Below are 56,629 nucleotides of genomic sequence, written 5' to 3'. Positions count from 1 at the left end.
CCGGCACCGCCGCCCAGGTCACCCTCGGCGCGCTCGCGGGCGGCCTGGTGACCGGTTTCGGCATCTACGTGCTCGCCTGGAAGCGGGGCGTGCACGGGTACCGGCTGGTGCTGGTCGGTATCGGCATGTCCGCGATCGTCACGGCGGTCAACGGCTATCTGATGACCCGGGCCGACATCGTCGACGCCGCCCGCGCCGTCGTCTGGATGACCGGCTCCCTCGACGGCCGCGACTGGGCCCAGGTCTGGCCCCTGCTGGCGATGTGCGCGGTGCTCGTGCCGCTCGTCCTCGCCAACGGGCGCGCACTGCGCCTGATGGAGATGGGCGACGACATCTCGTACGCCCTCGGGGTGCGTGTCGAGCGGGTGCGGATGCTGCTCATGGTGGCCGCCGTGCTGCTCACCGCCGCCGCGACCGCCGCCGCCGGACCGGTCGGCTTCGTCGCCCTCACGGCGCCGCAGCTCGCCCGGCGCCTGACCCGCTCGCCCGGCCCCAACCTGCTGCCGTCGCTGTGCATGGGCGCCGCCCTGCTGGTCGGCGCGGACTGGGTCTCGCAGCGGGCCTTCGGCGCGGACCAGCTCCCCGTGGGCGTGGTCACCGGCGTCCTCGGCGGCGTCTACCTGCTCTGGCTGCTGGTCACCGAGCGCAGGGCTGGCCGGATATGAGCGCCCGCACCACCGCCTCCGGCGGGCCGAACAACCGAAGGAGCAACGTGAACCGTCTGTCCGCCGAGAACGTCACCCTCGCCTACGACCAGCGGGTCATCGCCGAGCAACTGTCGGTGGAGATACCCGACAATTCCTTCACCGTGATCGTCGGCCCCAACGCCTGCGGCAAGTCCACCCTGCTGCGCGCCCTGTCACGGATGCTCAAGCCCGCCCGGGGAAGGGTGCTGCTGGACGGGTCGGTCATCCAGTCGATGCCGGCCAAGCGGGTCGCGCGGACCCTCGGACTGCTGCCCCAGTCCTCCGTCGCACCCGACGGCATCACCGTCGGCGACCTGGTGGGCCGCGGCCGTTACCCGCACCAGGGCATCCTGCGCCAGTGGTCCGACGAGGACGAGCGCGTCGTCCAGGAGTCCATGGCCCAGACCGGCGTCTCGGAACTCGCCGACCGCTACGTCGACGAGCTCTCCGGCGGACAGCGCCAGCGCGTGTGGATCGCCATGGCGCTCGCCCAGCAGACCCCGCTGCTGCTGCTCGACGAGCCGACCACGTACCTGGACATCCAGCACCAGATCGACGTCCTCGACCTGTGCGCGGAACTCCACGAGACGCGGGGGCGCACCCTCGTGGCCGTCCTGCACGACCTCAACCACGCCGCCCGCTACGCCACGCACCTCATCGCCCTGCGCGGCGGCAAGGTGATCGCCGAGGGCGCGCCGAACGACATCGTCACGGCCGAACTGGTCGAGGAGGTCTTCGGGCTGCGCTGCCAGATCATCGAGGACCCGGAGACGGGTACGCCGCTGGTGGTGCCGGCCGCGCGCAAGGCACGTGTCGCCGCGGGCGCGGGACGCGAAAAGGTGGCGGCTACAGAAGCTTCCTGAGCCGGAACAGGTCGCGCAGGCCCGCCTCCAGCCTCACCCGGCCCGAACCCCAGGCCTTGGCGAAGTTCAGCTCGCCGTCGACCAGGGCCACCAGGTCGTCGCCGGTCATCGCCAGCCTGATCTCGGCCCTCTCGCGCGGCGGGCCCTCCAGGGTCTCGCGCACGTCGATCCGCCGGTCGGCCATGCGCCCGGCGAAGGTGACGTCCAGGTCGGTGATGTGACAGCTCACCGAGCGGTCCAGCTCGGTGGCCGACCGCACGTCCCCTTCGGCGCCGCGCATGTTCTCCGAAAGCTTCTCGAGTGCCGCACGGCACTCCTCAGTCGTCGCCATCGGGACCGACCGTACCGCAGGCGTTCGCGGTAGCGTCGGGGCATGAACGACGCAGTCCCCCGGGCCGGGGCCCAGGAGCCGGAGACCGGGACGGAGCCCCCGCGGGCCCGGGCCGAGGCGGAACCCCGGGAGGCCGAGGCCGCGCACGCCCCCGCCGGCCCCGCTCCCCTCGGCGTACCCCGCGCCCCCACCGGCGACGCCGGGGTGGACGACCGGCTGCGGCGGCTGGCGGACGCCGACCACCTCACCACGGACGGCCACATCGAGGTGTACGAGGATGTACACAGGGGGCTGCGCGACGCGCTCACCGCGCTCGACGCCCGCCCGGGACTCCCGGCGCCCCCCGCGCCATCACCGTACGACCGCAGGAGCTGAACCGAACGTGGCAGGAGTCGCACGCCGCCGTCTCGACGCGGAGCTGGTCCGCCGCAAGCTGGCGCGCTCGCGCGAACACGCCAGCGCGCTGATCGCCGCGGGCCGGGTGAGCGTCGGCAAGACCGTCGCCACCAAGCCCGCCACCCAGGTGGAGACCGCCGCCGCGATCGTGGTGAGCGCCGACGACAGCGACCCCGACTACGTCTCGCGGGGCGGCCACAAGCTGGCCGGCGCCCTGGCGGCCTTCGTCCCGTTGGGCCTGGTCGTCGAGGGCCGGCGCGCGCTCGACGCGGGCGCCTCCACCGGAGGCTTCACCGACGTCCTCCTGCGGGCCGGCGCCGCGCACGTCGTCGCCGTGGACGTCGGCTACGGACAACTCGCCTGGTCCCTCCAGCAGGACGACCGCGTCACCGTCAAGGACCGCACGAACGTACGCGAGTTGACGCCGGAGGCGATCGACGGCGAACCCGTGGACCTGGTCGTGGGCGATCTGTCCTTCATCCCGCTCGGGCTGGTGCTGCCCGCCCTGGTGCGGTGCACGCGGCCGGACGCCGACCTGGTGATGATGGTGAAACCGCAGTTCGAGGTGGGCAAGGAGCGCCTGGGCAGCGGGGGAGTGGTGCGCAGCGCGGAACTGCGGGCCGAGGCCGTACGGGGCGTCGCCCGCCGGGCGTGGGAACTAGGGCTCGGTGTGAAGGGGGTCACCGCCAGTCCGCTGCCCGGTCCCTCCGGCAATGTCGAGTACTTTCTGTGGCTGCGGGCCGGGGCCGACGAACTGGACCCGGCCGACGTTGACCGTGCAGTGGCGGAGGGGCCGCGTTGACACAGAACCGAGCTCGTACTGTTTTCCTGCTCGCCCACACCGGGCGCCCGGCGGCCGTGCGCAGCGCCGAGCTCGTGGTCAAGGGCCTGCTGCTGGCCGGACTCGGTGTCCGCGTCCTGGCGGCCGAGGCGCGCGACCTGCCGCTGCCGGACGAGGTCGAGCTGGTCGGGGAGGCCACCCCGCAGTGCCTCGACGGGTGCGAGCTGCTGATCGTGCTGGGCGGTGACGGGACGCTGCTGCGCGGCGCCGAGTTCGCCCGAGCCTCAGGGGTGCCGATGCTCGGCGTCAACCTGGGCCGGGTCGGGTTCCTCGCGGAGGCCGAGCGGGACGACCTCGACAAGGTCGTCGACCGGGTGGTGAACCGGGCCTACGACGTCGAGGAACGGATGACCGTCGACGTCGTCGTGCACCGCAACGGCGACGTCGTGCACACCGACTGGGCGCTCAACGAGGCCGCCGTGCAGAAGGCCGGCGCCGAGAAGCTCCTCGAGGTCGTGCTGGAGATCGACGGGCGGCCGGTGACCGGGTTCGGCTGCGACGGCATCGTCCTGTCGACGCCGACCGGATCGACGGCGTACGCCTTCTCGGCCGGCGGGCCGGTGGTGTGGCCCGAGGTCGAGGCGCTGCTGATGGTGCCGATCAGCGCGCACGCACTGTTCGCCAAGCCCCTGGTGACCTCGCCCGACTCGGTGCTCGTGGTGGAGGTGCTGCCGCACATCCCGCCGGGCGTGCTGTGGTGCGACGGGCGGCGGACCGTGGAGCTGCCGCCGGGGGCGCGGGTGGAGGTGCGGCGGGGAGCGGTGCCGGTGCGGCTCGCCCGGCTGCACCACGCCTCGTTCACCGACCGGCTGGTGGCGAAGTTCGCGCTGCCGGTGTCCGGGTGGCGAGGGGCGCCGCACTAGCGGACCCGATGGGGTGATTTCCCGGCGACGGCGGGCGCGGGTGCCCCCGGGCCGCGGCCGGCCGCGGCCACACGTCCACGCCGTGCTCCGGCACAGCCCGGCGCCCTGGGCGGTCCCCGCTCCCCGGGGTGACATGGACGGCCTGTGTGCGCTCCCCGGCCCCGACCTCGTAAGGTCGGGTGCGTGTTGGAGGAGATGCGGATACGGTCGCTCGGGGTCATCGACGACGCCGTTGTCGAGCTGTCGCCCGGATTCACCGCTGTCACCGGTGAGACGGGCGCGGGCAAGACCATGGTGGTCACCAGCCTCGGGCTGCTCCTGGGCGGGCGCGCGGACGCGGCGCTGGTGCGGATCGGGGCCAAGAACGCGGTCGTCGAGGGACGGATCGCCGTACCCGGCGACGCCGCCGCGGCCGTACGGGCCGAGGAGGCCGGGGCGGAGCTGGACGACGGAGCCCTGCTGATCAGCCGTACCGTGTCCGCCGAAGGACGCTCGCGGGCGCACCTGGGCGGACGGTCCGTGCCCGTCGGGATGCTGGCCGAGCTGGCGGACGAGCTGGTGGCCGTGCACGGCCAGACCGACCAGCAGGGGCTGCTCAAGCAGTCCCGGCAGCGGCAGGCGCTGGACCGGTACGCCGGGGACGCCGTCGCGGTGCCGCTCGCCAAGTACGGCGAGGCCTACCGCCGGCTGCGGGCCGTCACCGCGGAGCTGGAGGAGATCACCACGCGGGCGCGTGAGCGCGCCCAGGAGGCCGATCTGCTGCGCTACGGCCTCGACGAGATCGCCGCCGTCGAACCGCGCGCCGGCGAGGACGCGGAGCTGGCGGAGGAGGCCGAGCGGCTGGGCCACGCCGAGGCGCTGGCGTCGGCCGCCACGGTCGCGCACGCCGCTCTCGCGGGCAACCCGGAGGACCCCGAGGGTGTGGACGCGGCGACGCTCGTCGCGGGCGCCCAGCGGGCCCTGGACGCCGTACGCTCGCACGACCCGGCGCTGGCCGCGCTCGCCGAGCGGATCGGCGAGGTCGGGATCCTGCTGCGCGACGTGGCCGGTGAGCTGGCCGGATACGCCGACGACCTGGACGCCGATCCGCTGCGGCTGGCGGCGGTCGAGGAGCGGCGCGCCGCGCTCACCGCGCTGACCCGCAAGTACGGCGAGGACGTCGACGCCGTGCTGGCGTGGGCGGAGCGGAGCGCGGCGCGGCTGACCGAGCTGGACGGCGACGACGAGCGGATCGGCGAGCTGACCGTCGAGCGGGACGCGCTGAGGACGGAACTGGGCGGGCTGGCCCAGGCGTTGACCGACGCGCGCACGGAGGCCGCCGAACGGTTCGCCGCCGCGGTCACCGCCGAGCTGGCCTCGCTGGCCATGCCCCACGCGCGGGTGTCCTTCGAGATCCGGCAGACCGAGGACCCGGAGGGCGTCGAGGTCGGCGGGCGGACGGTCGCCTACGGGCCGTCCGGCGCCGACGAGGTGGAGCTGCTGCTCGCCCCGCACCCGGGGGCGCCGCCGCGGCCCATCGCCAAGGGCGCCTCCGGCGGTGAGCTGTCGCGCGTGATGCTGGCCGTGGAGGTCGTCTTCGCGGGGACCGACCCGGTGCCGACGTACCTCTTCGACGAGGTCGACGCCGGGGTCGGCGGCAAGGCCGCGGTGGAGATCGGCCGGCGTCTGGCGCGGCTGGCGAAGACCGCGCAGGTCGTCGTGGTCACGCATCTTCCGCAGGTGGCCGCGTTCGCCGACCGGCAGCTGCTGGTGGAGAAGACGAACGACGGCTCGGTGACCCGCTCGGGTGTGAAGGTCCTGGAGGGCGAGGAGCGGATCAGGGAGCTGTCCCGGATGCTCGCCGGACAGGAGGACTCGCAGACGGCCCGCGCCCATGCCGAGGAGCTGCTGGCGACGGCCAGGGCGGACGCGTAGGCGCGGGGCCGGCGGGAGCAGCGGTGCGCGGACCCCGTGGTGGCGTACGCCGGGTCGGCGGCCGTGGTCCGGGGTCGGCCGCGGCCGTGCGCCGCAGGAGACGCCGGCGCGGGTGCCGAGCCGGAGCGGGGTTCAGCCGGCCGCGGTCCCGTAGGCCACCACGGCCTCTATCGTCTTGCCCGCGGGTGCCGGGGTGATGGTGACCGACCGGCTGAGCCGCTGGACGAGCGGCCAGCCGAAGCCCCCCGGCCTGCCCCGGGGGCCGTCCCCCGGCGCACGGGCGACGGGAGGCGTGGGGGAGCGGTCGGTGACCGCGATGCGCAGCCCGTGGGCCTCCGGCGTGACACGGAACGCGGTGAGGCCGCCGCCGTGCCTGAACGCGTTGGTCACCAGCTCGGAGGTGACCAGCAGCATGTCGTTCGCCGCCGTCCTGGACAGCGGCACCGGGGGGTCGGCGAGCACCTGCCGGACCAGGGCGCGCGCCGCGGCGGCCGAGGCGGGCGGCGGCGGCGCGCCGGCCGTGCCGTGTGCCGCTGTGGTTCCCTCCGTCACGCGTCCGCCCTCTCGTGCGGCGTCCGTGCGTCCGCGACGCGCACTGCGGTGCCCGTCACCGCGGCGCGGGCCCGCGGCTCCCCGTGGTCCGGATGTCCGCCGCGGCGGCCGGCACGGAGGGGGCGAGCGTGAAGGCGCGGGCGGTGTCCGTGACGTCCAGCAGGCGCGACACGGCCGTGCTCGGCCGGGCGAGGACCAGGGGGACGCCGACCGAGGCGTGCTCCTGCCGGGCCCGCAGCAGGAGGTGCAGGAAGGCCGAGTCGGCGAAGAGGACGTCGGCCAGGTCCAGCACCGTACCGGCGCAGCCCTCGGGCACGGGCAGGAGCGTCCCGGAGAGGAGACCGATCGTGTCCGGGTCGAACTCGCCGCCGACGGTCACGGTGCGGATGCCGTCCGACTCGCTTGTCTGCACTTCCGGGACCTTGTCCATCAGGGCATTGTGGCAGGCCGGAGCGGCCGGGCGACGGCCCGGCCGGCACGCATGGCCCGCCGTGGCGGGGAGGACGGGTTGTTGTGCACGGCGGTGTTGGGACATGGTGGGGCGGAGCGTGTCTTTCAGGAAGGTGACGAGACCCCTCGCGTGCGGTCTCCGGATATGACGATTTTTCAGGGCACCTCGGCGCAGCCGCACGGTTCGCCCCCGAGCATCGGCGCCGCCTGGATGCGCGCACCGTACCCGGTCGTCGTCGCCGACGCCGGCGGCACCGTCGTGGAGGTGAACACCGCGGCGGCCGCGCTCTTCCCGGGCGCGGCCGGCGGGGCGGACCTGGACGAGGTGGCACCGGCCTGGCTCGCCGACGCCCACCGGCGCACCGCCGGCAGCGACCTCGGTTCCCCGGCGCCACCGGTCACCGGCCGTCACGATGACACGACGCTGACGGCCCACCCCACACCGGGAGCCGACGGCAACATCGTGTGGTGGCTGGTCGACGACACCGCCCGGCTGCTCGCGCAGAGCGAGCTGCGGGACGAGCAGGAGCGGACCGCCTTCCTCGCCGAGACCTCCACCCGGCTGCCGGCGTCGCTGAACGTCCAGCGGTGCATGGAGGTCACCGTACGACTGGCGGCCGAGCACCTGGCCGACGCGGCGCTCCTCGTGGCCCCCGCGAACGGGCGGCAGTACCCGCTCGCCGCCGGCGTGGGCGGTGACGCGCCCAGGCACCTCACCGCCCGCATCGACCCGTCGTCGGTGCCCGGCCTCGGCGAGGCGCTCCAGGGTTTCCCGCCGGTGCCGTCGAGGTGGATCGACCCCGCCGCCCTGCCGGCCTGGGCGGTGCCCGAGGGCTTCGGCGGCCCGGTGGGGTCGGTCGTCGTCTGCCCGCTGCCGGGGCACGGCGTACCGGCCGGCGCGCTGATCCTGCTGCGGCGCAGCGACCACGCGGCGTTCGACGCCTCGGAGGAGGTCTTCGCCCGGCTGTTCGCCGCCCGGGCCGGGTCCGCGCTCTCGGCGGCCCGGCTGTACTCGGAGCAGGCGGACATCACCGCCACCCTCATGGCCGACCTGCTGCCGCCCGCGCTGCGGCAGGTGCACGGCGTGGAGTTCGCCGGCGGCTACCGCGCGTCGAGGGACACCGAGCGGATCGGGGGCGACTTCTACGACGTCCACCCCGCGGACGAGCCCGGCCGGGAGACGCTCGCCATCCTCGGCGACGTGTGCGGCAAGGGACTGGACGCAGCCGTCCTCACCGGCAAGATCCGCAACACGCTGCAGGCCCTGCTGCCCATGGCGGACGACCACGAGAACATGCTGCGCCTCCTCAACGGCGCGCTCCTCAACAGCCGGCACACCCGGTTCGCGACCCTCGTCCTGGCCTCCGTCGCCCGTCGCGGCGGTCGGGTCCGCCTGCGGCTGACCAGCGCAGGCCACCCGCCGCCGCTGATCGTGCGGCACGACGGAAGCGTCGAGGAGGCCGAGACGTCCGGGACGCTCATCGGCGCCCTTCCCCGCGTCAGGGCGCGCACCGCGCACGTCGACCTGGCCCCGGGCGAGACGTGCCTGATGTTCACCGACGGCATCACCGAGGCCAGGGGCGGTCCGCTGGGCGACGTCATGTTCGGGGAGGAGCGGCTGCGGGCGGCCGTGGCCGACTGCGCCGGGATGCCCGCCGAGGCCGTCGTCGAACGCGTCCAACTGCTCGCCGCCGAGTGGATCGGCGCCGGCCGGCACGACGACATGGCCCTGCTGGCGATCACCGCGCCCCAGTCGGCACACCTCACCCCCGTGGACGGCCGCACACCGGGCAGGTACACGGCGTGATACCCACGGACACCGACATCGCGTCGGACAACCGGACCCCCCGGCCCCTCGCCGACCTCCGTACCGCACTGTGGCGGGCGGTGACCGACCGCGACGAGCGCGCGGCCGGCCGCGTCGTCCTCGGCGCGCTGGACGACGGCCTCTCCACCGAGGAGGCGCTGCTCGACCTCATCGTGCCCGTGCAGGTCAGGGTGGGCACGGAATGGGCCGCGGGGCGCATCGGTGTGGCGCAGGAGCACGCCGCCACCGCCATCCACGACCGGATCATCGCCGCCATGGCCCACCGGGAGGCCGGCCCGGCCGTTCCCGCGCCGGGTGCGGTCCGCACCGTGACCGTGGCCTGCGTGGACGGGGAGTGGCACGCCCTGCCCGCGCGGATACTCGCCGAGGTGCTGCGCGGCCGGGGGCACGAGGTCGACTTCCTCGGCGCCCAGGTGCCCACCCCGCACCTGGTGGCGCACATGCATCACACCGCCCCCGACGCCCTCGCCCTCTCCTCGTCGCTTCCCACGCGGCTGCCCACCGCGCACGCGGCCGTCACCGCGGTCCAGGCCGTCGGCGTGCCCGTCCTGGCCGGCGGCGCCGCCTTCGGCACGGACGGCCGCCACGCCCGCCTGCTGGGCGCGGACGCCTGGGCGCCGGACGCACGCTCCGCCGCGGCGATCCTCGCGGGCGGGCTCACCCGGCGTACGACCGGCGCCGTGCACCTGCCGGCCGACGACCTGCCCCACCTGAGCGACCAGGAGTACACGTTCGTCGCCGGCGACAAGGCGCGGCTGGTCAGGGCCACCCTGGCCGCGCTGGAGGAACGCCTGCCGGCGATGCGGTCCTACACACAGGCCCAGCGGGACCGCACCGCCGAGGACGTGGCCCACGTCGTCGACTTCCTGTCCGCCGCCCTCTACGTCGACGACGTGCCGTTGTTCACCGACTTCCTCGAGTGGACCGCCGACATCCTCCAGGTGCGGGGCGTTCCCGCCGCGGCCCTGCTCCCCGCGCTGGCCTGCCTCGCGGAGGAACTCAAGGACTTCCCCCGTGCCCTGCGCCTGCTGACACGGGGGCGCGCCGCACTCGAAGCCCGCGATCCCCGTCCCCCCGTTCCCGGCCCCGGAACCCCCGCATGACTACGCCTCACGAGAACGACTTCCACCTCACCGTCAGCCGTCCGGACACCGGCACGGTGCTGCTGCGGCTCAGCGGTGACCTCGACTACGACAGCGCCGACGAGTTGCTCCACGCCGCGCGGGACGTCCTGACGGCCGCTCCGGTGCCCCGTGCGCTGCTCCTGGACTGCGGACGGCTCACCACGTGCGACTCCATGGGGCTGTCCACGCTGCTGATGGCCGAACGGATCGCCGCCGACGCCGGTGCCGCGCTGCGCCTGGAGAACCGGCCCGACTTCCTCGGCCGCCTGCTGGAGATCACCGGCACCTGGGACCTCTTCTCCCCCGTGGCGCCCGCCGAGCCCTCGGCGCCACCGGACGCGGACGGATCGGGCCGGGGCCCCCTGCCCGACGGGCAGGTCCTGTCCGACAAGCGGCCGTGACCCCGGCGGTGGTCCGCGGGACCGCCGTCACGCCGTCCGCCGGGCCGTAGGGTGGCCGGATGATCAACTCCAGCCGCCGGTCCGGCGTCTCCTTCGCCCTCGCCGCCGCCGTCGCCGGGACCGCCCTCGCCGCGCTGCGGGCCACGGCGCCGGGCGGCCGGGAACGCTGGGAGCGCGACACCCACGCCGGGCGGAGAGCCGGCCTGTACGCCGGGCCCGCGACCGCCGTGGCGGCGGCCGTGGGGGCCGGGCGGGTGCGGCCCGCGGCGGGACTGGCGGTGCTCGCCGCCGGGGCCGCGGGCGCCTACGACGACGTGACGGCCGTCCACGACCCGCGGCGCGGCTTCCGGGCCCATCTGGCGGCGTTGCGGGACGGCGAGGTCACCAGCGGCGCCGTGAAGCTGTTCGGGATCGGCGCGGCCGGGCTCGCCGCCGGGGCGGCGATGAAGCAACGGCCGCTCGACAAGGTGCTCGCGGGTGTGGTCGTCGCCGGTGCGGCGCACTTCGTCAACCTCGTGGACGTACGCCCCGGCAGGGCCGCAGCCGCGGTCCTCGCGCTCGGGGCGCCGGGCCTGCTGCGGCCGGGCCCCGGGGCGGAGACGGCCGCCGCCGCGATGGGGGCCGCCGCGGCCGTGCTCCCCGACGACCTCGCCGGGCGCACCATGCTCGGCGACACCGGGGCGCACGCGCTGGGCGCGGCCCTGGGCGCCGCGGTCGTGGCCGGCAACGGCCGTGCGGGACTCGCCGCGCACGCCGTCGCGCTGGTGGCCGCCGCGGCCTGCGGAGACCGGGTGACCGCGTGGGCGCGCCACTCGTGCGAGTGAACGGCTCCGTCCCGTTGCCGCCCAAGTCGCAAGCCCGCGTGAGCCGTCGTTCCCGGAACACCCGTACGTGCTGGCATCCTTGACGGGGCAACGCGCAGGAAATCCGCGCGCCCTCCCCGCACCGTCCTTCTGTACGTTCTTCGTGACCGTCCGCCCGCCGAACCAGGAGTCCCCGGCCACGTGACCCCCGTGAGCAGCCACTCTCCGCTCGGCCGGTCGCCGCTGCGCACCGTGCAGGTGCTGGGCGGAGGCAACGCCGGCAGCAGCGCGCACGTGCGCTCACTGGCCGCGGGGCTCGTCGCACGGGGCGTGAAGGTCACGGTGTGCGCCCCCGCCGAGGCGGAACGCACCTACGACTTCACGGGCGCCGGGGCCGACCACGCGCACGTGCCGCGCAGCAGCGACCCCGTCTCCGTGGCGGCGCTGCGGGCGGTGTGCGCCGACGCCGACCTCGTGCACGCCCACGGACTGCACGCCTCCTTCCGCGCCGTGCTGGCCCTCGGCGGACGCCGGGCCCGCACCCCGCTCGTCGTCACCTGGCACGACCGGGCCCACGCCGAGGGAGCGCAGGCCCGTCTGGTGCGGGTCCTGGAGCGACGGGTGATGCGCGCGGCCGGCGTCGTACTCGGGGCCACCTCGGACCTGGTCGACCGGGCCCGGCTCACCGGCGCACGCGACGCCAGGCTGGGACCCGTGGCCCTGCCCGGCCGCCCCCGCCCGGCCGCCGCCCCCGACGACCCCGACCTGCTGCGCGCCAAGACCCGGGCCGAACTCGGCGCCGTGGGGCGCCCGTTGCTGATCGCGGTCGGCTCCCTGGACCCGCACCGGGGGTACGACGTCCTGCTCGACGCCGCGCGCACCTGGCGCCTGCTCGACCCCGTGCCGCTGGTCGTCGTCGCCGGAGAGGGCCCGCTGCGCGGGGAGTTGCAGCGGCGGATCGAGGACGAGGAACTGCCGGTGGTGCTCATCGGCCGCAGGGACGATGTGACCGACCTGCTCGCGGCGGCCGACCTCGCGCTGCTGCCGAGCCGCCGGGAGGCGGGGCGCTCCGTGCTCGCCCAGGAGGCCCTCCACGCGCGCGTGCCGCTCGTGGCGAGCGCGACCGGCGGCATCCCCGAACTCGTCGGCGACGGCGCCGAACTCGTCCCGCGCGGGGACGCCGAGGCCCTCGCCGAGGCCGTCTCCGGGCTGCTCGGCGACCCCGCCCGGCGCGAGGCGCTGCGGGACAGGGGAGCCCGGCAGGCGGCCACCTGGCCGACCGAGGACGAGACCGTCGCCCAGGTCCTCAGCGTCTACGACGAGCTGACGCGCCCCCTGCCGCTCCTCTAGGCCCCCGCGCTACGTCACGTGCCGGCGTGCCCGCAGGGCGAGGCTCAACGCCAGGACGGTGTGCGGGTCGTCGAGGTCCGTGCCCAGCAACTCCCCGATCCGCGCGAGCCGGTTGTAGAGCGTCTGCCGGTTCAGATGGAGTTCGCGCGCCGTCTCCGCCTTGCGGCCCGCGTGCGCCAGGTACGTCTGGAGGGTGGGCAGCAGCGGCGGCTTGGAGCGGCTGTCGTGGTCCCGCAGGGGGCCGATCGCCCGGTCGACGAACGCGGCCAGGTCCGGATGGTCGCGCAGCCGCCACAGCAGCAGATCGATGTCGAGGCGCCGGGCGTCGTACCACGGCCGGTCGCTGAGGCCCTGCGCCGCCGCGGCCGTCTCCGCCGCGTGCCGGAGCCCCGCGGAGGCCGCCGCCCAGCCGCCCGCCACCCCCACGACCACGACCGGCGGCCGGCTCCCCGGCCGCTGCATCCCGGCCCGCTCGACGCCCGCCCGCAGCGCCGCCGCGACCCGGTCGGCGACCGCCGCGCGTTCCGACTCCGAGCGCAGGCCCAGCAGGAGCGGCACCCGTCCCTCCACGGGCCGCACGCCCAGCAGGACGGGCACGCCGACCGACGACAGTTCCTCCGCGACCGCCCGCGCCAGCACCGCCCAGCCGCCGCCGGAGGGGGCGAGGGTGTCGCCGAGCCGCATCACGACCGGCAGCAGGGGGCTGGAGCCGGGCTTGAAACCGAGGACGCGGGCCTGCGCCGGGGCGTCCTCCGCGGTGATCCGGCCCTCGGCGAGGTCGGTGAGGAAGTCGCCGCGCCCGCGCGCCGCCAGCTCCTCCTCCTGCCGGGCCTGCATCAGCACCACGGCGAGGATGCCGGCCGCCCGCTCCGCCGCCATGCGGTGCACCGGGCCCAGCGGTGACCGTACGGGCAGCAGGACGAGCCGGGCGCGCACGGACCCGGCGCCGGGGCCGCCGCCGGGCACGTCCACCAGGGCGGAGCCCGCCGGGGGAGGGGCGTCCTTGTGCGGGCCGCGCAGGCCCTCCCAGACCTGGAGCGGGTCGGCGCCCTCGGGTCCGGAGCCGGCGGCGTAGAGCAGACGGCCGTCGGTGGTCTCCAGGAAGACCGGGTTGTCGCCGAAGTCGGCGAGGATGCCGAGCACCTGGGGAACCCCGCCGCCGCCGAGGAGGGCCTCCGTGCAGCGGCGGTGCACCTCCTCCGCCCGCTGGAGCAGCGCGTAGTGGCCGTTGACGATCTCGGTGTGGATCTCCTCGGTGACGGTCACGAACGGCACTTCGCGGTGGAGCTGGACCAGGGGGAGACCCGTGGCGCGGGCGGTGTCGACCAGGGCCGCGGGCAGCCGCGCGAAGCGGGGCCCGAGTTCCACGACGAGGGCGGCGATGCCGCGCTCGGCGAGGGTGCGCACGAAGGCCCGCTGCTCGGCGGGGCGGGTTCCGAGGCCGTAGCCCGTGGTGAGGAGGAGTTCGCCGCCCTTGAGGAGGGAGGCGATGTTGGGTACCTCGCCGGCGTGCACCCAGCGGACGGTGCGGTGCAGGTGGTCGGCTCCGGCGACGGTCTCCGGGAGGCCGCTGCGCAGGCCGGGGAGCTCCAGGGCGCGCTGCACGGTGATGCCCGTGGACGGGGGTGCGCTCTTCATGGAGCGGACGGTACCCGGGGGCGCGGCCGGGCGGTAACGCCGGGCACCCGGTGCTCTCCGGGTCCCGGCGCGGGCGGGTGCGCGGGTGGGCGCGCGGCCCGGCACTGCCGGGAGCCGCGCGCTCGCGGGCGCTCAGCCCCCGTAGGCGCCGCTCGCCGTGAGCCTGAGGGCCGTGTCGATGAGGGGGACGTGGCTGAAGGCCTGCGGGAAGTTGCCGACCTGGCGCTGGAGGCGCGGGTCCCACTCCTCGGCGAGCAGACCCAGGTCGTTGCGCAGGGACAGCAGCTTCTCGAACAGCCTCCGGGCCTCGTCGACCCGGCCGATCATCGCCAGGTCGTCGGCCATCCAGAACGAGCAGGCGAGGAAGGCGCCCTCGTCGCCCGGCAGGCCGTCGACGCCCGCCTCCTTGCCGTCCGTCGGGTAGCGCAGGATGAACCCGTCCGACGTGGACAGCTCCCGCTGGATCGCCTCGATGGTGCCGATGACCCGCTTGTCGTCCGGCGGCAGGAAGCCCATCTGCGGAATCAGCAGCAGCGAGGCGTCCAGCTCCTCGGAGCCGTAGGACTGCGTGAAGGTGTTGCGCTCCTTGTCGTAACCCTTCTCGCACACGTCCCGGTGGATGTCGTCGCGGAGCCGCTTCCAGCGCTCCAGCGGGCCGTCGGCGTCGCCGGACTCGATCAGCTTGATGGTGCGGTCGACGGCGACCCAGGCCATCACCTTGGAGTGCACGAAGTGCCGGCGCGGGCCGCGCACCTCCCAGATGCCCTCGTCCGGTTCCTGCCAGTGGTCCTCCAGGTAGCGGATCAGCTTGATCTGGAGCAGTGAGGCGTAGTCGTTGCGGGACAGGCCCGTCATGTGGGCCAGGTGCAGGGCCTCGGTGACCTCGCCGTAGACGTCGAGCTGGAGCTGGTGGGCCGCGCCGTTGCCGACCCGGACCGGGGTGGAGCCCTCGTAGCCCGGCAGCCAGTCCAGCTCCGCCTCGCCCAGCTCGCGCTCGCCCGCGATGCCGTACATGATCTGCAGGTTCTCCGGGTCGCCGGCGACCGCCCGCAGCAGCCACTCGCGCCAGGCGCGGGCCTCCTCGCGGTACCCGGTGCGCAGCAGCGAGGACAGCGTGATCGCCGCGTCGCGCAGCCACGTGTAGCGGTAGTCCCAGTTGCGGACGCCGCCGATCTCCTCGGGCAGGGAGGTGGTGGGCGCGGCGACGATGCCGCCGGTCGGGGCGTACGTCAGCGCCTTCAGCGTGATCAGGGAGCGGACCACCGCCTCGCGGTAGGGACCGTGGTACGTGCAGTGCTCGACCCACTCGCGCCAGAAGTCCTCGGTCGCCTCCAGCGACTGCTCGGGCTCCGGCAGCGGCGGGGGCTGCTTGTGCGAGGGCTCCCACGAGATGGTGAAGGCGATCCGGTCACCGGGAGCGACCGTGAAGTCCGCGTACGTCGTCAGCGCCTTGCCGTAGGTCTCGGCCTCTGTGTCGAACCACACGGAGTCGGGCCCGGCGACGGCCACGGTGCGGCCCTCGTGCTTGTGCACCCACGGCACGACCCGGCCGTAGCTGAACCGCATCCGCAGCTCGGAGCGCATCGGCACCCGGCCGGAGACGCCCTCCACGATCCGGATGAGCTGGGGGGCGCCGTCACGGGGCGGCATGAAATCGGTCACGCGGACCGTGCCGCGCGGGGTGTCCCACTCGGATTCCAGGATCAGGGAGTCGCCGCGGTAGCCGCGCCGGGCGGCGGGGGGCGGCACGGTACCGGGCGCGAAGGCGGGGCCGAGCCGCCAGAAGCCGTGTTCCTCGGTGCCCAGCAGACCGGCGAAGATGGCGTGCGAGTCGAAGCGGGGCAGGCACAGCCAGTCGACTGTCCCGTCCCGGCAGACCAGGGCAGCGGTCTGCATGTCTCCGATGAGTGCGTAGTCTTCGATGCGCCCGGCCACGTGCAACTCCAGTCGAACGGCCACGTCACCCCGCGTGGGGGCGGTCGCTAGTGCGGTCAAGGGGGGGTTGTGATGCGTCGTTGAGCGATGAAGCAAAGCAGCGGTCGGGCCCTGGGGCCAAACGCTGTTGCCGCAAACGACAATTGTTGCTCAACGAACTGACGAGCTCTTGTTGTTCCGGCGCCGACGGACGGGGGGTGGTGCCGTGACGCCTTGGGCTGGCTCGGCAGCGAACGTCCGAGCAGGATACGACGCATGCAGATGATCTGTGTGCCGGTCCGGAGAACAGGATTCCGCCGAACGGGTGGCCGCCGGGTGTGACCCCCGCGCACCGCTCGCCTCCGTGTCGGCGCGTGCGCGGAGCGTGGCCGGAAGCCGTCGCTCTCCGGCGCTGATACGCTGGTAGCCCGTGGACCGGTGGGAGAAAAACCCCGGAACCGCAGCGACGGCGCCGCCGACGACGACCCGGGACGACCGGGCCGGCCGACGAGCGCAGCGCACCCCAGACCGCGACCACGGGAGCCCCCTCTTGGCCATGCCGCCCAAATCCTCGACGACCAAGCACATCTTCGTCACCGGGGGTGTCGCCTCCTCGCTCGGCAAGGGGCTGACCGCCTCCAGCCTCGGCATGCTGCTCAAGGCCCGCGGTCTGCGCGTCGTGATGCAGAAGCTCGACCCGTACCTGAACGTCGACCCCGGCACGATGAACCCCTTCCAGCACGGTGAGGTCTTCGTCACCAACGACGGTGCCGAGACCGACCTGGACATCGGCCACTACGAGCGTTTCCTCGACCGCGACCTCGACGGCTCCGCCAATGTCACCACGGGTCAGGTCTACTCGACGGTGATCGCCAAGGAACGGCGCGGCGAGTACCTCGGCGACACGGTGCAGGTCATCCCGCACATCACCAACGAGATCAAGCACCGCATCCGCCGCATGGCGACGGACGAGGTCGACGTCGTGATCACCGAGGTCGGCGGGACGGTCGGCGACATCGAGTCGCTGCCGTTCCTGGAGACCGTCCGCCAGGTCCGCCACGAGGTCGGCCGGGACAACGTCTTCGTGGTGCACATCTCGCTGCTGCCCTACATCGGCCCCTCGGGCGAGCTGAAGACCAAGCCGACCCAGCACAGCGTCGCCGCCCTGCGCAACATCGGTATCCAGCCGGACGCCATCGTGCTGCGCTGCGACCGCGAGGTCCCGACCGCCATCAAGCGCAAGATCTCGCTGATGTGCGACGTCGACGAGGACGCCGTCGTGGCCTGCCCCGACGCCCGCTCGATCTACGACATCCCCAAGGTCATCCACGCCGAGGGCCTGGACGCCTACGTCGTCCGCAAGCTCGACCTGCCCTTCCGCGACGTGGACTGGACGACCTGGGACGACCTGCTCGACCGGGTCCACAACCCCGAGCACGAGATCGTCATGGCCCTGGTCGGCAAGTACATCGACCTGCCCGACGCCTACCTCTCGGTCACCGAGGCGCTGCGCGCCGGCGGCTTCGCCAACCGGGCCCGCGTGAAGATCAAGTGGGTCACGTCCGACGACTGCAAGACCCCGGCCGGCGCCAAGGCGCAGCTCGGCGACGTGGACGCCATCTGCATCCCGGGCGGCTTCGGCGACCGCGGTGTGCTCGGCAAGGTCGGCGCCATCCGCTACGCCCGCGAGAACAAGATCCCGCTGCTCGGCCTCTGCCTCGGCCTGCAGTGCATCGTGATCGAGGCCGCCCGCAACCTCGCGGACATCGCGGACGCCAACTCCACCGAGTTCGACCCGGCCACCGGCCACCCGGTCATCTCCACGATGGCCGAGCAGCTCGACATCGTGGCCGGCGAGGGCGACATGGGCGGCACCATGCGGCTCGGCATGTACCCGGCCAAGCTGGCCGAGGGCTCCATCGTGCGCGAGGTCTACGACGGCAAGGAGTACGTCGAGGAGCGGCACCGCCACCGCTACGAGGTGAACAACGCCTACCGCGCGGAGCTGGAGAAGAAGGCCGGCATCGTCTTCTCGGGCACCTCCCCGGACGGCAAGCTCGTCGAGTACGTCGAGTACCCGCGCGACGTCCACCCCTACCTGGTCGCCACCCAGGCGCACCCGGAGCTGCGTTCGCGCCCGACCCGCCCGCACCCGCTGTTCGCCGGGCTGGTCAAGGCGGCCGTCGAGCGGAAGACCGCCAAGTAGCAGAGCAGTTGTACGGTGGCCGGGACGCGTCCTTCCGACGGGGCGCGTCCCGGCCATCTTCGCGTTGCGTCTGGAAGGACAGGGCATGACGGGCACGACCATCAAGGACACCCCCGAGGAGTGGGAGGTCCGGGCGACGGAGATCCCCTTCCGGGGCAAGAAGACCTCCGTCCGCACGGACGAGGTGGTCATGCCCGACGGATCCGTGGCGAGCCGCGACTACCAGGTCCACCCCGGTTCCGTGGCCGTCCTCGCCCTGGACGACGAGGGCCGGGCGCTGGTCCTGCGCCAGTACCGGCACCCGGTGCGCGAGAAGCTGTGGGAGATCCCGGCGGGCCTGCTCGACGTGCCCGGCGAGAACCCGCTGCGCGCCGCCCAGCGCGAGCTGTACGAGGAGGCGCACGTCAAGGCCGAGGACTGGCGGGTGCTGACCGACGTCTACACCACCCCCGGCGGCTGCGACGAGGCCGTGCGGATCTTCCTCGCCCGGAACCTGTCCGAGGCCGACGGCGAGCGCTTCGAGGTCGAGGACGAAGAGGCCGACATGGAGCTGGCGCGGGTGCCCGTCGCGGACCTGGTCCGTGGAGTGCTCGCCGGCGACCTGCACAACAACTGCCTCGTCGTGGGCGTGCTCTCGCTGGTCGCGGCCGAGCGGGGCGACGGCCTGGACGCCCTGCGCCCGGCCGAGGCGCCGTGGCCGGCCCGCCCCTTCGAGGCCTGAGGCCCGAGGACCGCGGTGTCCGGGCCCGTGGTGTCCGGCTCCACGGTGTCCGGTTCCGGGGCGTCCGAGCCCGGAGGCGCCCGGTCCGAACACCCCGGCCGAGGCGCGAGGCCCGGCTCACGGGCCCGTAGGGCACCGAGCGACCGTGGGCCGTGGGCCCCGCTCCCGCCCCGGGACGCCGCCGCAGGCCCCTGTCCGGCCGGTGGGAGGCCCCGGAGGGACCCGTACGGCACACCCGGGCCCGTGTGGTGTGACCATCGGCTGATCCGATCGGGGGATGCCCCCGCCGCGCTCCGCACGGTCCGTAGCAGAGCGTGAACTAGGCTCGGAAACCGCCCGAACCGGAGTTCCGGCGGGCGCCGGCGTGCGGTGGGATCGGGAGTGTGGCCCGTGACGGATCAGGCGGTGGAGACGGACGGCGTGCGGCTGTCGGGCGACCCTGCTGAGGAGAGTCGTTTCCTGGGCCGTGACCGGGAGTTGAAGGAGCTGCGCGCCGACATCGAACGCGCCGGTCTGGACACGCTCTCCGGCCGCAAGGCCCCCCGCGCGCGGGTGCTGCTGATCGCGGGCAGGCCCGGCTCCGGACGCACCGCGCTCGCCGCGGAGCTCGTCGCCCGGGTCGCGGACCGTTACCCCGACGGGGTCCTGCGCGCCCGGCTGAGCGAGCCCGACGGCAGCCGCGTGCCCGTCGCGCGACTCGCCCGCGAACTCCTCGCCGAACTGGACCGCACCGTCGCGCCCGGCGCCGACGAGGACGACCTCACCGCGGCGCTGCGCGAGGCCCTCGCCGACCGCCGGGTCCTGCTCCTGCTCGACGACGCCGCCGACGCCGAGCAGGTCGACGCCCTGCTCCCGGACACCCCTGACTGCCTCGCCGTCGCCGTCGCCCAGGGCCCGCTGACCGGCATCGCGGACGTCCGCCCGTGCACGCTGGGGGGCCTGGACACCAAGTCGGCCGTGGAGCTGCTGTCGCGGTACACCGGCTCGGTCCGCATCACCGTCGACCCCCGCGCCGCCGAGCAGCTCGTCGAGGTCTGCCAGGCCCAGCCCGCCGTCCTCACCCTGGCCGGGGGCTGGCTCGCCGCGCGACCCAAGGCGGCCGTCGCCGACCTCGCCAAGCACCTGCACGCCGCGGACGACCAGGGGACCCCGCTCAGCCGCGTCTTCCACCTCACCTACGCGGCGCTGTCCGCCTCGGCCGCCCGGACCCTGCGCCTGCTCTCCCTCGCCCCCGCCGGGCTGGTCGACCCGCACACCGCCTCGGCGCTCGCCGGCTGCTCGGTGGCCGGCGCCCGCACCGCCCTGGAGGACTTCACGGCCCTCGGCCTGCTGCACCCGGTCGCCGGCTCGCCGCTGCCGCAGTACGAGGTCCCCGGCTGCCTGTACCCGCTGCTGCGCGCCCTCGCCGACAAGCACGACCGGCCCGCCGAGCTCCAGCTCGCCCGCGCCCGGATGCTCGAGCGCACCGTGCGCCTGCTCCAGTCCTGCCGGGCGATCACCGAGACCGACAGCGACCGGGCCCGGGAGAAGCTCGGCGGGATGCCGCGCGCCCTGCGCTTCCCCACGCCGAGGGCCGCCGCCGAATGGCTGAGCGTCCGCAGGCCCGCCCTGCTCGCCGCGGCCCGCCTCGCGGTCGCCGACGGAGAGCTGGACACCCTCGCCCGCAGGCTGATGTCCCAGCTCGTGCGCGCCATGGTGGCCCACTTCGGAACCCAGGCGGCGGCCGCCGACCTGTACGGCGTCCACCGGCTCGTCCTCGACGTGGCCGAGCGCCGCGACCTGCCCCGCGAGAAGGCGGCGGCCCTGCTGAACCTGGGCGACCTGGACGCCCGTACCGGCCGCACCGCCGAGGCGCTGGTGCGCTACCGGGCCGCGCTGGACGCCGGACGGGCGGCGGACGACCCGTACGCGACCGGCCGCGCGATGGAATCCGTAGGCGGCGCCCACCTGGAGCTGGGGGACTACGACCGGGCCGCCGACTGGTTCGGCCGCGCCCTGGCCCAGCGGCTCGCGCGCAACGAGCGCGAGGACGCCGCCCGCATCTACGGCCGCATCGCCACCGCCCACACCTACGCCGGCCGCTACGGCGAAGCGGTGCGGGGCTGGCGGGCGGCGGTCGCCGGGCACCGCAGGAGCGGCGATGTGGCCGCCCACGCACGGGCGTTGAGTGAACTGGCCCGCGTCCAGGAGTACGCCGGACGCCCCGCGGAAGCGCTGCGCACCTGCCAGGAGGCCGTCGAGTGGGCGCGGCGGGCGGAGGACACCCGGCTCCAGGCCGCGCTGCACATCAGGCTCGCCGACACCCTCGACCGCCTCGGCGACCCCGCGGCGGCCGGTCTGCACCGGACTGCCGCAGAACGCATGCTGAGGGAAGAACCGGAAGATGCCTGCGAAATCCGCAGCGCTTCCTCTGGAGATTGATGCTTTGAAAGGCTAGACAGCGGGAACACCTTCATTAGACTGGCTCTGCCGCACGTTCTTCTGCGGTCTCCCCAGGTGTGCCCTAGCTTGAACGGGTATGCCATGTAATAGCCCCATTCTCTGAGCCAAGGACCGTGATCCACGTGAAGGTCGGCATCCCCCGCGAGGTCAAGAACAACGAGTTCCGGGTGGCCATCACCCCCGCCGGCGTGCATGAGCTGGTGCGCCACGGTCACCAGGTCGTCGTCGAGCGCGACGCCGGCGTCGGTTCCTCGATCCCCAACGACGAGTACGTCGCCGCAGGCGCGCAGATACTCGACACCGCGGACGAGGTCTGGGCCGCCGCCGATCTGCTGCTGAAGGTCAAGGAGCCGGTCGCCGAGGAGTACCACCGCCTCCGCAAGGACCAGACGCTCTTCACCTACCTGCACCTGGCCGCCTCCAAGGAGTGCACGGACGCCCTGATCGAGTCCGGCACCACCGCGATCGCCTACGAGACGGTCGAGCTCCCGAACCGCGCCCTGCCGCTGCTCGCCCCGATGTCCGAGGTCGCGGGCCGCCTGGCCCCGCAGGTCGGCGCCTACCACCTGATGGCCGCCAACGGCGGCCGCGGCGTGCTGCCCGGCGGCGTCCCCGGCGTGCTGGCCGGCAAGGCCGTCGTCATCGGCGGCGGCGTCTCCGGCTGGAACGCCGCGCAGATCGCCATCGGCCTGGGCTTCCACGTGACCCTGCTCGACAAGGACATCAACAAGCTCAAGGAGGCCGACAAGATCTTCGGGACGAAGATCCAGACCGTCGTCTCCAACGCCTTCGAGCTGGAGAAGGCCTGCCTGGAGGCCGACCTCGTGATCGGCGCCGTCCTGATCCCGGGCGCCAAGGCCCCGAAGCTGGTCAGCAACGAGCTGGTCTCCCGGATGAAGCCCGGAAGTGTCCTTGTCGACATCGCCATCGACCAGGGCGGCTGCTTCGAGGACTCCCACCCGACCACGCACGCCGAGCCGACCTTCCCGGTCCACAACTCGGTCTTCTACTGCGTCGCCAACATGCCCGGCGCCGTGCCGAACACCTCCACCTACGCGCTGACCAACGCCACGCTGCCGTACATCGTGGAGCTGGCCAACCGCGGCTGGGTCGAGGCGCTGCGCCGCGACCCCGCGCTGGCCAAGGGTCTCAACACCCATGACGGCAAGGTCGTTTACAAGGAGGTCGCCGAGGCCCACGGCCTGGAGCACGTCGAGCTGGACTCGCTGCTCGCCTGAGCCCCGCGGCAGGCGCGTCGGCCAAGTTGTCACCTCGTAAAGGCGATACGTCAACAGTCGCCGTCAACCTCGCCCACCCGGCCGGACCTTGCCCGACAAGGTCCGGCCGGGTGTGTGTATGGTCACTTTGCGATTCTCGGCCAACTCGCCTCGAACGTAACGCTTCAACCGATTCGCGCACCGGTGAAACCTGCTGTGCGACGGCCCTACGCCCTTGACAGGGGGGTGTTCCATAGCCGACACATCGGGCCGGGTCCGGCGGATTGTGTTGCTGCGGACGGCCGACACGCCATAGAGTCGCCGAACGTCGGCATGGTGCCACGCTGACCTGTCTAGAAGTTACCTGGTCACCAAGGAGGTAAGACGACTTGTGAATGAGTCGACATTTACTCCCGGGGGTGGTCAACCAGGAATGCCTGCACGGGCCGAAGGCCCCGGGCGTCTCGAGGCTGTCGGCTCCGTCGCTGTACGCACCTTCGCAGCCGCCCACCAGAGTCCGCAGGCGACTCGGACAGCACACATGAGTATGGATGGCCAACACGTGAACGCCATGGCCGGCGACGGAAGTGGCGCGCCCCGCAACCACTTCGCCGACTACGACGAACTGCCCGAGGGGCACTTCTACGACCCGGATGCGGAGTACGAGCCCGATCCCGAGTACGCGGCGACGCTCGCGCCCGACGCGGCCCGTCAGCGCCGTGAGCGCATCGGTCCGACCGGACGCCCGCTGCCGTACTTCCCGATCCCGGGCCCGCTGACCGATCACGGCCCCGCGAAGATCATCGCCATGTGCAACCAGAAGGGCGGCGTGGGCAAGACCACGTCGACCATCAACCTGGGTGCCGCGCTCGCCGAGTACGGGCGCCGTGTGCTGCTCGTCGACTTCGACCCGCAGGGCGCGCTGTCGGTCGGCCTCGGCGTCAACCCGATGGAACTCGACCTCACCGTCTACAACCTGCTCATGGAGCGGGGCATGGCGGCGGACGAGGTGCTGCTGAAGACGGCGGTCCCCAACATGGACCTGCTGCCCAGCAACATCGACCTCTCGGCGGCCGAGGTGCAGCTCGTGAGCGAGGTGGCGCGCGAGTCCACGCTCCAGCGGGCGCTGAAGCCGCTGATGGACGACTACGACTACATCGTCATCGACTGCCAGCCCTCGCTCGGTCTGCTCACGGTGAACGCCCTGACGGCCGCGCACAAGGTGATCGTGCCGCTGGAGTGCGAGTTCTTCGCGCTGCGCGGTGTGGCCCTGCTGACCGAGACGATCGAGAAGGTCCAGGAGCGGCTCAACCCCGACCTGGAGCTCGACGGCATCCTGGCCACGATGTACGACTCCCGCACGGTGCACAGCCGTGAGGTGCTCGCGCGTGTCGTCGAGGCGTTCGACGATCACGTCTACCACACGGTCATCGGGCGCACCGTCCGCTTCCCGGAGACCACGGTCGCGGGCGAGCCGATCACCACGTACGCCTCCAACTCCGTCGGTGCCGCCGCCTACCGCCAGCTCGCCAGGGAGGTGCTCGCCCGGTGTCACGCCGAGTGAGTCTGCCGGGGGCCGACGAACTCTTCCGCACGACAGGGGGAACGGCGCTTCAGGCGTCCACCCCGCGGCGGCCGGCCGGCGGCGACGCCCGGGTGCCGGCGCCGGCGGGGGAGAGCGACCCGGCGGCCGCCGAGGACGCCCCGCAGTCGGTGCCCGCCCAGGGCGGCGACGGCGAGGGCGCCGAGCACACGGCGGCGGACGCGGAACCGGCGGCGGCCGGCGAGTCGCGCAGCCGGGGCGCCGAGCGCACCCCGCGGGGCCCGGGCAAGGGCGCGCAGGAAGGTTCTGCCGCCGCCCAGCCCCGCAAGCGCGGCCGGGCCGCCGCACGGCGTCCCAGCGGCCGCGAGCGGCACGACGAGAAGATCACCGTGTACGTCTCCGCCGAGGAGCTCATGGACCTGGAGCACGCCCGGCTGGTGCTCCGCGGAGAGCACGGACTGGCCGTCGACCGCGGCCGGATCGTCCGCGAGGCGGTCGCCGTGGTCCTCGCCGACCTCGAGAGCCGCGGGGACGCCAGCATCCTCGTACGACGGCTGCGCGGGCGGTAGCGGTAGCCTGCGGAGGCCATGACCTCGAACGACGCTCCCCGCCCCGGTGTCCACGCCGCCCGCCGGCGCACGCTGGGGCGGGGCCCGGGGATGCCTCCGGTGGCCCCGCCGCCCCAGGAGACGGCGCCCGGCACCGAGCCGCCCGCCCCCGCCGGGTCCCGGACCCCGGAGACGGTGTCCGAGGCGGAACCGGTCCCCGCGGCCCGGGAGACGCCCGGCGGGGCAGCCGGGTCGGATGCGGCGCGTGTGGGCCGGGAGGGTGCCGCGCAGGGCGGTTCCGGGGCCTCGACGAGCGCCGGGGCCGGGGTGGCCGGGGCGCGGCACGGATCCACGGACCCCGAGCGTGCGCCGCGGAACGCCGCGGAGGCCCCCGGAGCCGTGCGGACGGCCCCCGCCACCGTCCCGGAGGGGCCGGGCCCGCCGCCGGGGGCCGGGGAGCCCCCGCACGGGGATCCGGAGGACACGCCGCACGACGGGGCCGAGGCCGCCGACGCGGACGGCGGGGTCTTCACGGTACGGCTGGCCAACTTCGAGGGCCCCTTCGACCTGCTGCTCCAGCTCATCGCCAAGCACAAGATGGACGTCACCGAGGTCGCCCTGTCCCGGGTGACCGACGAGTTCATGGCGCACATCCGGGCGATGGGGCCCGACTGGGACCTGGACGAGACGACCGAGTTCCTGGTCGTCGCGGCCACCCTGCTCGACCTCAAGGCCGCCCGGCTGCTCCCGGCCGCCGAGGTGGAGGACGAGGCCGACCTCGCGCTGCTGGAGGCCCGTGACCTGCTGTTCGCGCGGCTGCTCCAGTACCGCGCGTACAAGCAGATCGCGGAGATCTTCAACGAGCGCGTCGAGGCGGAGGCCCGCCGCCACCCCCGTACCGTCGGCCTGGAGCCCCACCACGCCGAACTGCTGCCCGAGGTCGTCATCGGCATCGGCCCCGAGGGCTTCGCCCGGCTGGCCGTGAAGGCGATGCAGCCCAGGCCGAAACCGCAGGTGTACGTGGAGCACATCCACGCGCCCCTGGTCAGCGTGCAGGAGCAGGCCGGGATCGTCGTCGCCCGGCTGCGGGAGCTGGGCGAGGCCAGCTTCCGGGTCCTGGTCGACGACACCGGGGACACCCTGACCGTCGTCGCCCGCTTCCTGGCCCTGCTGGAGCTGTACCGGGAGAGGGCCGTCGCGCTGGACCAGGAGACCGCGCTCGGCGAGCTGCTGGTGCGCTGGACCGGCGGGGACGGGGACGTGGGAGCGGTGGTCACGGACGAGTTCGACCGGGCGCCGCGCGAGACCGAGGAGGAGCAGGAGTGAGTGACGAGACCACGGAGGTTCCGGGCGGGCCGGGCGCCGTCGCCGCCCTCGACCTCAAGCCCGCCCTCGAAGCGGTCCTCATGGTCGTCGACGAGCCCGCGACCGAGGAGCACCTCGCCCGCCTACTGCAGCGGCCCCGGCGGCGGATCGCGGACGCGCTGCGCGAGCTGGCCGACGAGTACACCGTCCAGGGCCGCGGGTTCGAGCTGCGGCTCGTCGCGGGCGGCTGGCGCTTCTACACCCGGCCCGAGTACGCCGCGGCCGTCGAGGGCTTCGTCCTGGACGGCCAGCACGCCCGCCTCACGCAGGCCGCGCTGGAGACCCTCGCCGTGGTCGCCTACCGCCAGCCGGTCAGCCGCAGCCGCGTCTCCGCCGTGCGCGGGGTGAACTGCGACGGCGTGATGCGCACCCTCCTCCAGCGCGGTCTCGTGGAGGAGGCGGGCACGGAACCCGAAACAGGTGCGATCCTGTACGTGACGACGAACTACTTCCTGGAGCGGATGGGCCTGCGCGGCCTGGACGAGCTCCCGGAACTCGCGCCCTTCCTCCCGGAGGCGGCGGCGATCGAGGCCGAGACGCTGGAAGGGGTCCCGTCGTTCGATCCGGACGCCCCGGATTCCGAGGACGCAGACGACAAGACGGAACTTTGATGCGAAGCAGCAGCGGCAGGAACAGCAGCGGAAACAACGGCGGGAGCCGTGGTGGCAACAGCGGCGGCCGCGGCGGGAGCGGCGGTGGCCGCGGTAACTACCGCGGCGCCGGCAACAACCGTGACGACAGGCAGGGCGGCCGTTCGAAGAGGCCCCGCCCCGAGGAGCGCCGTTACGACGTCGGTCCCGGCGCCTCCCCGGAGGGCCCCAAGTCCGGGCGCGGCGGCTCGGCGCGCGGCGGCGCCAAGGGCGGTCCGAAGCGGCCCCAGCCGCGGGGACGCACGGCCCCGGCCACGTCCCGCGAGTACGAGACGCGGGCCGAGGAGCGCAACCGCGAGCGGTACGCGGGCAAGAAGGACGTCAAGCTCCCCAAGACCTTTCCCGGCGCCGAGCAGGAGGGCGAGCGGCTGCAGAAGGTGCTCGCACGCGCCGGTTACGGCTCCCGGCGGGCCTGCGAGGAGCTGATCGAGCAGGCGCGGGTCGAGGTCAACGGCGAGATCGTGCTGGAGCAGGGCCGGCGGGTCGACCCGGAGAAGGACGAGGTCAAGGTCGACGGGCTGACCGTCGCGACGCAGTCGTACCAGTTCTTCTCGCTGAACAAGCCCGCCGGTGTCGTCTCCACCATGGAGGACCCGGAGGGGCGCCAGTGCCTCGGTGACTACGTCACCAACCGCGAGACCCGGCTCTTCCACGTCGGACGGCTCGACACCGAGACCGAGGGCGTCATCCTGCTCACCAACCACGGCGAGCTGGCGCACCGCCTGACCCACCCCAAGTACGGCGTGAAGAAGACCTACCTCGCGCACATCGTGGGCCCGATCCCGCGCGACCTCGGCAAGCGCCTGAAGGACGGCATCCAGCTCGAGGACGGGTACGCGCGCGCGGACCACTTCCGGGTCGTGGAGCAGACCGGCAAGAACTACCTGGTCGAGGTGACCCTCCACGAGGGCCGCAAGCACATCGTCCGCCGGATGCTGGCGGAGGCGGGCTTCCCCGTCGACAAGCTGGTGCGCACCGCCTTCGGTCCGATCACGCTGGGCGACCAGAAGTCGGGCTGGCTGCGCCGCCTGTCCAACACCGAGGTCGGGATGCTGATGCAGGAGGTCGACCTCTAGCCGTCCCGAGGGTTGTGCCGACCGGCCACCCCCTTTTATAGTCGCAGTGACTATTAAGGGGGTGGCCGGTCGTGCTCGGCTACGACAAACACGCCTACGAGCCCTTCGCCGTCACCGTCGATCTCGCCGTCCTCACGCTCCGCGCGGGCGCGCTGCAGGTGCTGCTGATCGAACGGGCCGAGGAGCCGTACGCCGGCCGCTGGGCCCTGCCCGGCGGCTTTCTGCTGCCCGAGGAGTCGGCGGAGGAGGCGGCCCGCCGGGAGCTGGCCGAGGAGACCGGCCTCGCGGACGTGAGCGGGCTGCACCTGGAACAGTTGCGGACCTACAGCGAGCCCGGCCGCGACCCCCGGATGCGGGTCGTCTCCGTCGCCTTCACCGCGCTGCTGCCCGACCCTCCCGAGCCGCGGGCCGGCACCGACGCGGCCGAGGCCCGCTGGGTGCCGTACGACAGCGCCCGCGGCCTCGCCTTCGACCACGACCGCATCCTGGCCGACGCCCGGACGCGCGTCGGCGCCAAGCTGGAGTACACCTGCCTGGCCACCGCCTTCTGCCCGGCCGAGTTCACGCTCGGCGAGCTCCAGCAGGTCTACGAGACGGTGTGGGGGGCCCCGCTCGACCGGCCCAACTTCCGCCGCAAGGTCCTCGCCACCCCCGGTTTCGTCGAGCAGGTCCCCGGCGCCGCGCGCCTGACCGGAGGCCGGGGCAAACCCGCCGCCCTCTACCGCGCGGGCCCGGCCACCTCCCTGCACCCGCCCCTGCTCCGCACCCCTCGGGAAGGACGCCCCGCATGACCACGACCACCGTCACCAAGCGCGCCGCCACCGGGGCGCTCACCGGACTCGCCCTCGGGGACGCGCTGGGCTTCCCCACCGAGTTCAACGACGTCCCGTCGATCCTGGCCACGTTCGGCCCCTGGCGGCAGATGGAGCTGCCCCGGCCCGCGATCGTCACCGACGACACCCAGATGACCCTGGCGCTGGGGCGGGGACTGCGGACGGCGATGGACCGGGGACCGCTCGGGCCGAAGCGCATGGAACGGCCGGTGCGGGAGGAGTTCGTCGACTGGTACCAGTCGCCGGAGAACAACCGGGCACCGGGCAACACCTGTCTCAGGGCGTGCGACCTGCTCAAGGCGCAGGACCGCCCCTGGCAGGACGCCAGCCAGATCCACTCCAAGGGCTGCGGCGCCAACATGCGCGTCGCACCGATAGGACTCGTCCCCGGGCTCAGCGACGAACAGCGCGCCGGCGCCGCCCAGTTGCAGGCCGCGCTCACCCACGGGCACCCGACCGCGCTCGCCGCCTCCGACCTCACCGCGCACGCCGTACGGCTGCTCGCCGAGGGGGCCGAGCCCACCGGACTGGTCGGGCTGCTGCGCTCCTACGCCTACGACAACCGCACCCGCTACCACGAGCGCTGGCTCGGCGACCTGTGGACCCGCGCCCAGGACCCCGGCCCCGAGCACTTCATCGCCCGCGGCTGGGACGAGTGCCTGGCCGTCCTCGACCGCCTCCGGGAAGCGGTGCGCACCGTCTCCCCGGAGACCGACCCGTGCCTCGCGGTCGGCGCGGGCTGGATCGCGGAAGAGGCGCTGGCCGCCGGGCTGCTGAGCTTCCTGCTCTTCGTCGACGGGCCCCTGACGGCCCTGCGCCGCGCCGCCTGCACCTCCGGCGACTCCGACTCCATCGCCTGCCTCACGGGCGCCTTCGCGGGCGCCCACCTCGGCACCGGCGCCTGGCCGGCCGAGTGGGCCGACCGGATCGAGTACCGGTCCGACCTGCTGGCCCTGGGCGCGCTCTGGGACGCTTGAGCCATGACCGACGTCCTCGACACCGACCTGGCCCCGGTGGTGGCCGAACAGCCCTTCCCGGTGCTGTTCGCGACCGTCTCCGGCGCCCACCTCTACGGCTTCCCCTCCCGCGACTCGGACGTCGACCTGCGCGGCGCCCACCTGCTGCCCGCGGCCGACCTGGTCGGACTGCGCGCACCGGAGGAGACCCGGTCGCGGATGTGGGACCGGGACGGCGTCGAGATGGACCTGGTCACGCACGACCTGCGCAAGTTCGTGCGGCTGATGCTGCGCCGCAACGGCTACGTCCTGGAGCAGCTCCTGTCGCCGCTGGTCGTGCACACCACCGAGGCCCACCGGGAACTGGCCGCGCTCGCGCCGGGCGTCCTCACCGGCCACCACGCCCATCACTACCGGGGGTTCGCCGGGACGCAGTGGCGGCTGTTCGAGAAGAGCGGCGAGCTCAAACCCCTGCTGTACACCTTCCGGGTGCTGCTCACCGGCATCCACCTGATGCGCTCCGGCGAGGTGCAGCCGCACCTGCCCACCCTCGCCGCCGAGGTCGGCGAGGCCCCGGTGTACCTGGCGGAGCTGATCGCCGCCAAGGCCGAGCGTGAGCACGGGCAGGCCGGTGTCGACCGCGCACGCGTGCGGGCCGACGTGGAGCGGCTGCACGGCGTCCTGGACGAGGCGCAGGCTGCGTCAGCGCTGCCCGGCGCCCCCACCGCCCACGACGCCCTGCACGACTTCGTCGTACGCGTCCGGCTGGAGGGCTGACGCACGCCGGGTGCGGACCAGGAAGTCCTCGACGCGGCGCCGGTCCGGTTCGGCGGGCAGCGGGCTGCGACGGGCGGCCTCCTCGCACTCCCGGGCCAGGCGGGCCATCCAGGACTCGGTTTCGGGCCAGGACACCTCGCCGCGCTTCACGGCGAGCAGCGGCTCGCGCAGGTCGCCGACATCGAGGGTGAGCGCGCCCGTGCGCAGGAGGTCCCGGGCGCTCGCCAGAAGCCGCAGCAGGTGCATCGCGTGCTTCCAGCGCGGGGCGCCGTGCGTGCGCACATCGGCGTCCAGCTTGCGGCGCTGGCCCTGCGCGTAGCGGGTGAACGTCTCGTGGACCCGCCGGGAGAGGAACGCCCCGCGCAGGGCCAGCAGTTCGCGGCCGGTGGCGTCGGCGTACTCCACGAGCGGGGAGTGCAGGCACTCCAGGATGTTCGGGTTCGCGCGCAGCGCCAGCTCGCAGAAGCGCTCCAGCTCCCAGGCGAACTGCTCCTCGGCCGGCCCCTCCACATGCGTCGGCGGCTTCTCGAAACGCCAGAACAGGGCGGTCGGGGCGAGGAACACGCCCCGGCGGTCCGTGTCGCTGGTCTCCGTCGCCAGGCCGAAGGCACGGGAGCCCATGACACAGGCGTAGACCGTGTGGTCGCGTACCAGCGTGTGCGGGTCGGGTGACTCGGGGCGCATGCGGGGGAGCGTACGCGGGAGGTCAGGCCGGGCGGACCGAATTTCCCTCCACCGTGATCGGCCGCTCGGGCAGCGGCCTGGTGGCGGGCCCCCGCTCCACCGCGCCGTCCGCGATGCCGAACCGGCTGTCGTGGCAGGCGCAGTTGATCGTGCCGCCGCTCACGTCCGTCACCGTGCAGCCCTGGTGGGTGCAGACGGCCGAGAAGGCCTTGAACTCGCCGGGCTCCGGCTGGGTCACCACGATCCCCTCCTCGGCGAGGATCCTGCCGCCGCCCACCGGCACGTCCTCCGTCCGCGTCAGTTCCCGGCCCGGGGCGGCCCCGCTGGAGGAGCCGGTCGTACCGCCCCCGCCACCGCAGCCGGCGACGAGCGCCACCGCGCCCGTCGTCAGGAGGACCGTGCGCCGGGCCGGGCTGGAAACCATGTCGTCACTCCGGGGGGGAAGAGGGATGCGTGCGAGGCTTCGGACCGCACCAGCGTCTCAGGGGGCGAGCGCCGTACACCGGCCCCGCGCGGGCTGACTACGCTGGACGGACCAAGACCGATACGCACTTCACCGAGGAGCATCGCCGTGGCGGTACGAGCGGTCCGGGGCGCCGTCCAACTGGAACGGGACGAGGCCGGACACATGGACGAGCGCGTCGCGGCCCTGCTGACGGCGGTCCTGGAGCGCAACGAGCTGACCGCCGACGACCTGATCAGCATCTGGTTCACGGCCACGCCCGACCTGCACAGCGACTTCCCCGCCGCCGCCGCCCGCAAGCTGGGCATCACCGACGTCCCGCTGATCTGCGCCCAGGAACTCGACGTCGAGGGCGCCATGCCGCGCGTCGTACGCCTCCTCGCCCACGTCGAGTCCGACCGGTCCCGCTCCGACATCTCCCACGTCTACCTCGGCGCCGCCGCGGCCCTGCGCAAGGACATCGCCCAGTGAGAACCGCACTCGTCATCGGAACCGGCCTGATCGGCACCTCGGCCGCCCTCGCCCTCACCCAGCGGGGTGTCACCGTGCATCTCGCCGACCACGATCCCGAGCAGGCCCGCACCGCAGCCGCGCTCGGCGCCGGCACCGACGCCGCCCCCGACGGCCCCGTCGACCTCGCGGTCGTCGCCGCCCCGCCCGCCCTGGTGGCCGACGTGCTCGCCGAGGCGATGGCCCGCGGCGCGGCCCGCGGCTACATCGACGTGGCCAGCGTCAAGGGCGGCCCCCGGCGCGAGCTGGAGGCGCGCGGTGTCGACCTGACGTCGTACCTGGGCACCCACCCCATGTCCGGGCGCGAGAAGTCCGGCCCGCTGGCCGCCACCGGCGACCTCTTCGAGGGCCGGCCGTGGGTGCTGACCCCGACCCGCGACACCGACACCGAGGTGCTCAACCTCGCGCTCGAACTGGTCTCGCACTGCCGCGCCGTGCCGGTCGTGATGGACGCCGACGCCCACGACCGGGCCGTCGCCCTCGTCTCCCACATGCCCCACCTGGTGTCCAGCATGGTCGCCGCCCGCCTGGAGCACGCCGAGGAGGCCGCCGTACGGCTGTGCGGGCAGGGCATCCGCGACGTGACCCGGATCGCCGCCTCCGACCCCCGCATGTGGATCGACATCCTCTCCGCGAACCCGGGGCCGGTCGCCGACCTGCTCGGCGACGTCGCCGCCGACCTGGAGGAGACGGTGCGGGCCCTGCGCTCCCTGCAGTCCTCCGACGACGACAAGCGGCGCGAGGGCAGCGCCGGCATAGAAGCCGTCCTCAGACGCGGCAACGCGGGCCAGGTCCGCGTCCCCGGCAAGCACGGCTCCGCGCCGCGCGTCTACGAGACCGTGGCCGTCCTCATCGACGACCAGCCGGGACAGCTCGCCCGCATCTTCGCGGACGCGGACCGGGCCGGCGTCAACATCGAGGACGTGCGGATCGAGCACGCGACCGGGCAGCAGGCCGGCCTGGTGCAGCTCATGGTCGAGCCGAAGGCCGCCTCCGTGCTCACCACGGCCCTGCGGGAGAGGGGCTGGGCGATCCGCCAGTGACGTGTGGTGCGAAGCGGGGTCATGCGCCTGTCGGAGGGGCCCCGCGGACCCAGTAACCTTGTGCGGGACGCGCTCGCGTCCCGCACACCACCCACCGCACCGCACCAGGAAGGTGTCCCCTCGTGGAAAACGGCGCCGCCCCGACCGCCCCGGCCGTGATTGTCGCCATCGACGGCCCCTCCGGCACGGGCAAGTCGAGCACGTCGAAGGCCGTCGCCGCGCAGCTCGGCCTGAGCTACCTGGACACCGGCGCCCAGTACCGGGCGATCACGTGGTGGATGGTCTCCAACGGCATCGACATAGCCGACCCGCACGCCGTCGCCGCCGCGGCCGGCAAGCCCGAGATCATCTCCGGCACCGACCCGTCGGCCCCGGCCATCACGGTCGACGGCGTGGACGTGGCAGGCCCGATCCGCACCCAGGAGGTCACCTCCAGGGTGAGCGCGGTCAGCGCCGTCCCCGAGGTGCGCGCCCGGATCACCGAGCTGCAGCGCACCATCGCCGCCGCCGCCGAGGGGGGCATCGTCGTCGAGGGCCGCGACATCGGCACGACCGTGCTGCCGGACGCCGACCTGAAGATCTTCCTGACCGCCTCCCCGGAGGCCCGCGCCGCACGCCGCAGCGGCGAACTCAAGGGCGCCGACGTGCAGGCCACCCGCGAGGCCCTGATCAAGCGGGACGCGGCCGACTCCAGCCGCAAGACCTCGCCGCTCGCCAAGGCGGACGACGCGGTCGAGGTGGACACCACCGATCTCACCCTCGCGCAGGTCATCGAGTGCGTCGTCACCCTCGTCGAGGAGAAGCGGGCGGGTAAGTGACCTCACCCCCCGTTCCCTCCGAGCAGGGCGCCGAGGTCGGGCGGCGCATCGGCGTCGGCCTGATGTACGGCCTGTGGAAGCCGCGGGTGCTCGGCGCCTGGCGGGTGCCCGCCACCGGCCCGCTGATCTTCGCCGTGAACCACGCGCACAACATCGACGGCCCCATGGTCATGGGCGTCGCGCCCCGGCCGACGCACTTCCTGATCAAGAAGGAGGCGTTCGTCGGGCCGCTCGGACGGTTCCTGACCGGCATCGGCCAGATCGAGGTGGACCGCGAGTCCACCGACCGCACGGCCATCGCCCGGGCACTGTCCGTGCTCCGGGACGGCGGTGTGCTCGGCATCTTCCCGGAGGGCACCCGCGGCGAGGGCGACTTCGCCTCGCTGCGCGCCGGGCTCGCGTACTTCGCCGTACGCGGCGGCGCCCCGATCGTCCCCGTGGCCGTCCTGGGAAGTTCCGAGCGGCCCGGACGGTTGATAAAGGCGCTGCCGCCCCTGCGCTCGCGCGTCGACGTCGTCTTCGGCGACCCCTTCGAGGCGGGAGACCCCGACGGCCGGCGTACGCGCAAGGCGCTGGACGAGGCCACCGAACGCATCCAGAAGCAGCTCACCGCGCACCTGGAAAACGCCAGGCGGCTCACCGGCCGCTAGGCGACACTTGAGTAGTGGATCACCCGGTACAGGGTGTTCCACCGATCACCACGATGAACGAGGTACGGACTTCATGAACGACGACATCCACTCCGAGGGTTCGGGCGAGGAGCACGACCACGGGGCGCTTGGCGACGCCGAATACGCGCAGTTCATGGAGCTCGCCGCGGAAGAGGGCTTCGACCTCGCGGACGTCGAGGGCGCGATCGAGGCGGCCGGGCACGGCCCGCTGCCCGTCCTCGCCGTCGTCGGCCGCCCCAATGTCGGCAAGTCGACCCTGGTGAACCGCATCATCGGCCGCCGCGAGGCGGTCGTCGAGGACAAGCCCGGCGTCACCCGCGACCGCGTCACCTACGAGGCCGAGTGGGCGGGCCGCCGCTTCAAGGTCGTCGACACCGGCGGCTGGGAGCAGGACGTCCTCGGCATCGACGCCTCCGTGGCCGCCCAGGCCGAGTACGCGATCGAGGCGGCCGACGCGGTCGTCTTCGTCGTGGACGCCAAGGTCGGCGCCACCGACACCGACGAGGCGGTCGTACGGCTGCTGCGCAAGGCCGGCAAGCCCGTCGTGCTGTGCGCCAACAAGGTGGACGGCCCGAGCGGCGAGGCCGACGCGGCCTACCTGTGGTCGCTGGGGCTGGGGGAGCCGTACCCGGTCTCCGCGCTGCACGGCCGCGGCACCGGCGACATGCTGGACCAGGTCCTCGAGGCCCTGCCCGAGGCCCCGGAGCAGACCTTCGGCACCGCCGTCGGCGGCCCGCGCCGCGTCGCCCTGATCGGCCGGCCCAACGTCGGCAAGTCCTCGCTGCTGAACAAGGTGGCGGGCGAGGAGCGCGTCGTCGTCAACGAACTCGCCGGAACCACCCGCGACCCGGTCGACGAGCTGATCGAGCTGGGCGGCAAGACCTGGAAGTTCGTCGACACCGCCGGCATCCGCAAGCGCGTCCACCTCCAGCAGGGCGCCGACTACTACGCGTCGCTGCGCACCGCCGCCGCCGTCGAGAAGGCGGAGGTCGCCGTCGTCCTCATCGACGCCTCCGAGTCCATCTCCGTGCAGGACCAGCGGATCGTCACCATGGCCGTCGAGGCGGGCCGCGCGCTGGTCCTCGCGTACAACAAGTGGGACACCCTCGACGAGGAGCGCCGCTACTACCTGGAGCGGGAGATCGAGACCGAACTCGGCCAGGTCGCGTGGGCGCCCCGGGTGAACGTCTCGGCGCAGACCGGACGGCACATGGAGAAGCTGGTCCCGGCGATCGAGACGGCCCTGGCCGGCTGGGAGACCCGGGTCCCTACGGGCCGCCTGAACGCCTTCCTCGGCGAGCTGGTCGCCGCCCACCCGCACCCGGTGCGGGGTGGCAAGCAGCCGCGCATCCTGTTCGGCACCCAGGCGGGCACCAAGCCGCCGCGGTTCGTGCTCTTCGCCTCCGGCTTCATCGAGGCCGGCTACCGGCGCTTCATCGAGCGCCGGCTGCGCGAGGAGTTCGGCTTCGAGGGGACGCCGATCCACATCTCGGTGCGGGTGCGCGAGAAGCGCGGCGCCAAGAAGAAGTAGCCCGGACACGGAGAAGGGGCGGCCCCGGACGGGGCCGCCCCTTCTCGCTGCCTGCGCTCAGGCGCCCCGGCGCGGGGCCGGCGGGAGCGCGGCCGGGACGTGGCGCATCGTCCCGGTGCCGTGCGGGCCGAGCTGGCCGACGCGCTGCCACGGCGACTGCTGGCCGACCCGGGCACTGGTGGCGCCCGCGCTGTACGCGCCGTACCCGCCCCGGCCGCGGGGCATGTTCCCGAACCCGGTGAACTCCAGTTCCTCCTCGCCGCTGCGATCCCCCGGCAGCGAGCGGAAGGACCTGACGTACTCGGCGTAGAGCGCGTCGTAGATCGGCGTGGCGGAAGGGCCACCGGGTCGGTGGGAGGAGTCGTATGCGTGCACGTATGTCCAAACGACCCCGGGCCCGAAGGGATGCGGCCCGGAGGGAGGCGCCCGCCGCTCGTGCGTTCGCTGGTCAGGTCCCTGCCAGTGGCAGCGCGGCGGCGACGAGCCGTCCGCCCGCCGCCGCCTTGTCCAGCGCGTCGCGCAGCAGGTCCTCGCGGGGCTGGCGGCCGATCGTGCCGACCGGAGCCGCGAACATCAGCACCTGCTGCTGCTTGGTGGCGGCCGCGCGCCAGCCCTCGGTGACCTGGAGGGGCTGGTGCGCCTGCCACCAGGCGACCGGACGGCCGCCGTCGGTCCCCGGCTGGAGCACCGCGTGGAGGTGACCCATGGCGAGCAGCACCGACCAGCCGTGCAGCACCGCCGGGGCGGTGGACAACTCGGCGACCGGCATGAAGCCCTGCTCGACGAGGAGCGGAAGGAACTCGTCGCCCGAGCCGTTCGTGCCGGGCCGCACGATGGGCGCGGTCGGCTCGACCACGAGGGCCGGGTGCAGCTCCCCGGAGATCAGGACCAGACCGCTGGTGACACCGAGCACGGCCTGCTCCGGCGCGGGCTGCTCGGGCGCGGCCTGCTCGGGCCGCGGCGCGCTGTCGGCGTTGATGGACCTCACGGCACCCTGGAGCTGTTCCTCGGTGACCTTGACGACCTGCGAGGGCAGGCAGCCCGCATGGGCGAAGGCGAGCACCGCCGTCTCCTCCCCGATGAAGAGAACGGTGCTGGTGCGCTCCTGCTCGCAGTCGCCCGGAGTGCGGCAGGACGTGCAGTCGTAGCTGCCCGGGGCGGACTCCCCGGCGAGCAGGCGGTCGGCTTCTTCGTCGCCGATCTCGGCGCGTACGTCGTCGCTGACGTCGAGCATGCGCGGCACGGGTGGCTCCCTCGGGATGCGGTGCGTGACCGGGCCGGGTGGCTCCCGGCCCGCGGTCGGGGTGGGTCCCCGGCTCATGCTGAAGACAACGGGCGATCCGCGGCGCGGGTCACGCTCCCCGGTGAACGGAATCGAACCGCCCGACGGCGGTCCCGGCCGGCCCCGGAGCGTCTCGCCGTCCGTCAAGTGGGCGCGGCGACAAGGGCGTTGAGCAGGGCGAACGTGCCGAAGGTCGTCGGATCGGTACGTCGACAAATCAGGAAATCCCCGGCCCGGGACCCTGTCGTCCGTGACCACATCGCAATCGGACACGGACAACCAGAAGGCCGGGTTCCGGGTCTAACCGGACGACGGACAGCCCAGGGAGGACCGCACCGCAATGACGCCGCCGGCATCCTCGGCCGCCCCGCTGCGCGCCGACTGCATCGCCGACTCCGCGGGTGGCCTGACCTTCGACGTCGCCGTGCACGGCGGCACCGCCACGGCCCACCTGGTGCTGCGCCGCCAGGGCGCCGGGGACGAGGTCGGCCTGCCGCTCGCCCCGATCGACGAGGGCCGGCTGCGCGCCGCCCTGCCCAGCAGCGTCGCCCTGCCCGAGGGCCGCTGGGACGCGTACGCGCGCGTGTCCGGCGGCGAGCCGCGCCGCCTGGTCCCCGGCGTCACCGACCTGCGCCCCCTCGCCGAGCGCACCCCGAGCGGCCTGCTCGGCCATGTCGCCGTCCGCATCCCCTACGCGGGCCGGCAGGGCGGGCTCACCGTCCGGAGCTGGCTGCGCGCCCCGCACGCCGAGGCGGCCGGACTGGGCCACGAGGACGACGCGCTGACCGTGCGGGGGCGGGTGTACGGCAGCCCGCTCGGCGCCGGCGCCCACGCCGAGCTGCGCGCCAGGCCGGGGACGGGAGAGGGTGCGACGCACCGGCTCGACGTGAGCCGCGACCGGGCGGACTTCCGGCTCACGGTCGGCTACGCCACCCTCGCGCCGGGCATGTGGGACCTGTGGCTGCGGCCCGCCGGGGAGTCCGGCCCCTCCGTGCGCGTCGCCCGGCTGCTGGACGACGTCGCCGACAAGCACCCCGTCCTCGTCGGTCCGCCCGCGCGTGTGGAGACGCCGTACGGGCCGGTCGCGGCCGGCCCCTGCTACACGAGGGACAACGACCTGTCGGTGTCCGTCACCCCGCTGGCCCCCTGACGGTCGCGGACAGCAGGAGAATCGCCCCATGCTCGAGACCTCCGCGCGCCTGCTGCGCCTGCTCTCCCTGCTCCAGGCCCACCGCGAGTGGTCCGGCGCCGACCTGGCCGAGCGCCTCGGCGTCTCCCCGCGCACCGTGCGCCGGGACGTGGACCGGCTGCGCGAACTGGGCTACCCCGTCAACGCCAGCCCCGGCACCGGCGGCGGCTACCGGCTCGGCGCGGGAGCCCGCCTCCCGCCGCTGCTCCTGGACGACGACGAGGCCGTCGCGGTCGCCGTCGGGCTGCGCACGGCCGCCGGGCAGGGCGTCGAGGGCATCGGCGAGAGTTCCGTACGGGCGCTGGCCAAGCTGGAGCAGGTGCTGCCGGACCGGCTGCGCCGCCGGGTGGGCGCCCTCAACGCCTTCACCGTGCCGATGCTGCGCGCCCCGGGTTCCTCCAGCGTCGACCCCGCCGTCCTCACCGAGCTGGCCCACCTGTGCCGGGACGGGGAGACGCTGCGCTTCGCCTACCGCGGGCACGACGGCGCCGAGACCCGCCGCGTCGTCGAGCCGTACCGCCTGGTCTGCTCCGAGCGGCGCTGGTACCTCGTCGCCTTCGACCTCGACCGCGCGGACTGGCGCACCTTCCGGGCGGACCGCGTCACGCCGCAGCCGCCGCACGGCCCGCGCTTCGCCCCGCGCGAGCCGCCCGCCGAGGACCTGGCCGCGTACGTCTCCGAGGGGGTCTCCACGCGCGTGTACGCCACCCGCGCGACCGTGCGGCTGCTGGTGCCCCTCGAGGAGGCCGCCGAGCGCGTCTCGCCGACCGCGGGGGTGCTGGAGGCGGAGGGCCCCAAGAGCTGCCTGCTGCGCACCGGCGCGGCGAGCCCGGACGTGATGGCGCTGCACCTGATGGCGACCGGCTTCGACTTCGAGGTGCTGGAGCCCGCCGCCCTGACCGAGGCGATCCGGGCGGCGCACGGCCGGCTGGGGCGCTCCCTGGCGCGCCCCGGGGCGGGCGGGCCCGGCCCGGAGGAAGTGTGAGCCAAATATGTGTTTTCTGTGCAGGCGCCCGAAGTTCGCACGTCCGTTCGCGCCCGCCCGGAGGGGAATGCGCGACCGAACCGGGGCGCTTCGGCGGCCTTTCTCGTTCTCCTATTCGAGGGGTCGGTGCGGGGCGCGGGAATTGCCGCGTAAAGAGAGAGGGAGGCGGCCGGATACGTCCGTACGGGTGACGGATTTCCGCCGGAACGCACACCGTGATCCTGTGACAGAAATGTGACCGTAGGTTCCCGGGCGGTCGCGGTTACGGGCCGGGGGTTCCCCGGTGGTGGGGCAGGGCATAGCGTGGTGACATGGCACCGATTCCGACACCCCCGGCCGAACCGCAGGACAGTCCGGACGCATACGTGGGCCTCGATTCCGGCGCCGCCGAACGGCGTGCGCGGGAGAGGGGCTGGTCGACGGTGCGGTCGCTGGCCCCGGGGACGGTCATCACCATGGAGTACCGCGTGGGCCGGCTCAACTTCGAGGTGAAGGACGGCCGCGTGGCCCGCGCCTGGAAGGGCTGACACACGTCGACGGCCCCGGCCCTCCTTCGGGGAGGACCGGGGCCGTCGTGCCGCGCGGGCGGGGTGTGCGTACCGGACCCGCGTGCCGGCGGGGCGGTCAGCCGCCCGACACGGGCCGTGCCGGGGCCGTGCTGCGCGGATGGCGGTCCGGGTGCGGCGGACGGCGGCTGCCGGCCGGTGCGACCGGGGCGCGGTCCGAGCGGGCCGTGTGCGGGCCCGGAGCCAGGTACACCGGGGCCCGGGTGCACGGCTGCGTGGCGACCGGCTCGCGCGCCGGGGCGTCCTCCCGGTCGTGGACGGCGTGCGTGAGCACCACCGGGGCGGTGACCGGCTCCTTCGCGGGCCGCTGACGGCCGAGCCGGGCGGACCAGTGGCCCCGCAGGCCGAGGATCCAGGCCTCCGCGCGGGTGATCAGCGGCTCGAACCAGGGCAGCGCCAGCAGGATCAGCAGCCCCGCCGTCCAGCCCAGGAGCACGTCGCTGAGCCAGTGCGTCCCGAGGTAGACGGTGGACATCCCCACCCCGAGCGAGGTGACCGCCGACAGCGCCGACAGCCAGCGCCGGGCCCTCGGCGTGGAGGCCAGGTAGGCCAGGATTCCCCAGGTGACCACGGCGTTCGCGGTGTGACCGCTCGGAAATATATCGCCGCCGAGCCACATCTCGTTCGAGCCGATCGTGGTCGCGTAGTGCGGCCCCAGACGGCCCATGCCGATCTTGGCGGCACCCACGGTGACGTTCAGCAGCAGGAGCGAGGTGCCGAGCGCGAGCAGGGGACGCAGCGTGTGCTGCCGCCAGGAGCGCCAGCCGAGCCAGGCCGCGACCATCACCGCGGTGGGGCCGCGCTGGCCGAGCACCACGTAGTAGTCGACGAAGGCGTGGATCTCGGGCCACTGCTGGTACGGCCGGAAGAACATGACCTGCCAGTCGAGCCGGACCAGCCACGAGGTGATCAGCACGGCCCACACGATCGCGATATAGAACGCCAGGGTGCCGGCGAACAGCGCAATGCGGTGCCGGCTCATCTCCGGCACATCTAGGTGGGCCGGTCGTTCCGGCTCCCGGTCCAGTCTCGCGAACACCCGGTCCAGACGGGTGAGGTTCCGTTCGGTACGCACCCAATCGACGTTACAGCGAGTGAGGAGTGATCCCCGACGGAACAACGGGTTTGTGATGACGATGTGATGTGGGATTCCTCTCAGGGGGTGACTATTTCCGAGGAATCCTCAAACGGCTCCGACCTGCGGACTTCAATTCCTTTGATCGGCCCGGTCGGGGGTTTTATCGTGCTTATGAATTCGTTAACCGAATGCTGGTACGGAATTTTCCCGCCGCACACGGGGCGGCCGGGCCGGTCAGGGCGGGCCGGACCCGTTCAGCCAGAACGCGCCGTACCCCGCCGAGACGAGGGCGACCCCCGCGACCACCAGCGCCGACCTGCACGTCCGCAGCCGGGCGAGGGCCGTGGCGAGCGGCAGCAGCAGCGGGAAGGCGGGCATCAGCAGCCGGGGCTTCGAGCCGAAGTAGCTCGACGCGCACAGGGCGAGGACGGTGACGACCCCCGCGTACACCAGCAGCGGGAGCGGCTGGCGCTGCCGTACGCAGACGACGTACAGCCACAGCAGCAGCGCCACCCCGGCGATCAGCGCGACGCCCGCCAGGGCCGACGGGAACGACGTGAGCCGCCCGGCGACGAACCGGGCGAAGGCCAGGCCGCCGTCGAAGCCGTTGCGCCAGCCGGCCTGGACGTCGAGGTAGCCGAGGGGGCCCTCGCCGGTGCGGTGGCCGACCCACAGCACGTACCCGGCGGCACCGAGGGGGGCCAGGACCGTGCCGAGCACGCGCCGCGCACCCTCGCCGGGAGCGCGCTCCGGAGTCCCGGCGCCGGCGCGGTCGCCCAGGTACGCCGCGACCGCCGCCGCCCACAGCGCCGCCGTCACCGCGAGCCCCACCGGCCGGGTCAGCCCCGCCAGCGCGGCCAGCGCCCCCGCCGTCACCCAGCGCCCGGTCAGCACCGCGTACAGCGACCAGGCCGCCAGCGCGGTGAACAGTGACTCGCTGTACGCCATCGACTGCACGATCCCGACCGGCAGCACGGCCCACAGCAGGACGGCGCACACCCCGGCCCGGCGGCCGTACACGTGGTCCGCCACCGCGAAGATCCCCCAGGCCGCGGCGAGCGAGGCGAGCAGGCTCACGACGAATCCGGCGTCGGCGTACGACAGCGGGGTCACCGCCGCGCCCAGTCGCTCCAGCCAGGGCAGCAGCGGGAAGAAGGCCAGGTTGGAGTGCACGTCGCCGTTGGGCAGGCGCACCTCGTAGCCGTACCCCAGCTCGGCGACCCCGGCGTACCAGAGGGAGTCCCAGCGGGCGGTCAGCAGCGTGTACGCGCTCTTGTCGCGCGAGGCGCTCCACAGGGCCAGGGCGAGCAGGCCCAGGGCGCGCACGGCCGCGTAGCCGAGCAGCGCCGGGGCGGCCCCGCGCAGCGCACCGGCGCGTCCCGCGGCGCGCGTTTCAAGATCGGTCACGGGCTCGATTATCTGCCGGGCCCCCGAGCCCCCGGCCCGCCGGGGCGGGCGGGCCGGGGACGCAGTGGCGCACGCCACACACGGGACGCGGGATCTGTGAGGCCCACCACGTGTGCCGGGAGCGCTCTCGCGTAACCTGGCGAGTCACTCGCGCTCCGTCGCACGGCCCCGGAGCCACCGCTCACCACCGGCCGAGACGCAGGGGAGTCCCCACCCCGCGCAGCCCGCCGGACGCGAGGGAACATCTTGGAGGTACGCACATGTCCGGGACGACCACGGCTGCCGTCGCGCCGCGCCGTCGGGCGGCCGGGGCCGGAGCCAACCGCTGGGTGGTCCTCGTCGTCCTCTGCGTCAGCCTGCTGCTCGTCGCCCTCGACGCCACCGTGCTGCACGTGGCGGTCCCCGCCGTCACGGAGGACCTGAAGCCCGGCGCGATCGAACTGCTCTGGATCGTCGACGTCTACCCGCTGGTCTGCGCCTCGCTGCTGATCCTGTTCGGCACGCTGGGCGACCGGGTGGGCCGCAGACGGGTACTGCTCGTCGGCTACGCGCTGTTCGGCGTCGCCTCCGCGCTGGCCGCCCTCGCGGAGAGCGCCCAGGTGCTGATCCTGGCCCGGGCGCTGCTCGGCGTCGGCGGAGCCATGATCATGCCGGCGACGCTGTCGATCCTGCGGCAGGTCTTCCCCGATCGCCGGGAGCGGGCCCTGGCCATCGGCATCTGGAGCGCCGTGGCCGCGGTGGGAGCGGCTGTCGGGCCCCTGCTCGGCGGCTTCCTGCTGGAGCACTTCTGGTGGGGCTCGGTCTTTCTCGTCAACATCCCGCTGATGCTGGTCAGCCTGCCGGTGGGGCGGCTGCTGCTGCCCGAGTCGAAGGGCGACGGCACCGGCCCCTGGGACGTGGTCGGCGCGCTGATGGCGGCGGCCGGGCTGTTCGGCGTGGTCCTGGGCGTGAAGCGGCTCGGCGGCGGCGAGCAGGTCGCGAGCGTGTTCACCGTGGTGCCCCTGGTGGCGGGCGCTGCCCTGCTGACCGCCTTCGTGCGCCGGCAGCGCCGGCGTACGCATCCGCTCGTGGACCTGCGGATGTTCCGGCGGCCGGCGTTCAGCACGTCGGTGGGCTGCATCGTGCTGGCGATGCTGGCGCTGGTCGGGCTGGAGCTGATCGCGGCGCAGTACCTGCAGCTGGTGCTCGGGCTGTCACCGCTGGAGACCGGGCTGCGGCTGCTGCCGCTGACCTTCGCGGCGATGGCGGCCGGGCTCGCGGGGGCGCGGATGCTGCGGCGGTTCGGGCCGCGGCGGATGGTGTGCGCCGGGTTCTGCCTGACCGCCGCGGCGGTGGTCCTGCTGACGGCGATGGGCCGGGCCGACAACTGCCCGCTGCTGCTGACCGGGTTCGTGCTGCTGGGCTTCGGGCTGGAGACGACGCTGTTCGGCGCGTACGAGTCGATGCTGAGCGAGGCGCCGCAGGAGCAGTCCGGCGGGGCGGCGGCGATCGGCGAGACGTCCTACCAGCTCGGTGCCGGCATCGGCATAGCGCTGCTGGGCAGCGTGATGAACGCGGCGTACGCGCCCGGGCTGGCGGGGGGTGTGCCCGGGGTGCCGGCGTCGGCGTCGGCCGCGGCGGGGCATTCGCTGGGGGAGGCGTACGAGGTCGCGGGCCGGCTCGGGGGGCCCGCGGGGGGTGCGTTGCGCAGTGCCGCCGCCGACGCGTTCGTGCACGGGCTGCACGTGACGCTGGTGGTGAGCGCCGGACTGCTGCTGCTGGGGGCGGTGATGGCGTTGCGGTTGCCGCGGGTGATGCAGTGCGAGCCGGAGACGGTGGCGGTGCCCGCGCCCCGTGAAGCGGCGGAGTCACGCGTCTCGGTGTGACCGTCCCCGTCCGCGCACGGTCGGTCCGGCGTCGGGAGCGCGGCGGGTGGTGCCCGGGCCGGCGTCGCATGGTGGACGTGCGCAGCCGCGCATCGTAACGTCGGGACGAGAACCGTAACTAGCAACGCTAGTTTTGACAGCCCGGAGGGTGTCCATGGCCGCGTCCCCCAAGTTGCCCGCGTTCGACCCCGCCGATCCCCTCGGCATCGACGACCTGCTGGAGCCGGAGGACCTCGCGATCCGGGAGACCGTGCGGGGCTGGGCCGCCGACCGGGTGCTGCCGCACATCGCGGAGTGGTACGAGAGGGGCGAACTGCCCGGTATCCGCGAGCTGGCCCGCGAGCTGGGCGGGATCGGCGCGCTGGGCATGTCCCTCGACGGGTACGGCTGCGCCGGCGCGAGCGCGGTGCAGTACGGGCTCGCCTGCCTGGAGCTGGAGGCGGCCGACTCCGGCATCCGCTCACTGGTCTCCGTGCAGGGGTCCCTGGCGATGTACGCCGTCCACCGCTTCGGCAGCGAGGAGCAGAAGCGGACCTGGCTGCCCCGCATGGCCGCCGGCGAGGTCATCGGCTGCTTCGGGCTGACCGAGCCCGACCACGGCTCCGACCCCGCGAACATGCGCACCCACGCCAAGCGCGACGGCGGCGACTGGGTGCTCAACGGGCGCAAGATGTGGATCACCAACGGCTCGGTGGCCGGCGTCGCCGTCGTGTGGGCGCAGACCGAGGACGGTATCCGCGGCTTCGTCGTGCCCACCGACAGCCCCGGTTTCTCCGCCCCCGAGATCAAGCACAAGTGGTCCCTGCGGGCCAGCGTCACCAGTGAGCTGGTCCTCGACGACGTACGGCTGCCCGCCGACGCCGTGCTGCCGGAGGTCACCGGCCTGCGCGGACCGCTGAGCTGCCTCGGCCACGCCCGGTACGGCATCGTCTGGGGGGCGATGGGCGCGGCCCGCAGCTCCTTCGAGTCGGCCCTGGAGTACGCGAGGACGCGGGAACAGTTCGGGCGGCCCATCGGCGGCTTCCAGCTCACCCAGGCCAAGCTCGCCGACATGGCGGTCGAACTGCACAAGGGGATCCTGCTCGCCCATCACCTGGGGCGGCGCATGGACGCCGGCCGCCTGCGTCCCGAGCAGGTCAGCTTCGGCAAGCTCAACAACGTGCGCGAGGCCATCGACATCTGCCGCACGGCCCGCACGATCCTCGGCGCCAACGGGATCTCCCTGGAGTACCCGGTGATGCGGCACGCCACGAACCTGGAATCGGTGCTCACCTACGAGGGCACCGTCGAGATGCACCAGCTCGTGCTGGGCAAGGCGCTCACCGGACTCGACGCCTTCCGGTGAGGCGCGGGCGGTGGCGGGGCCGTGGAGCGCGGCCCCGCCTCAGCTCTGGTTGAAGAATCCGTCCGAACGGTGGGCGGCGGAGTCACCGCTGATCACCTGGGTGTCGGCCGGGCTCAGCAGGAACACCCGGGTGGACACCCGCTCGATGGAGCCCCGCAGGCCGAAGATCAGCCCGGCCGCGAAGTCGACGACGCGCTTGGCGTCGCCGGCCTCCATCGCCGTCAGGTTCATGATCACCGGGACCCCCTCCCGGAACAGCTCGCCGATGGCACGCGCGTCCCGGAAGCTGTCCGGGGTGACCGTGCCGATGCGGCGGCCCTTCTCCTCGGCGACGTCCGACGCCACCTTGACCCGCGGGTCCGTGACCCAGGCGTCCTGGGGCTCGGTGCCCTCGGAGTAGTCGTCGTCGTAGTAGCGCTCGTCATCGTTGTCGTCGACGAGGCCGAGCCACGCACTCGCCTTGCGTACCGATCCCATGGACGCCTCCTCTCACAGCGGTCTTTCGTGCCTTCCGCATCCCTATGGTCATCCATGATGCGGACGTCGCGCCAAGTGGACAGACGCCGCGCGGGGGGTTTGTGACGGTACTGGTGCACAGCGAATCCGTCGAGAGTCCTTGTGTCCCAAGGGTCGTTTCCCAAACGGGTGCTGACTATGAGTGAAATATGATTCATCTCGGCGGACGGGTGAGGAAGGGCGCGTACGGGTGAACGCGGGCTCGGTACGATGCCGCAGCTCAGCGTCGTACGAACCCACGGGGGAATGTCGTGTTCGGAATCGTCAGGCCATGCAGGCACCGGCTCGGTGAGAGCCTCACCAGTCAGTGGATGGCGCATCTGTGCGGGCTGTGCCTCGCGTTGCGCAAGGACCACGGCCAGTTCGCGCGCATCGTGACGAACTACGACGGGCTTCTCATATCGGTCTTGACGGAGGCTCAGGCCGAACGGGGCGGCGCCGGTGCCGGACGGCGCACCGCCGGACCGTGTCCGCTGCGCGGCATGCGCACCGCCTCCGTCGCCCACGGCGAAGGCGCCCGGCTCGCGGCCGCCGTCTCCCTGGTGCTGGCCTCGGCGAAGGTGCGCGACCACGTCGCCGACGGGGACGGTCTGCTGGCCCGCCGGCCGGTGGCCCGCGCCGCCCGCCGGGTCGCCGCGGGCTGGGACGCGGCCGGGACCCGCAGCGGCAGTGCCGTCGGCTTCGACACCGCCGTCCTGGTCGACGCGGTGGACCGGCAGACCGGCATCGAGGCGCTGGCCGGGCCCGGTACGCCGCTGCTCACCGTCACCGAACCGACCGAGACCGCGACCGCCGCCGCCTTCGCGCACACCGCCCACCTCGCCGGACGGCCGCACAACGCCGCGCCGCTCGCCGAGGCGGGGCGCCTGTTCGGGCGGCTCGCCCATCTCCTGGACGCCGTCGAGGACCAGGAGGCCGACGCCGCGGCGGGCGCCTGGAACCCGCTCACCGCCACCGGCACCCCCCGTGAGGAGGCCCGCCGGCTCGCCGACGACGCCGTGCACGGGATACGGCTGGCGCTGCGCGAGGCCGAGTTCACCGACGGCCGGCTCGTGCACCGGCTGCTGGTGCACGAGTTGGGCACCTCCGTCGACCGTGCCTTCGGCACCCCGTCCTGCGCGCACGGCAGCCACCCGTACGCCCCGCCCGGCGCCCCCGGCGGCCCCGGCGCGCCGATGCCCCCGGAGCCGCCGCGCCGCGACCGGCGGGGGCTGCTCGCGGGGTGCGCCGTGTGGCTGGGGCTGGCCTGCACGTGCCAGATGTGCTGCGGCACGTTCGAGGATCCCTGGAGCAGGCAGCGCCGGGAAGGGCTGTGCCAGAGCTGCGGTGACTGCTGCGACTGCTGCGACTGCTGCAGCAACTGCACCAACTGCTGCGGCGAGGACGGGTGCTGCGGCGACGGCTGCGACTGCGGGTGCGACTGCTGAGAAGCCCTCAGTCCTTCGGCTCGGGGGGCGAGATCTCGGACCTGGCGATCGCCGACTCCGTCGTCCCCCACTTCTTCAGGATCGCGTCGTACGTCCCGTCGGCGATCAGCCCGTTCACCGCGGCCCGGAGCGCCGGCGCCAGCTTCGAGCCCTTCTTGAGGGCGAAGCCCACGTCCAGGCGGCGGAACTCGTTGAGGAACTTCAGTCCCGGCTGGTGGGCGACGGCGTAGCGCAGGCCGTTGATCGTGGACATCACGACGTCGCTGCGGCCCTGCTGGAGCGAGGACCACAGGGCGCCGGGCTCGCTGTAGGTCTGCACCCGGTAGGCCTTCTTCCCGGCGTCCGTGCAGCGGTGCGCGTTCTCCTGCAGCGTGGCCTCGAAGGTGGTGCCGGCGCCGGTCGCCACGTCCAGACCGCAGAGCCGCGTGAGATCGGTGACCTCGGACAGCTCGCTGTCCTCACGGGCGGCGAAGCCTTGGCCGTCGTTGATGTAGGTGACGAAGTCGATGGTCTTCCGGCGCTCCTCGGTCACCCCGAAGTTGGCCGCGCCGACGTCGTACTTGCCGCTGTCCAGGGCGGGCAGGATCGCCTCGAAGGACGCCTGCCGGATCGTCAGGCGGACACCGAGCGCCTTGCCGACGGCGTGCGCGAAGTCGAGGTCCTGGCCGGTCAGCGTCGTGCCGTCGGCCAGGTACGTGGTGCCGGGCGGGGTGCCGCCGACGCTGACGGCGAGCGTGAGTTCCCCGGTGCCGGCGGGCAGCAGCCGTGCCGCGGCCGGGTTCTCGGCGACGCCGGAGACGACGTCCGTGGTGGGGACCGCGTCGGATCCGGCCGCCGCGCCGACGGTGTCACCGGCCGGGTCACCGGAGCCGCAGGCGGTGAGCAGCAGGGCCGCCGAGGCGATCGCGGCGACGGGGGCGAGGAGCCGTTTGCGGGCGGCACGGAGTCTTCTGCGGGCACGCGTGGGCGTACGCATGGTGAGCGTCTCCTGGTGAGGCGAAGGCACGAGGGCAGGGCGAGGGGAGGGGTGCCGTGTGAAGGCGGGCAGAGCGGGGCGAATCGCGGGTGGGCGAGACGCGTGGGAGGCGCCGGGCGAAGAGCGCGCGGCGCGTACATGCCCCGAGGGGTCAGGTGTTCAGGGCAGGCGGGGAGGTCGGCTCAACAGGACGAGGACCACACTCGACCGAAGTCGATGTGGGAGCGCGTGACCAGCCACTGCTGCGGATGCATGGGCCAAGTGGAACAGGCATCCGGTGCCACGTCAACGACTTGAGACACGGGGCCCACAGTGTGGACAGCCTTGACAGCGCGCCGAAACGACCCCGTACTCTCGGCGGACGGCCCTGCTGAGGGGCTCGGCCGTATCCGCGCCGCTCGGCGCGAGCCCGCGCGACGCGCGCGTTCCGTGTGAAGGCACCGCCCACCGTGTCCGACTGACTCGATGTCACGGAGCCTTCGCATGTCCTCCGACACCCTCGCCCAGCCCGCCGCCGTACCGGAGACCCCGGACGAGGCGGACCTCCCGCGGATCGTCCCGCACCGCCGCCCGGGCCAGTGGGCCGCGGCCGCCGCCGTCCTCGCCCTGCTCGTGCCGGCCGTCAACTCCGTGCTGCGCAACGACGCCTTCCAGTGGGACGTCGTCGCGGCCTACTTCACCTCCGACGCCGTCCTGCGCGGCCTGTGGCTCACCCTCTGGCTGACCGCCGTCGTGATGGTCCTCGGCTTCGCGCTCGGCACCCTGCTCGCCGTCCTCCGCCTCTCCGCCAACCCCGTGCTGCGCGCGGTGAGCTGGGGTTACGTATGGCTGTTCCGGTCGATACCGGTCCTGGTCCAACTGCTGCTGTGGTTCAACATCGGCGCCCTGTACCCGCGGGTCTTCGGGGTGCAGACGGTCGACCTGCTCGGCCCGGTCGCCGTCGCCGTCATCGGCCTGACGCTGCACGAGGCCGCGTACGCCGCCGAGGTGGTGCGCGGCGGAGTCCTCTCCGTGGACCGCGGGCAGATCGAGGCCGCCCAGGCCCTCGGCCTCGGCCGGTGGCGCCGCGGGCGCAGGATCGTGCTCCCGCAGGCCATGCGCTCCATCGTGCCGCCCGCCGGGAACATGCTCATCGGCACCCTCAAGGGCACCTCCATCGTCAGCGTCATCGCCGTGCAGGACCTTCTCTACTCCGTCCAGCTCGTCTACCACCGCACCTACCAGGTCATCCCCCTGCTGATGGTGGCCACCGTCTGGTACACCGTCGTCACCTCGGTGCTCGGCGTCGGCCAGTACTACGTCGAGAAGCACTACGCCCGCGGCTCGGAGCGCACCCGATGATCCGGCCCGCGCTGGTGATCGTCGGGGCCGGACCGCGCGGCACCGGCCTGCTGGAGCGCATCGCCGCCAACGCCCCCGAGCTGTACGACGGTCCGGGCCTCGACATCCACCTCGTGGACCCGCACCCGCCGGGCGCGGGCCGCGTCTGGCGCGAGGAGCAGTCACCGCTGCTGTGGATGAACTCGCACGCCGAGGACGTCACCATGTTCACCGACGAGACGGTGCAGATGGCCGGCCCCGTACGGCCCGGCCCCACCCTGCACGAATGGGCGGGGCTCGACGGACGCGTCTTCGCCGGCCGCCGGGTCCAGGGCGCCTATCTGCGCTGGGTGTACGAGAGGACCGTGGCCGCGCTGCCGCCCGGCTTCGTCGTCCACCGCCACGCCCGGCGCGCGGTGCGGGTCGACGGCCCGCCCGAGGGACGCCAGCGGGTGTGGCTGGAGGGCCGGACCCGCCCGCTCCTCGCCGACCTGGTCGTCCTCACCCTCGGCCACCTCGACGCCCGACCCGACGCGGAGCAGCGGGAGTTGTCGCGGTACGCCCGCGACCACGGCCTGGTCCACCTGCCGCCCCACTTCACCGCCGACAGCGACCTGTCCGCGCTGCGCCCGGGCGAACCGGTCCTCGTACGCGGCTTCGGGCTGGCCTTCATCGACCTCGCGGTGCTGCTGACCGAGGGCAGGGGCGGACGCCACGACGGCGACGTTTACGTGCCGTCAGGGCGGGAGCCGGTGCTCCACGTCGGCTCGCGGCGCGGGGTGCCGTACCACGCGAAGATCGGCTACGACTGGACCGGCGCCCGGCCACCGCTGCCGAGGTTCCTCGGGCCCGCCGAGGTCGACGCGCTGCTCGCCCGGCCGGACGGCTTCGACTTCCGGCGGGACGTGTGGCCGCTGGTCGAGAAGGAGCTGGGACACGCCCACTACCACCGGCTGTTCAGCGCCCACCCCGAGCGGGTGAGGGGCACCTGGGCCGACTTCGAGGCCCGCTACGCCGAAGCGGACCCAGCCGCCCGCGCCGGTCTCGTCGCCGCCGCCGTCCCCGGCCCCGCCGACCGGCTCGACCTCACCGCGCTCGACCGGCCGCTGGACGGGGTGCGGTACGCCTCGGCCGACGAACTCCAGGAGGGGCTGCGCCGGTACGTCGAGGACGACCTCGGGCGCCGGCGGGACCCGGAGCGCAGCCCCGACCTCGCCGTCTTCCTCGCCCTGCTCTCCGTCTACGGGCAACTCGTCCGGCTCGGCGACGTCGGCGGCTGGTGGCACGGCTTCTTCAGCCACCTCGCCTCCGGCCCGCCCGCGCCCCGGCTGCGCCAACTGCTCGCGCTGAACCGGGCCGGCGTCGTGCGCTTCCTGGGCGCCGGCATGGAGGTCACCGCCGAGGACGGCGTCTTCCGGGCGTCCGGCGCGAGCGTGCCCGGCGCCGCCGTGCAGGCGCGGGCGCTGGTGGAGGCACGGCTGCCGCAGCCCACCGTCGAGCGGACCCGCGACCCCCTGCTGCGCGCCCTGCACGCCGACGGAGCCGCCGCCACCCCCGACGGACTGCTCGCCGTGGACCGGAACGACGGGCGGGTGCTGGACCGGTCCGGCAGGCCGCACCCGAGGCGGTTCGCGCTCGGGCCGCACACCGACGCGCGGGGCTCCGGAGCCTTCACCCGGCCCCGCACCGGCGGAGCCGCGTTCCGGCAGAACGACGCCACCGCACGCGCCGCGCTCGCCTTCCTGCGCACCCCCGCCGGTCCCGCGGCGGACGCCCACCCCCTGTTCGAGGAGTCCACGCGATGAGCGTCATGGTCGACATCAGATCCGTCCACAAGAGCTTCGGCACCCTGGAGGTGCTCAAGGGCATCGACCTCACCGTGCGCACCGGCGAGGTCACGGTGATCCTCGGGCCCTCCGGCTCCGGCAAGTCCACGCTGCTGCGCACCGTCAACCACCTGGAGAAGGTCGACCGGGGCACGATCAGCGTGGACGGCGCCCTGATCGGCTACCGGCGCAGCGGCGACCTGCTGCGCGAGCTGCCCGAGCGGCAGGTGCTCGCCCAGCGCACCCGGATCGGCTTCGTCTTCCAGAACTTCCGCCTGTTCCCGCACCTGACCGTCCTGGAGAACATCACCGAGGCCCCGGTCTCCGCGCTGAAGCGGCCGCGCCGCGAGGCCACCGAGGCGGCCCGACGGCTCCTGGAGCGGGTGGGTCTCGCCGACAAGGCGGACGCCTACCCCCGGCACCTGTCGGGCGGGCAGCAGCAGCGGGTGGCGATCGCGCGGGCGCTGGCCCTGGAGCCGAAGCTGATCCTGTTCGACGAACCGACGTCCGCGCTCGACCCCGAACTGGTCGGCGAGGTCCTGGAGGTCGTCGGGGACCTGGCCCGGCAGGGCACCACCATGATCGTCGTCACGCACGAGATCGGCTTCGCCCGCGAGGTCGCCGACACCGTGGTGTTCATGGACGACGGCCGCATCGTCGAGCAGGGCCCGCCCGGTGACGTACTGGACCGCCCGCGCCACGCGCGCACCCGGGCGTTCCTCGCCAAGGTCCTGTGAGCTGCGCACCGCCCCCCGCACCGCCCACCGCCGGAAAGGGCTCTCCCGCATGACCCCACCCAACGGCCGGCGGCGGCTGCACCTGGCCGCCGCCCTCGACCAGCCGTCGGCGTACGACGCCGGCTCCTACGTGGACGCGGCCCGGCTCGCCGAACGCGGCGGGCTCGACTTCGTGACCCTCGGCGACGGCTTCGGCCGGCCCGGCCCCGACGCGCTCGCCGTGCTCGCCCGGGTGGCCCCCGCCACCCGCCGCGTCGGCCTGGTCCCCACCGTCACCACCACCCACACCGACCCCTTCCGCGTCCAGGCCGCCGTGGCCACCCTCGACCTGGTCAGCCGCGGCCGCGCCGGGTGGCGGATCGAGGTGTCCGCCACGGAGGCCGAGGCCCGCCTCTTCGGCCGGCACCACACCGCGTCCGCCGAGGAGTTGTGGCGGGAGGCCGGCGAGGTCGCCGACGTGGCGGCACGGCTGTGGGACAGCCCGGAGGACGGCGCCGACATTCCGGACGCGACCTGCGGGCGCTTCGTGGACCCGGGCAGGCCGCACCCCGTCGACTTCACCGGCTCCCGCTTCCGTGTCCGGGGCCCCTCCTCCGGCCCCCGGCCCCCGCAGGGCCACCCCGTACGCGTCGTCGACGCCACCGGGAAACCCGCCCGCGCGGTCGCGGCGCTCCACGCCGACGTGGCCCTCGTCCGCACCGCGCACCCGGCACGGGCCGCCGCCGCGCGGGCCGAGCTGCGCGCCTCGGCCGCCGCCCACGGGCGTGACCCCGACGCCCTGCGCGTCCTCGCCGCCCTCGACATCGACCTCGGGGGCGGGGAGTACGCGGCCCACCCCGGCCACGGCGGGGGCGGACCCCGGCCCACCCCGCGCGGCCCGCTGTACCGCGGCGGCCCCGTCGACCTGGCCGAACTCATCGCCGTCTGGCACCGGGAGGGCACCGTCGACGGCTTCCACCTCACGCCGGCCGAACCGCGCCGCGACCTGGAACGGCTCGTCAACGGCACCGTCCCGCTGCTCCAGCACCGGGGCCTGTTCCGCACCTTCTACCCGGGCAGCACGCTCCGGGACCACCTGGGCCTGAGGCGGCCCGCCAGCCGGTACGCCGTCGCGGGAGGAGCCTCATGACCGGCCGGAAGAGGATGCACCTCGCCGTCCGCTCACCCGGCGGCGACCCCACCACCGCCCGGTCCGGTCCCCGGCCGGCCGAGTTCGCCGCCCGGGCCCGCCTCGCCCGCACCGCCGAACGCGGCCTGTTCGACTTCCTCCTGCTCGCCGGGGAACCGCTGCCCTGGGAGCACGGCGCCCACGACCCGGACACGCCCGGGTGCCCGGAGCCGCTGACCGTGCTGAACGCGCTCGCCGCCGTCACCGGGCACCTGGGCCTGGCCGCCACGGCCGGCGACGAGCCCTACGAACTCGCCCGCCGGCTCGCCACGCTGGACCACCTCAGCGGCGGCCGGGCGGCCTGGCACGTGGACACCTCGGCCGACGCCTTCACCGGCCGCCGGCGTGTGGTCCTCGGGGAGCGCTCCGAGAGATACGCCCGCGCCGCCGAGTCGGTGGCCGCCGCGCGGCACCTGTGGGACTCCTGGCCGCCGGACGGCACAGCCCGTCCCCGCGCCCACCAGGGGCGGTACTTCGACATCGAAGGCGCCTTCACCCTGCCGCGCCCCCCGCAGGGGCACCCGGTGGTGATCCACGCGGACGACTCGGCCGAGGGCCGGGAGTTCGCCGCGTCCTCGGCCGACGTGCTCCTCACCCGGCACCGCACCCCGGAGGCGGCCCGCGCCCTGCGCGCCGACGTCCGACGGCGCCTGGCGGGACACGGCCGCGGCCCGGACGGCCTCAGGATCCTGCCCGGCGTCACCGTCGTCCTCGGGGACACCGACGCCGAGGCGCGCGAACGGGCGGGGGAGCTGCGGCGGCAGCAGGTCTCCCCGCGGGCGGCGCTGCTGACGCTGGAGCGGGTCTGGGGCGCCGACCTGTCCGCGTACGACCCCGACGGCCCCCTGCCCGACACCGACCCGGTGCCCGGCCCGCCCGGCCGGGAAGGGACCCCGCACGCCGACCGGATCGCGACCGCCGGGAAGTGGCGGGCCCTGGCGCAGGAGAAGGGGCTGTCCATCCGGCAGTTGGTGATCGAGACGAGCGCAGGGCCGTCCTTCGTCGGCACCCCCGGGACGGTCGCCGCCCGGCTGGACGCGTACGTGGCCCGGGGCGCCGCCGACGGCTTCGTCCTCGTACCGTCCCCCGCCCCGGACGGACTGGACGCGTTCGTGGACCGGGTCGTCCCGCTGCTCCAGGAACGCGGCGTGTTCCGCACGGAGTACGAGGGCGGGACACTGCGCTCCCACCTCGGGCTGACTCGCACCGGTATGGAAGGGTCGATCCCATGACGACGGACGCATCCGACGAGTGGAAGCGCTGGCACGAACAGCGCGTGGCGACGCTCTCCGCGCCCTACGGACCGCTTTCGCTGACCGGTACCCACTGGCTGGAGGACCACCCGGACGGGCGGCTTCCGGGCATCCCGGGGACCTGGACGGCGGACGGCGACGCCGTGGTGCTCGGCGCCACCGGTGCGGACGGGCTGACGGTGGACGGCCGGCCCCTCGACGGCGAGGCACGGCTCACGGCCGACCCGGGACCGGTGGACGCCGCCCGGGTGGCGCTCGGCGAACGGCGTCTGGTCGTGCTGGTCCGCGAGGGCGCCTGGGGCGTGCGCGACTTCGACCCGGCCGCCGGGACGCGGCACGCGTTCCGCGGCATCGCGGCGACGCCGTACGACCCGCGCTGGTCGGTGCCGGGGCGGTTCACGCCGTACGGCTCCGGACCGCGCAGTGTGCGGGTGCCGAACGCCGACGGGCGGGAGCGCGGGCTGGGCCTGGCCGGGGAACTGGCCTTCGCGCTGGACGGGCGGGAGCACACGCTCCAGGTGAGCGTCGAGGGCGACGGCTCGCTGTGGGCCGTCTTCGCCGACGCCACCAGCGGGAGCACGAGTTACCGCTTCCGTTTCCTGCACCCGGCCGCGCCGGACGCCGAGGGCCGTACGACGGTCGACCTCAACCGCGCGCTGCTGCCGCCGTGCGCGTTCGCCGACCACTTCGTCTGCCCCTTCCCGCCGCCCGGGAACAGGCTGGACGCCGCCGTCGAGGCGGGTGAGCGCGAACTGGTCCGGCCCCCGCGGGGGTTGCCGGTACGGCCGGTCGAAGGGTGAAGTCCGAAAGGCACTCTTGCGCCGACCGGCCGTTCGGCCGAATACTCCACCTCAGCGCTTGTCAGGGGCACGGCGATTCCGGAACCCGGATCGTCCGTGCCCCCGGCTGCGCCTCACGGGCCCGACCCCACGAAAGGGCCCCCTACTTCCCCCGTGGAGGAACGAAAAGTGAGGATCAAGCGCACCAACTCCCGCAACGGCGTCACGAGACGGACCCGGCTGATCGCCGTGTCCGCCGGACTCGTGGCCGCGGCCGCGATCGCGATCCCCAGCGCGAACGCGTCGGACAACGCGCCCGCCACCTTCAGCGGCGCGGAACTCCAGAGCGCCAGCGGTGCCGTGCTCAAGGCCGACGTCCCGGGCACCGCCTGGGCCATCGACAGCAAGACCGGCCGGGTGCTCGTCACCGTCGACAGCACGGTCACCCAGGCCGAGATCGCCAAGATCAAGAACCAGGCCGGCGACAAGGCCGGTGCCCTCACCATCAAGCGCACCCCGGGCAAGTTCAACAAGCTCATCGAGGGCGGTGACGCCATCTACGCGAGCAGCTGGCGCTGCTCCCTGGGCTTCAATGTCCGTGCCAGCAACGGCGCCGAGTACTTCCTGACCGCCGGCCACTGCACCGACGGCGCCGGCACCTGGTACTCGAACTCCGGGCGCACCACGGTCCTCGGCTCCACGGCCGGGTCCAGCTTCCCGGGCAACGACTACGGCATCGTGCGGTACAGCAACACGTCCGTCAGCAAGCCCGGTACGGCGGGCGGCGTGGACATCACCCGTGCGGCCACCCCGAGCGTGGGCACCACCGTCATCCGCGACGGCTCCACCACCGGCACCCACAGCGGCCGGGTCACCGCCCTGAACGCCACCGTCAACTACGG

General features: G+C 73.9%; 54 protein-coding genes (2 of these 54 running past the window's edge). 41 read left to right on the top strand and 13 right to left on the bottom strand.

The features are described 5' to 3' along the window. Together ACH499_RS32575 and ACH499_RS32570 are read left to right on the top strand one after the other, a co-directional pair. Positions 1–665: the 3' portion of an iron chelate uptake ABC transporter family permease subunit gene (locus ACH499_RS32575; protein WP_356204533.1), read on the top strand. It extends 373 nt beyond the left edge of the window; the window shows 665 of its 1,038 coding nt (coding positions 374–1,038); its start codon lies off the left edge, out of view; the stop codon is at positions 663–665. Continuing rightward, on the top strand, positions 662–1,549 hold the full coding sequence (locus ACH499_RS32570; protein WP_356204535.1) for an ABC transporter ATP-binding protein: 888 nt from the start codon (positions 662–664) through the stop codon (positions 1,547–1,549). Before ACH499_RS32575 ends, ACH499_RS32570 begins: the two co-directional genes overlap by 4 nt. On the opposite strand, the gene ACH499_RS32565 is transcribed toward ACH499_RS32570, so the two are convergent. Then, positions 1,533–1,880 carry a sterol-binding protein gene (locus ACH499_RS32565; protein WP_356204537.1) on the bottom strand — a complete coding sequence of 116 codons (348 nt, stop codon included), beginning with the start codon at positions 1,878–1,880 and terminating at the stop codon, positions 1,533–1,535. The two genes, ACH499_RS32570 and ACH499_RS32565, sit on opposite strands and share 17 nt — an antisense overlap. A gap of 42 nt (positions 1,881–1,922) precedes the next feature. Between ACH499_RS32565 and ACH499_RS32560 the strand changes: the two genes are divergently transcribed. The 4 genes from ACH499_RS32560 (at position 1,923) to recN (ending at position 5,894) form a co-directional block, all read left to right on the top strand. Next, positions 1,923–2,255 (top strand): hypothetical protein, encoded by a 333-nt coding sequence (locus ACH499_RS32560; RefSeq protein ID WP_399020419.1) that lies wholly within the window; start codon positions 1,923–1,925, stop codon positions 2,253–2,255. 7 nt (positions 2,256–2,262) lie between these two features. After that, a complete protein-coding gene (locus ACH499_RS32555; RefSeq protein WP_356204541.1) occupies positions 2,263–3,078 on the top strand; it encodes a hemolysin in 816 nt (271 codons plus the stop codon). Further along, complete coding sequence (locus ACH499_RS32550; protein WP_356204543.1) at positions 3,075–3,980, top strand: NAD kinase; 906 nt, start codon at positions 3,075–3,077, stop codon at positions 3,978–3,980. Before ACH499_RS32555 ends, ACH499_RS32550 begins: the two co-directional genes overlap by 4 nt. Positions 3,981–4,175: 195 nt before the next feature. Beyond that, positions 4,176–5,894, top strand: coding sequence for a DNA repair protein RecN (recN, locus tag ACH499_RS32545; RefSeq protein ID WP_356204735.1), 1,719 nt, complete (start codon positions 4,176–4,178; stop codon positions 5,892–5,894). Positions 5,895–6,026: 132 nt separating this feature from the next. Here recN and ACH499_RS32540 read toward each other — a convergent pair whose 3' ends face one another. Both ACH499_RS32540 and ACH499_RS32535 read right to left on the bottom strand, forming a co-directional pair. Further along, positions 6,027–6,446, bottom strand: a complete 420-nt coding sequence (locus ACH499_RS32540) for an ATP-binding protein (protein ID WP_399020416.1) — start codon at positions 6,444–6,446, stop codon at positions 6,027–6,029. A 55-nt stretch (positions 6,447–6,501) separates the two neighbouring features. Further along, a complete protein-coding gene (locus ACH499_RS32535; protein WP_399020414.1) occupies positions 6,502–6,876 on the bottom strand; it encodes an STAS domain-containing protein in 375 nt (124 codons plus the stop codon). A gap of 165 nt (positions 6,877–7,041) precedes the next feature. Here ACH499_RS32535 and ACH499_RS32530 point away from each other — a divergent pair, with 165 nt between their 5' ends. The 5 genes from ACH499_RS32530 to ACH499_RS32510 all read left to right on the top strand — a co-directional run bounded on the left by ACH499_RS32530 (position 7,042) and on the right by ACH499_RS32510 (position 12,402). Beyond that, positions 7,042–8,703 (top strand): PP2C family protein-serine/threonine phosphatase, encoded by a 1,662-nt coding sequence (locus tag ACH499_RS32530; RefSeq protein ID WP_399020412.1) that lies wholly within the window; start codon positions 7,042–7,044, stop codon positions 8,701–8,703. Continuing rightward, complete coding sequence (locus ACH499_RS32525) at positions 8,700–9,827, top strand: B12-binding domain-containing protein (protein ID WP_399020410.1); 1,128 nt, start codon at positions 8,700–8,702, stop codon at positions 9,825–9,827. The genes ACH499_RS32530 and ACH499_RS32525 overlap by 4 nt, the downstream gene beginning before the upstream one ends. Then, a complete protein-coding gene (locus tag ACH499_RS32520; RefSeq protein WP_356204548.1) occupies positions 9,824–10,249 on the top strand; it encodes an STAS domain-containing protein in 426 nt (141 codons plus the stop codon). Before ACH499_RS32525 ends, ACH499_RS32520 begins: the two co-directional genes overlap by 4 nt. 59 nt (positions 10,250–10,308) lie before the next feature. Beyond that, positions 10,309–11,073, top strand: a complete 765-nt coding sequence (locus ACH499_RS32515) for a hypothetical protein (RefSeq protein WP_399020408.1) — start codon at positions 10,309–10,311, stop codon at positions 11,071–11,073. A 180-nt stretch (positions 11,074–11,253) separates the two neighbouring features. Next, positions 11,254–12,402: a glycosyltransferase family 4 protein gene (locus tag ACH499_RS32510; protein WP_356204551.1), complete on the top strand. Its 1,149-nt coding sequence runs from the start codon at positions 11,254–11,256 to the stop codon at positions 12,400–12,402. Between the two features lie 9 nt (positions 12,403–12,411). Here ACH499_RS32510 and ACH499_RS32505 read toward each other — a convergent pair whose 3' ends face one another. Both ACH499_RS32505 and ACH499_RS32500 read right to left on the bottom strand, forming a co-directional pair. Continuing rightward, positions 12,412–14,040 carry a PucR family transcriptional regulator gene (locus ACH499_RS32505; protein ID WP_399020405.1) on the bottom strand — a complete coding sequence of 543 codons (1,629 nt, stop codon included), beginning with the start codon at positions 14,038–14,040 and terminating at the stop codon, positions 12,412–12,414. A 132-nt stretch (positions 14,041–14,172) separates the two neighbouring features. After that, the gene (locus tag ACH499_RS32500) at positions 14,173–15,975 is read right to left on the bottom strand and encodes a glycoside hydrolase family 15 protein (protein ID WP_356204738.1); all 1,803 of its coding nucleotides are present in this window, start codon (positions 15,973–15,975) and stop codon (positions 14,173–14,175) included. A gap of 535 nt (positions 15,976–16,510) precedes the next feature. On the opposite strand from ACH499_RS32500, the gene ACH499_RS32495 reads away from it, so the two are divergent. The 12 genes from ACH499_RS32495 (at position 16,511) to ACH499_RS32440 (ending at position 30,288) form a co-directional block, all read left to right on the top strand. Then, positions 16,511–18,160, top strand: coding sequence for a CTP synthase (locus tag ACH499_RS32495; protein ID WP_399020403.1), 1,650 nt, complete (start codon positions 16,511–16,513; stop codon positions 18,158–18,160). An 85-nt stretch (positions 18,161–18,245) separates the two neighbouring features. Beyond that, positions 18,246–18,881, top strand: a complete 636-nt coding sequence (locus ACH499_RS32490; protein ID WP_356204557.1) for an NUDIX hydrolase — start codon at positions 18,246–18,248, stop codon at positions 18,879–18,881. Positions 18,882–19,271: 390 nt separating this feature from the next. Beyond that, positions 19,272–21,302 (top strand): tetratricopeptide repeat protein, encoded by a 2,031-nt coding sequence (locus ACH499_RS32485; RefSeq protein WP_399020401.1) that lies wholly within the window; start codon positions 19,272–19,274, stop codon positions 21,300–21,302. A 134-nt stretch (positions 21,303–21,436) separates the two neighbouring features. Next, positions 21,437–22,561 carry an alanine dehydrogenase gene (ald, locus tag ACH499_RS32480; RefSeq protein WP_356204562.1) on the top strand — a complete coding sequence of 375 codons (1,125 nt, stop codon included), beginning with the start codon at positions 21,437–21,439 and terminating at the stop codon, positions 22,559–22,561. Positions 22,562–22,973: 412 nt separating this feature from the next. Then, complete coding sequence (locus tag ACH499_RS32475; protein WP_356204565.1) at positions 22,974–24,104, top strand: ParA family protein; 1,131 nt, start codon at positions 22,974–22,976, stop codon at positions 24,102–24,104. Then, entirely contained in the window at positions 24,089–24,652 is a 564-nt protein-coding gene (locus ACH499_RS32470; RefSeq protein WP_356204568.1) for a hypothetical protein, read from the top strand. The genes ACH499_RS32475 and ACH499_RS32470 overlap by 16 nt, the downstream gene beginning before the upstream one ends. 18 nt (positions 24,653–24,670) lie before the next feature. Next, positions 24,671–25,957, top strand: coding sequence for a segregation/condensation protein A (locus ACH499_RS32465; RefSeq protein WP_399020398.1), 1,287 nt, complete (start codon positions 24,671–24,673; stop codon positions 25,955–25,957). Continuing rightward, the gene (gene scpB, locus ACH499_RS32460; protein ID WP_356204574.1) at positions 25,954–26,607 is read left to right on the top strand and encodes an SMC-Scp complex subunit ScpB; all 654 of its coding nucleotides are present in this window, start codon (positions 25,954–25,956) and stop codon (positions 26,605–26,607) included. The genes ACH499_RS32465 and scpB overlap by 4 nt, the downstream gene beginning before the upstream one ends. Then, positions 26,607–27,722 carry a pseudouridine synthase gene (locus tag ACH499_RS32455; RefSeq protein ID WP_399020396.1) on the top strand — a complete coding sequence of 372 codons (1,116 nt, stop codon included), beginning with the start codon at positions 26,607–26,609 and terminating at the stop codon, positions 27,720–27,722. Before scpB ends, ACH499_RS32455 begins: the two co-directional genes overlap by 1 nt. Positions 27,723–27,793: 71 nt before the next feature. Then, a complete protein-coding gene (locus ACH499_RS32450) occupies positions 27,794–28,513 on the top strand; it encodes an NUDIX hydrolase (protein ID WP_399020394.1) in 720 nt (239 codons plus the stop codon). Next, complete coding sequence (locus ACH499_RS32445) at positions 28,510–29,532, top strand: ADP-ribosylglycohydrolase family protein (RefSeq protein WP_399020392.1); 1,023 nt, start codon at positions 28,510–28,512, stop codon at positions 29,530–29,532. The genes ACH499_RS32450 and ACH499_RS32445 overlap by 4 nt, the downstream gene beginning before the upstream one ends. Before the next feature lie 3 nt (positions 29,533–29,535). After that, positions 29,536–30,288 (top strand): DNA polymerase beta superfamily protein, encoded by a 753-nt coding sequence (locus ACH499_RS32440; RefSeq protein ID WP_392835848.1) that lies wholly within the window; start codon positions 29,536–29,538, stop codon positions 30,286–30,288. On the opposite strand, the gene ACH499_RS32435 is transcribed toward ACH499_RS32440, so the two are convergent. Together ACH499_RS32435 and ACH499_RS32430 are read right to left on the bottom strand one after the other, a co-directional pair. Then, the gene (locus ACH499_RS32435) at positions 30,214–30,972 is read right to left on the bottom strand and encodes a DNA polymerase beta superfamily protein (protein ID WP_399020390.1); all 759 of its coding nucleotides are present in this window, start codon (positions 30,970–30,972) and stop codon (positions 30,214–30,216) included. The genes ACH499_RS32440 and ACH499_RS32435 overlap by 75 nt on opposite strands. 22 nt (positions 30,973–30,994) lie before the next feature. Further along, on the bottom strand, positions 30,995–31,396 hold the full coding sequence (locus ACH499_RS32430; RefSeq protein WP_356204588.1) for a Rieske (2Fe-2S) protein: 402 nt from the start codon (positions 31,394–31,396) through the stop codon (positions 30,995–30,997). Between the two features lie 147 nt (positions 31,397–31,543). Between ACH499_RS32430 and aroH the strand changes: the two genes are divergently transcribed. The 5 genes from aroH (at position 31,544) to der (ending at position 36,008) form a co-directional block, all read left to right on the top strand. Further along, the gene (gene aroH / locus ACH499_RS32425) at positions 31,544–31,906 is read left to right on the top strand and encodes a chorismate mutase (protein WP_356204590.1); all 363 of its coding nucleotides are present in this window, start codon (positions 31,544–31,546) and stop codon (positions 31,904–31,906) included. Further along, positions 31,903–32,988, top strand: a complete 1,086-nt coding sequence (locus tag ACH499_RS32420; RefSeq protein WP_356204591.1) for a prephenate dehydrogenase — start codon at positions 31,903–31,905, stop codon at positions 32,986–32,988. Before aroH ends, ACH499_RS32420 begins: the two co-directional genes overlap by 4 nt. A gap of 122 nt (positions 32,989–33,110) precedes the next feature. Next, complete coding sequence (gene cmk / locus ACH499_RS32415; protein ID WP_356204594.1) at positions 33,111–33,806, top strand: (d)CMP kinase; 696 nt, start codon at positions 33,111–33,113, stop codon at positions 33,804–33,806. Between the two features lie 62 nt (positions 33,807–33,868). Then, a complete protein-coding gene (locus tag ACH499_RS32410; protein ID WP_356204740.1) occupies positions 33,869–34,456 on the top strand; it encodes a lysophospholipid acyltransferase family protein in 588 nt (195 codons plus the stop codon). 73 nt (positions 34,457–34,529) lie between these two features. After that, on the top strand, positions 34,530–36,008 hold the full coding sequence (der, locus tag ACH499_RS32405) for a ribosome biogenesis GTPase Der (protein ID WP_356204597.1): 1,479 nt from the start codon (positions 34,530–34,532) through the stop codon (positions 36,006–36,008). Positions 36,009–36,065: 57 nt separating this feature from the next. On the opposite strand, the gene ACH499_RS32400 is transcribed toward der, so the two are convergent. Both ACH499_RS32400 and ACH499_RS32395 read right to left on the bottom strand, forming a co-directional pair. Then, complete coding sequence (locus ACH499_RS32400; protein ID WP_356204600.1) at positions 36,066–36,383, bottom strand: hypothetical protein; 318 nt, start codon at positions 36,381–36,383, stop codon at positions 36,066–36,068. 73 nt (positions 36,384–36,456) lie between these two features. Then, a complete protein-coding gene (locus ACH499_RS32395) occupies positions 36,457–37,251 on the bottom strand; it encodes a hypothetical protein (protein ID WP_356204603.1) in 795 nt (264 codons plus the stop codon). 379 nt (positions 37,252–37,630) lie between these two features. Between ACH499_RS32395 and ACH499_RS32390 the strand changes: the two genes are divergently transcribed. The 3 genes from ACH499_RS32390 to ACH499_RS32380 all read left to right on the top strand — a co-directional run bounded on the left by ACH499_RS32390 (position 37,631) and on the right by ACH499_RS32380 (position 39,991). Continuing rightward, positions 37,631–38,440 (top strand): hypothetical protein, encoded by an 810-nt coding sequence (locus ACH499_RS32390; RefSeq protein ID WP_399020386.1) that lies wholly within the window; start codon positions 37,631–37,633, stop codon positions 38,438–38,440. 28 nt (positions 38,441–38,468) lie between these two features. Then, on the top strand, positions 38,469–39,464 hold the full coding sequence (locus ACH499_RS32385) for a helix-turn-helix transcriptional regulator (protein WP_399020384.1): 996 nt from the start codon (positions 38,469–38,471) through the stop codon (positions 39,462–39,464). Between the two features lie 311 nt (positions 39,465–39,775). Next, positions 39,776–39,991, top strand: a complete 216-nt coding sequence (locus tag ACH499_RS32380; protein ID WP_356204608.1) for an I78 family peptidase inhibitor — start codon at positions 39,776–39,778, stop codon at positions 39,989–39,991. A 97-nt stretch (positions 39,992–40,088) separates the two neighbouring features. On the opposite strand, the gene ACH499_RS32375 is transcribed toward ACH499_RS32380, so the two are convergent. Then, positions 40,089–41,105 carry a phosphatase PAP2 family protein gene (locus tag ACH499_RS32375; RefSeq protein ID WP_356204611.1) on the bottom strand — a complete coding sequence of 339 codons (1,017 nt, stop codon included), beginning with the start codon at positions 41,103–41,105 and terminating at the stop codon, positions 40,089–40,091. A 237-nt stretch (positions 41,106–41,342) separates the two neighbouring features. Beyond that, complete coding sequence (locus ACH499_RS32370; RefSeq protein WP_399020381.1) at positions 41,343–42,515, bottom strand: mannosyltransferase family protein; 1,173 nt, start codon at positions 42,513–42,515, stop codon at positions 41,343–41,345. A 260-nt stretch (positions 42,516–42,775) separates the two neighbouring features. Here ACH499_RS32370 and ACH499_RS32365 point away from each other — a divergent pair, with 260 nt between their 5' ends. Next, positions 42,776–44,380 (top strand): MFS transporter, encoded by a 1,605-nt coding sequence (locus tag ACH499_RS32365; RefSeq protein ID WP_399020379.1) that lies wholly within the window; start codon positions 42,776–42,778, stop codon positions 44,378–44,380. 154 nt (positions 44,381–44,534) lie between these two features. After that, positions 44,535–45,725 carry an acyl-CoA dehydrogenase family protein gene (locus ACH499_RS32360; RefSeq protein WP_399020377.1) on the top strand — a complete coding sequence of 397 codons (1,191 nt, stop codon included), beginning with the start codon at positions 44,535–44,537 and terminating at the stop codon, positions 45,723–45,725. Positions 45,726–45,764: 39 nt separating this feature from the next. Here ACH499_RS32360 and ACH499_RS32355 read toward each other — a convergent pair whose 3' ends face one another. Further along, a complete protein-coding gene (locus tag ACH499_RS32355; protein WP_356204621.1) occupies positions 45,765–46,202 on the bottom strand; it encodes a cell division protein SepF in 438 nt (145 codons plus the stop codon). 290 nt (positions 46,203–46,492) lie between these two features. Here ACH499_RS32355 and ACH499_RS32350 point away from each other — a divergent pair, with 290 nt between their 5' ends. Continuing rightward, a complete protein-coding gene (locus ACH499_RS32350; RefSeq protein ID WP_356204624.1) occupies positions 46,493–47,668 on the top strand; it encodes a DUF5685 family protein in 1,176 nt (391 codons plus the stop codon). Between the two features lie 7 nt (positions 47,669–47,675). Here the strand turns inward: ACH499_RS32350 and ACH499_RS32345 are convergent, their stop codons facing one another. Continuing rightward, positions 47,676–48,644, bottom strand: a complete 969-nt coding sequence (locus ACH499_RS32345; RefSeq protein ID WP_399020374.1) for an ABC transporter substrate-binding protein — start codon at positions 48,642–48,644, stop codon at positions 47,676–47,678. A gap of 483 nt (positions 48,645–49,127) precedes the next feature. Here ACH499_RS32345 and ACH499_RS32340 point away from each other — a divergent pair, with 483 nt between their 5' ends. The 7 genes from ACH499_RS32340 to ACH499_RS32310 form a co-directional block, all read left to right on the top strand. Further along, on the top strand, positions 49,128–49,985 hold the full coding sequence (locus ACH499_RS32340; protein ID WP_399020372.1) for an amino acid ABC transporter permease: 858 nt from the start codon (positions 49,128–49,130) through the stop codon (positions 49,983–49,985). Then, positions 49,982–51,769, top strand: coding sequence for an FAD/NAD(P)-binding protein (locus ACH499_RS32335; RefSeq protein WP_399020370.1), 1,788 nt, complete (start codon positions 49,982–49,984; stop codon positions 51,767–51,769). Before ACH499_RS32340 ends, ACH499_RS32335 begins: the two co-directional genes overlap by 4 nt. Continuing rightward, entirely contained in the window at positions 51,766–52,527 is a 762-nt protein-coding gene (locus ACH499_RS32330) for an amino acid ABC transporter ATP-binding protein (protein WP_399020368.1), read from the top strand. Before ACH499_RS32335 ends, ACH499_RS32330 begins: the two co-directional genes overlap by 4 nt. Before the next feature lie 49 nt (positions 52,528–52,576). After that, positions 52,577–53,656: an LLM class flavin-dependent oxidoreductase gene (locus ACH499_RS32325; RefSeq protein WP_356204635.1), complete on the top strand. Its 1,080-nt coding sequence runs from the start codon at positions 52,577–52,579 to the stop codon at positions 53,654–53,656. Then, a complete protein-coding gene (locus ACH499_RS32320; protein ID WP_399020366.1) occupies positions 53,653–54,927 on the top strand; it encodes an NtaA/DmoA family FMN-dependent monooxygenase in 1,275 nt (424 codons plus the stop codon). Before ACH499_RS32325 ends, ACH499_RS32320 begins: the two co-directional genes overlap by 4 nt. Continuing rightward, positions 54,924–55,748 carry a DUF1684 domain-containing protein gene (locus ACH499_RS32315; RefSeq protein ID WP_399020364.1) on the top strand — a complete coding sequence of 275 codons (825 nt, stop codon included), beginning with the start codon at positions 54,924–54,926 and terminating at the stop codon, positions 55,746–55,748. The genes ACH499_RS32320 and ACH499_RS32315 overlap by 4 nt, the downstream gene beginning before the upstream one ends. 168 nt (positions 55,749–55,916) lie before the next feature. After that, positions 55,917–56,629 carry the 5' portion of a S1 family peptidase gene (locus ACH499_RS32310; RefSeq protein WP_356204644.1) on the top strand. The gene runs 199 nt beyond the window's last position, so the window shows 713 of its 912 coding nt (coding positions 1–713); the start codon lies at positions 55,917–55,919; its stop codon lies off the right edge, out of view.

The organism is Streptomyces sp. NPDC018947 (assembly GCF_044390505.1).
GTDB lineage: Bacteria > Actinomycetota > Actinomycetes > Streptomycetales > Streptomycetaceae > Streptomyces.
This window is presented reverse-complemented; position numbering and strand designations above follow the sequence as displayed.

Excerpts from the sequence above, each read along its gene's own strand:
- ACH499_RS32455 (WP_399020396.1), top strand. The coding sequence starts at position 26,607 with ATGCGAAGCAGCAGCGGCAGGAACAGCAGCGGAAACAACGGCGGGAGC.
- ACH499_RS32320 (WP_399020366.1), top strand. The coding sequence starts at position 53,653 with ATGACCGGCCGGAAGAGGATGCACCTCGCCGTCCGCTCACCCGGCGGC.
- ACH499_RS32490 (WP_356204557.1), top strand. The coding sequence starts at position 18,246 with ATGACGGGCACGACCATCAAGGACACCCCCGAGGAGTGGGAGGTCCGG.
- ACH499_RS32465 (WP_399020398.1), top strand. The coding sequence starts at position 24,671 with ATGACCTCGAACGACGCTCCCCGCCCCGGTGTCCACGCCGCCCGCCGG.
- ACH499_RS32335 (WP_399020370.1), top strand. The coding sequence starts at position 49,982 with ATGATCCGGCCCGCGCTGGTGATCGTCGGGGCCGGACCGCGCGGCACC.
- ACH499_RS32330 (WP_399020368.1), top strand. The coding sequence starts at position 51,766 with ATGAGCGTCATGGTCGACATCAGATCCGTCCACAAGAGCTTCGGCACC.
- recN (WP_356204735.1), top strand. The coding sequence starts at position 4,176 with ATGCGGATACGGTCGCTCGGGGTCATCGACGACGCCGTTGTCGAGCTG.
- ACH499_RS32345 (WP_399020374.1), bottom strand. The coding sequence starts at position 48,644 with ATGCGTACGCCCACGCGTGCCCGCAGAAGACTCCGTGCCGCCCGCAAA.
- ACH499_RS32315 (WP_399020364.1), top strand. The coding sequence starts at position 54,924 with ATGACGACGGACGCATCCGACGAGTGGAAGCGCTGGCACGAACAGCGC.
- ACH499_RS32530 (WP_399020412.1), top strand. The coding sequence starts at position 7,042 with ATGACGATTTTTCAGGGCACCTCGGCGCAGCCGCACGGTTCGCCCCCG.
- ACH499_RS32445 (WP_399020392.1), top strand. The coding sequence starts at position 28,510 with ATGACCACGACCACCGTCACCAAGCGCGCCGCCACCGGGGCGCTCACC.
- ACH499_RS32385 (WP_399020384.1), top strand. The coding sequence starts at position 38,469 with ATGCTCGAGACCTCCGCGCGCCTGCTGCGCCTGCTCTCCCTGCTCCAG.
- ACH499_RS32325 (WP_356204635.1), top strand. The coding sequence starts at position 52,577 with ATGACCCCACCCAACGGCCGGCGGCGGCTGCACCTGGCCGCCGCCCTC.
- ACH499_RS32475 (WP_356204565.1), top strand. The coding sequence starts at position 22,974 with ATGCCTGCACGGGCCGAAGGCCCCGGGCGTCTCGAGGCTGTCGGCTCC.
- ACH499_RS32505 (WP_399020405.1), bottom strand. The coding sequence starts at position 14,040 with ATGAAGAGCGCACCCCCGTCCACGGGCATCACCGTGCAGCGCGCCCTG.
- ACH499_RS32570 (WP_356204535.1), top strand. The coding sequence starts at position 662 with ATGAGCGCCCGCACCACCGCCTCCGGCGGGCCGAACAACCGAAGGAGC.
- ACH499_RS32565 (WP_356204537.1), bottom strand. The coding sequence starts at position 1,880 with ATGGCGACGACTGAGGAGTGCCGTGCGGCACTCGAGAAGCTTTCGGAG.
- der (WP_356204597.1), top strand. The coding sequence starts at position 34,530 with ATGAACGACGACATCCACTCCGAGGGTTCGGGCGAGGAGCACGACCAC.
- ACH499_RS32435 (WP_399020390.1), bottom strand. The coding sequence starts at position 30,972 with ATGCGCCCCGAGTCACCCGACCCGCACACGCTGGTACGCGACCACACG.
- ACH499_RS32365 (WP_399020379.1), top strand. The coding sequence starts at position 42,776 with ATGTCCGGGACGACCACGGCTGCCGTCGCGCCGCGCCGTCGGGCGGCC.
- ACH499_RS32515 (WP_399020408.1), top strand. The coding sequence starts at position 10,309 with ATGATCAACTCCAGCCGCCGGTCCGGCGTCTCCTTCGCCCTCGCCGCC.
- ACH499_RS32560 (WP_399020419.1), top strand. The coding sequence starts at position 1,923 with ATGAACGACGCAGTCCCCCGGGCCGGGGCCCAGGAGCCGGAGACCGGG.
- ACH499_RS32535 (WP_399020414.1), bottom strand. The coding sequence starts at position 6,876 with ATGGACAAGGTCCCGGAAGTGCAGACAAGCGAGTCGGACGGCATCCGC.
- ACH499_RS32380 (WP_356204608.1), top strand. The coding sequence starts at position 39,776 with ATGGCACCGATTCCGACACCCCCGGCCGAACCGCAGGACAGTCCGGAC.
- ACH499_RS32340 (WP_399020372.1), top strand. The coding sequence starts at position 49,128 with ATGTCCTCCGACACCCTCGCCCAGCCCGCCGCCGTACCGGAGACCCCG.
- ACH499_RS32410 (WP_356204740.1), top strand. The coding sequence starts at position 33,869 with ATGTACGGCCTGTGGAAGCCGCGGGTGCTCGGCGCCTGGCGGGTGCCC.
- ACH499_RS32360 (WP_399020377.1), top strand. The coding sequence starts at position 44,535 with ATGGCCGCGTCCCCCAAGTTGCCCGCGTTCGACCCCGCCGATCCCCTC.
- ACH499_RS32495 (WP_399020403.1), top strand. The coding sequence starts at position 16,511 with ATGCCGCCCAAATCCTCGACGACCAAGCACATCTTCGTCACCGGGGGT.
- ACH499_RS32440 (WP_392835848.1), top strand. The coding sequence starts at position 29,536 with ATGACCGACGTCCTCGACACCGACCTGGCCCCGGTGGTGGCCGAACAG.
- ACH499_RS32430 (WP_356204588.1), bottom strand. The coding sequence starts at position 31,396 with ATGGTTTCCAGCCCGGCCCGGCGCACGGTCCTCCTGACGACGGGCGCG.
- ACH499_RS32355 (WP_356204621.1), bottom strand. The coding sequence starts at position 46,202 with ATGGGATCGGTACGCAAGGCGAGTGCGTGGCTCGGCCTCGTCGACGAC.
- ACH499_RS32390 (WP_399020386.1), top strand. The coding sequence starts at position 37,631 with ATGACGCCGCCGGCATCCTCGGCCGCCCCGCTGCGCGCCGACTGCATC.
- ACH499_RS32520 (WP_356204548.1), top strand. The coding sequence starts at position 9,824 with ATGACTACGCCTCACGAGAACGACTTCCACCTCACCGTCAGCCGTCCG.